This is a genomic window from Streptomyces sp. NPDC000410, assembly GCF_040300305.1.
Taxonomy (GTDB): Bacteria; Actinomycetota; Actinomycetes; order Streptomycetales; family Streptomycetaceae; genus Streptomyces.
On record NZ_JBEPDM010000036.1, the window covers coordinates 1 to 57,671 of the forward strand.

The following is a 57,671-nucleotide window of genomic DNA, read 5'->3' on the forward strand; positions in this document are numbered from 1 at the left end:
AGCCGACGTCCTCTTCGCCATGCTCCGCGACGGCACCTTCTACGACCCCCAACCCGCCCCCACGGGTTGACCAAACCCATAGGGGCACCCCCCGGTTGTGGCCGTTCGCCTCGCTGAAGCGGGCCCACCCACCCGTCCCCCCCACGTTGTGGGCATTCGTCCCGCTGGGGCGGGCCCCACCCGTCCCCCTCGTTGTGGGCATTCGTCCCGCAGGGCGGGACGGGTGGGCACAACCCACGACTCCGGGCACCGCTACGACGGGCGCCCGCCCCGGGGCCCCGGGTGAACCCCGGTGCGGGGCACCTGCTCGGAGGGCCCGCCCCGGGCACCCGGTGCGACCCGGTGCGGGCCGGTGCGGGCCGGGCACGTAAGGGGCACCCCGCCCCTGGGGTTGTGCCCACCCGTTCCGCCCTGCGGAACGCCCGCCCACGACGGACCCGGCACGCGGCAGGATGCCCCCGTGACCCTCATCGACATCCCCGGCTCCAAGTCCGTCACCGCCCGCGCCCTCTTCCTCGCCGCCGCGGCCGACGGGACGACCACCCTCCTGCGGCCCCTCGTCTCCGACGACACCGAGGGGTTCGCCGAGGGCCTCACCCGGCTCGGCTACCGCATCGAGCGCACACCGGACGCCTGGCGGGTCGAGGGCCGCCCCGAGGGCCCCGCCGTCGACGACGCCGACGTGTACTGCCGCGACGGCGCCACCACCGCCCGCTTCCTGCCCACCCTCGCCGCAGCCGGCCACGGCACCTACCGCTTCGACGCCTCCCCGCAGATGCGCCGCCGCCCTCTCCGCCCGCTCACCGAAGCCCTGCGCACGCTCGGCGTGGACCTCCACCACGAGGCGGCCGAGGGCCACCACCCCCTCCGTATCGCCGCCGCCGGCATCAAGGGCGGCGAACTCACCCTCGACGCGGGCCAGTCCTCCCAGTACCTCACCGCGCTCCTCATGCTCGGCCCGCTCACCGCCGAGGGCCTGCGCATCACCGTCACGGACCTCGTCTCCGCCCCGTACGTGGAGATCACGATCGCCATGATGCGCGCCTTCGGCGTCGAGGTCGTCCGCGACGGCGACACCTTCACCGTCCCGCCCGGCGGCTACCGCGCCACCACCTACGCCATCGAGCCCGATGCCTCCACCGCGAGCTACTTCTTCGCCGCCGCCGCCCTCACCCCCGGCCGCGAGATCACCGTCCCCGGCCTCGGCACCGGCGCCCTCCAGGGCGACCTGCGCTTCGTCGACGTACTCGAGGCCATGGGCGCGGACGTCCGCGTCACCCCGGACGGCACCACGGTCCGGGGCACGGGCCCGCTCCGCGGCCTCACCACCAACATGCGCGACATCTCCGACACCATGCCGACCCTCGCCGCCATCGCGCCCTTCGCCACCGGCCCGGTCCGCATCGAGGACGTCGCCAACACCCGCGTCAAGGAGTGCGACCGCCTGGAGGCGTGCGCGCAGAACCTGCGCGCCCTCGGCATCACCGTCACCACCGGCCCCGACTGGATCGAGATCGAACCGGGCACCCCGAAGGCCACCGAGATCGCGACCCACGGCGACCACCGGATCGTGATGTCGTTCGCGGTCACGGGCCTGCGCGCGCCCGGCATGACGTACGACGACCCCGGCTGCGTACGCAAAACCTTCCCCGGCTTCCACGAGGCCTTCGCCACGTTGTGACAGGTGGTGACCGAACCGGTAGCGGATGCGGCCACAATGGGGGGCATGAGCGACAGCCCATCCCCTCTGGCCGACCCGCACATCGCCTTCGATCCTTCCGAAGGCCGCCGGGACATCGTGGTCCTCGGCTCCACCGGGTCCATCGGCACCCAGGCCATCGACCTGGTCCTGCGCAACCCCGACCGCTTCCGCGTCACCGGCCTCTCCGCCGCCGGCGGGCGGGTGGAGCTGCTCGCCGAGCAGGCGCACCGACTGCGGGTGCGGACGGTCGCCGTCGCGCGCGAGGACGTCGTACCGGCGCTGACCGAGGCACTCGGCAGCCTCTACGGTCCGGGCGAGCCGCTCCCCGAGATCCTCGCCGGACCCGACGCCGCGACCGACCTCGCCGCCTCCGACTGCCACACCGTGCTCAACGGCATCACCGGCTCCATCGGCCTCGCCCCGACGCTCGCCGCCCTCGAAGCGGGCCGCACCCTCGCCCTCGCCAACAAGGAGTCGCTGATCGTCGGCGGCCCGCTCGTCACGGCGCTGGCGAAGCCCGGCCAGATCATCCCGGTCGACTCCGAGCACGCCGCGCTCTTCCAGGCCCTGGCCGCCGGCACCCGCGCCGATGTCCGCAAGCTCGTCGTCACCGCCTCCGGCGGACCCTTCCGGGGCCGTACGAAGGCGGAGCTGGCCGACGTCACCCCCGCCGACGCCCTCGCGCACCCCACCTGGGCCATGGGCCCGGTGATCACGGTCAACAGCGCGACCCTCGTCAACAAGGGCCTGGAGGTCATCGAGGCGCACCTCCTCTACGACATCCCGTTCGACCGCATCGAGGTCGTCGTCCACCCGCAGTCGTACGTCCACTCGATGGTGGAGTTCACGGACGGCTCGACCCTCGCCCAGGCCACCCCGCCCGACATGCGCGGCCCGATCGCCATCGGCCTGGGCTGGCCCCAGCGGGTGCCCGACGCCGCGCCCGCCTTCGACTGGTCCAAGGCCTCCACGTGGGAGTTCTTCCCCCTCGACACGGAGGCCTTCCCGTCCGTGGGACTCGCCCGGCATGTCGGGGAACTGGGCGGTACGGCTCCGGCGGTGTTCAATGCCGCGAACGAGGAATGCGTGGACGCGTTCCTCGCCGGGCGGCTGCCGTTCAACGGAATCATGGAGACGGTCACGGCGGTCGTCGGTGAGCACCAGGGTGTTCGGGGAACCTCGCTGACGGTACCGGACGTCCTTGAGGCGGAGACCTGGGCGCGCGCCCGCGCCCGGGAACTGGCCGGTCGGGCTGGTCTGGCCGGCAAAGCTACGGCGGAGGCTCGCGCATGACGATTCTGTTGACGGTCCTCGGCATAGCGCTCTTCGCCGTCGGGCTGCTCTTCTCCATCGCCTGGCACGAGCTCGGCCACCTCTCCACGGCCAAGCTCTTCGGCATCCGTGTACCGCAGTACATGGTCGGCTTCGGCCCCACGATCTGGTCGCGGCACAAGGGGGAGACGGAGTACGGAATCAAGGCCATCCCGGCCGGCGGCTACATCCGCATGATCGGGATGTTCCCGCCCGGCGCCGACGGCCGGGTGGAGGCCCGCTCCACCTCGCCCTGGCGCGGCATGATCGAGGACGCCCGCTCGGCGGCGTTCGAGGAGCTGCGGCCCGGCGACGAGACCCGGCTCTTCTACACGCGCAAGCCCTGGAAGCGCGTCATCGTGATGTTCGCGGGCCCGTTCATGAACCTGGTGCTCGCCTTCGTGATCTTCGTCGGCGTCATGATGTCGTTCGGCACCGCGACCCAGACGACCACGGTCGGCGGGGTCCAGAAGTGCGTCATCGACCAGAGCGAGAACCGCGACACCTGCGCCAAGGGCGACCCGGTGTCACCGGCCCAGCGAGCGGGTCTGCTGAAGGGCGACAAGATCGTCGCCTTCAACGGGGTGCCGGTGAAGGACTGGGCCGACCTGTCCAACCGCATCCGCGACACCATCGGCCCCGCCACCATCACGGTCGAACGGGCCGGCCAGGAGCGGGTCCTGAAGGCCACACTGCTGGAGAACGGGGTGGCAGCGAAGGACGACGACGGCGAGATCATCCCCGGGAAGTTCGTCCCCGCCGGCTACCTCGGCTTCGCCGCCAGCACCGAGATCGTGCCGCAGACCTTCGGCCAGTCCCTGGACCGCATGGGCGACATGATCGAGAACGGCGCCGAGGCGATCATCTCGCTCCCCGCCAAGATCCCCGACCTGTGGGACGCGACCTTCGGCGACGGCGAACGCAAGGACGACTCGCCGGTCGGCGTGGTCGGTGCCGCCCGCATCAGCGGTGAGGTGCTCAACATGGACGCCCCCACCGAGAACATCATCGCGACGTTCCTGATGCTGCTCGCGGGCTTCAACCTCTCCCTGTTCCTGTTCAACATGCTGCCGCTGCTGCCGCTGGACGGCGGTCATATCGCGGGTGCGCTGTGGGAGTCCGTACGCCGCAACATCGCCAGGCTGTTCCGGCGGCCCGACCCGGGGCCCTTCGACGTCGCGAAGCTGATGCCGGTCGCCTATGTGGTGGCCGGGATCTTCATCTGCTTCACGCTGCTCGTGCTGGTCGCGGACATCGTAAACCCGGTGAAGATCTCCTAGCGGGGCACGGCGAGGAACGGCGGGAAGCGGTGAGGAGTGGCCGGGCGGGGTTTGCCGCCCGGCCACTCACTCTTTGGGCTGTACCAACGGATCGGTGTGCTGCCGCCGTGACCCGTGGCGTAACCTCGGAGGCTGGAGCCCGCCGATCTCGGGACCTTGATCCAGACCTTGGGGTTGCACAGCAGATGACCGCGATTTCACTCGGTATCCCGTCCGTTCCGACCAAGCTGGCCGACCGCCGGGTCAGCCGCAAGATCCAGGTCGGATCGGTCGCAGTCGGCGGCGACGCGCCTGTCTCCGTGCAGTCGATGACGACGACCAGGACTTCCGACATCGGTGCGACGCTCCAGCAGATCGCCGAGCTGACCGCGTCAGGCTGCCAGATCGTCCGCGTCGCCTGTCCCACCCAGGACGACGCCGACGCGCTCGCCACGATCGCCAGGAAGTCGCAGATCCCGGTGATCGCCGACATCCACTTCCAGCCGAAGTACGTCTTCGCCGCGATCGACGCGGGCTGTGCCGCGGTCCGGGTCAACCCCGGCAACATCAAGCAGTTCGACGACAAGGTCAAGGAGATCGCGAAGGCGGCCTCCGCGGCCGGCACCCCGATCCGGATCGGCGTCAACGCCGGCTCGCTCGACGCCCGGCTCCTGGCCAAGTACGGCAAGGCCACCCCGGAGGCGCTCGTCGAGTCCGCCCTGTGGGAGGCGTCGCTCTTCGAGGAGCACGGCTTCCGCGACATCAAGATCTCGGTCAAGCACAACGACCCGGTCGTGATGGTCAACGCCTACCGCCAGCTCGCCGCCCAGTGCGACTACCCGCTGCACCTCGGCGTCACCGAGGCCGGTCCGGCCTTCCAGGGCACCATCAAGTCCGCCGTCGCCTTCGGCGCGCTGCTCAGCGAGGGCATCGGCGACACCATCCGGGTCTCGCTCTCCGCGCCGCCGGCGGAGGAGGTCAAGGTCGGCATCCAGATCCTGGAGTCGCTCAACCTGCGCCAGCGCCGACTGGAGATCGTCTCCTGCCCGTCCTGCGGCCGCGCCCAGGTCGACGTCTACAAGCTGGCCGAGGAGGTCACCGCCGGTCTGGAGGGCATGGAGGTCCCGCTGCGCGTCGCCGTCATGGGCTGCGTCGTCAACGGCCCGGGCGAGGCCCGCGAGGCCGACCTCGGCGTCGCCTCCGGCAACGGCAAGGGGCAGATCTTCGTCAAGGGCGAGGTCATCAAGACCGTTCCCGAGTCGAAGATCGTCGAGACGCTCATCGACGAGGCGATGAAGATCGCCGAGGAGATGGAGGCGGCCGGCATCGCCTCGGGCGAGCCGCAGGTCTCCGTCAGCTGACCCACCGGGCACCGCGAGGACACGTCGCGAGGGACACGTACCGCGAGGGACACGTACCGCGAGGACGTGCCTCGTGAGGACACACGCTCAGTGAAGGACCGGACCCCCGCCGGGGGTCCGGTCCTTCCGCGTATGAGGTGCGCCAAAGCATCTCCGGGTACAGTGCGGAGATCAGTGGAACAGGCCCTGAGCGGTGCCGAAGGAGTGTTGGAGCGGCCCTCGTGTTGACGCAGACCACCACCCGGGTCCTCGACCCCGGGGACCTCGGCGCCGCGCTCGCCCTCCTCGAAAGCGAGCCCGTCGCCAACGCTTTCGTCACCTCCCGTGTCCAGGTCGCCGGACTCGATCCCTGGCGCCTCGGCGGCGAGATGTGGGGCTGGTACGAGGACGGGCGGCTGCGCTCGCTCTGTTACTCCGGCGCCAATCTGGTCCCCATCTGCGCCACCCCCGAAGCCGTACGCGCCTTCGCCGAACGCGCCCGCAGGACCGGCCGCCGCTGCTCCTCCATCGTCGGCCCCGCCGAATCCACCGCCCTGCTGTGGCAGCTCCTCGAACCGAGCTGGGGACCGGCCCGTGACATCCGCGCCCACCAGCCGCTGATGGTCACCGAGTCGATGCCGACGCACATCGACCCCGACCCGTCCGTCCGCCGCGTCCGCAAGGACGAGATGGACGTGATCATGCCCGCGTGCGTGGCCATGTTCACCGAGGAGGTCGGCGTCTCGCCGCTCGCGGGCGACGGGGGACTGCTCTACCAGGCGCGCGTGGCCGAGCTCGTCGGCGCCGGGCGTTCCTTCGCCCGCGTCGACGACGGCACGGTCGTCTTCAAGGCCGAGATCGGCGCCGCCACCCCGCACGCCTGCCAGATCCAGGGCGTCTGGGTCGCCCCCGAATACCGCGGCCGGGGCCTGTCCGAGACGGGCATGGCCGCCGTCATCCGCTACGCGCTCGCCGATGTCGCACCGGTCGTCAGCCTGTACGTCAACGACTACAACACCGCCGCCCGCGCGGCGTACCACCGCGTCGGATTCCGCGAGGTGGGCGCGTTCATGAGTGTGCTGTTCTGATCACTTCACGGGCAAGTAGGGTTCCGGCATGGAACACGATGTCGTGGTCGGCCCCCTCAACCTCGCCGAGCGCGTCGACGACGCCCTCGCGGTACAGGCCCTCGCCTTCGGGCTGAGCGAGGACGAGATCGCGATCCGCCGCCACATCGTCCTGCGCCACCTGCGCTACCCGGGCGCCCGCGCCTTCGGCGCCACCGACCCCGACGGCCGCCTCGTCGGCTTCGTCTACGGCCAGCCCAACGACCGCACCCACTGGTGGTCCACCGTCGTCGAGCCGTACCTGCGCGGCAACGGCTCCGAGTACTGGCTCGACCACTCCTTCGTCATCACCGAGCTCCACGTCCACCCCTCGTTCCAGGGCCGCGGCATCGGCCGCACCCTGATCACCACGATCACGGACGGCGCCGCCGAACCCCGCTCGATCCTCTCGGCGATCGACATCGAGAGCCCCGCGCGCGGGCTCTACCGCGCGCTCGGCTACCAGGACCTGGCCCGCCACGTCCTGTTCCCGAGCGCCCCGAAGCCGTACGCGGTGATGGGGGCGCCGTTGCCGTTGCGGCGGGGGTGAGTGGGCGGGCCGGGGGTCCGGGGGTTGCCCCCGGGAGATGCAGTCCGAGCGCCCCGAAGCCGTACGCGGTGATGGGTGCGCCGTTGCCGTTGCGGCGGGGGTGAGTGGGCGGGCCGGGGGTCCGGGGGTTGCCCCCGGGAGATGCAGTCCGAGTGCCCCGAAGCCGTACGCGGTGATGGGGGCGCCGTTGCCCTTGCGGCGGGGGTGAGCGGGCGGCCGGGGGTCCGGGGTGAGCGGGGCCGGCGGGGGAACTGATTTCCGCCCTTCGGGACTGCCCGGCTAACCTCCTGGCATCACCCTTTCTTGTACGCAGGAGAAAACCCATGGCAGCCCAGGTCCAGCGCATGTCCCGTCTGATGGTCAAGACACTGCGCGACGACCCGGCAGACGCGGAGACGCTCAGCCACAAGCTCCTGGTCCGCGCGGGCTACGTACGCCGTAACGCCGCCGGAATCTGGAGCTGGCTGCCGCTCGGTATGCGGGTCCTGGAGAACGTCGCGCGCGTCGTGCGCGAGGAGATGGACGCCATCGGCGCCCAGGAGGTGCTGCTCCCGGCCCTCCTGCCCAAGGAGCCGTACGAGGCGACCGGGCGCTGGGAGGAGTACGGCGCCGAGCTGTTCCGCCTCCAGGACCGCAAGGGCGGTGACTACCTCCTCGGCCCCACCCACGAGGAGATCTTCACCCAGCTCGTCAAGGACCAGTGCACCTCGTACAAGGACCTTCCGGTCATCCTGTACCAGATCCAGACGAAGTACCGCGACGAGGCGCGTCCCCGCTCGGGCATCCTGCGCGGCCGCGAGTTCCAGATGAAGGACTCGTACTCCTTCGACACGACCGACGAGGGCCTGGCGGAGTCGTACGCGCTGCACCGCGAGGCGTACATCAAGATCTTCCAGCGCCTCGGCCTGGAGCACCGGATCGTCTCCGCCGTCTCGGGCGCGATGGGCGGCTCGGCGTCGGAGGAGTTCCTCGCCCCGGCCGCCGCCGGTGAGGACACGTTCGTCTACTGCACCTCCTGCGACTACGCGGCCAACACCGAGGCCGTCACCTTCGCGCTGAAGCCGGCGGACGGCTCGGCGCACGGGGCGGTCGAGGAGCTGGACACCCCGGACACCCCGACGATCGAGTCGCTCGCCGAGTACCTCGGTGTGCCGGCGTCCGCGACGCTGAAGAACCTCCTCGTCAAGGTCGACGGCGAGATCGTCGCGGTCGGCGTCCCGGGTGACCGCGAGGTCGACCTCGGCAAGCTCACCGACCACCTGGCCCCGGCCGCGGTCGAGCTCGTCACCGCCGAGGACTTCGAGGGCCGTCCGGACCTGGTGCGCGGCTACGTCGGCCCGCAGGGCCTGGAGAAGGTCCGCTACATCGCCGACCCGCGCATCGCGCCCGGCACCGCGTGGATCACCGGCGCGAACAAGCCCGACACGCACGCGAAGAACGTCGTCTGCGGTCGTGACTTCGAGGTCGACGACCACCTCGACGTGGTCGTCGTCGAGGACGGCGACCCGTGCCCGAGCTGCGGCTCGGACCTCAAGCTGGACCGCGCGATCGAGATCGGCCACATCTTCCAGCTGGGCCGCAAGTACGCGGACGCCTTCCAGCTCGACGTCCTCGGCCAGAACGGCAAGCCGGTCCGCGTGACCATGGGCTCGTACGGGATCGGCGTCTCGCGGGCCGTCGCGGCGCTGGCCGAGCAGCACGCGGACGAGCAGGGCCTGTGCTGGCCCCGCGAGATCGCCCCGGCCGACGTCCACGTCGTCGCGGCGGGCAAGGCGCTCCAGACCGAGCTCGCCCTCGACGTCGCCGGGAAGCTCGGCGCGGCGGGTGTGCGGGTGCTGGTGGACGACCGGGCGGGCGTCTCGCCGGGCGTGAAGTTCACCGACGCGGAGCTCATCGGCGTGCCGAAGATCCTGGTCGCGGGCCGCCGCTCCGCCGAGGGTGTCCTGGAGCTGAAGGACCGCCGCACGGGCGAACGCGAGGAGCTCACGGTCGACGAGGCCCTCGCCCGCCTCACGGCCTGACCCCGTCCAGGGGGCGACTGCCCCTGTCATCGTGCCTGACGACTTAGCCGCAGATCTATGTCTGGATCTGCGGCTAAGTCGTCATTGCTGACAGTCGGCGAGGAAGGAACGATGGAGACATGACCGGCGCTCGCCTCACGCGAGAAGCAATTCGCAGTCATCATCGCGAAGTTGCTTCCCGCTCCTTCGGCATGCGCCCTGACGATCCATAAAATCTAAGGAGACATCATGCATGGCAAGGCGAGGAAGATATCCGCGGTTATGGCTGCCATGACTTCGGTTGCCTTGCTGGCGTCCTGCTCGTCCGGCGCCGAGGCGAAGGACGACAAGAGCACCACCAAGTCGTCCCCGAGCGCGACGGTGGCCCCGGAGAAGAAGGCCCAGTCCCAGTCCCAGTTCCTCTCGTTCCCCGAGCCCAGCCGCAAGTGGACGGAGCTCCCGGGGACCGGCGGGGTGAAGTACTCGAACGTGCGGGGCGATCTTGCCGGGACCGGCAACTACGAGGCGTTCGTGCACTTCCCCGCGGGGAAGGACAACCCGGAGCACATCCACAAGCAGGACCTGCCCACGGTCGTCCTCAAGGGCACCTTCTACGCGGTGATGGACGGAAAGCGGATCCAGTACCCCGCCGGCTCCTACTACCACCTCCCGGCCAACAAGCCGCACCTGAGCGGTTGCGAGAAGGGCACGGACTGCCTGCTCTTCCAGTACCAGCAGGACCACTTCGACCTGATCCCCACCAAGAAGTAGGCAGGTCCCCCCGCCTTTCCGGGGCAACAGCCGGAGGCCGGCGCCGTGTTCGGCGCCGGCCTCGGGCGGATCCCCGTCCGACCGGCCCCGGCGGTCCCGCTCCCGCTAAACGGAATGCCGGAACCGGGCGCGGTACTCCGTCGGTGTCGTGTTGAGCTTCCTGCGGAACGCGCGAATGAGGGTGTCGATCGTGTTGAAGCCACAGGCGGACGCGACGCGTTCGAGGGTGTCGTCGGTGGATTCGAGCAGCTGGCGGGCGACTTCGACGCGGGCGGCCTCGACGTAGACGGCGGGGGTCATGCCGAGTTCGGTCTTGAAGATCCGGACGAGCTGCCGTTCGCTGATGTGGGCGTGCTCGGCGAGGTCGGCGGCGGTGAGGTGTCCGGCGATGTTCTGCGTGATGTAGTGGCGCAGGTCGTCCATGCGGCGGGTGGTCGGGGCGGGTTCGGTCGGGACGCTGAACTGGCTCTGCCCGCTGGGTCGTTTCAAGTACATGACCAGCTGGCGGGCTACGCGCAGGGCGGTGGTCTCACCGAAGTCCTCGGCGACCAGGGCGAGTGACAGGTCGAGGCAGGCGGTGATGCCGGCTCCGGTCCAGACGTCCTGATCGCGGATGAAGATCGGGTCGGCGTCGACCTCGATCGCCGGGTGATCGGCGGCGAGCTGCTGCGCGGTCGACCAGTGGGTGGTGGCGCGTTTGCCGTCGAGCAGTCCGGCGGCCGCGAGGAGATGCGCACCCACGCACACGGACGCGACGCGCTTGGACCTGCTTGCCAGTTCCTTCACCCAGTGGACCACGGTGGGATCGGTGACGGCGTGCACGCGGCTCTGGTCGTCGACCTCGACCGAGCCGGGGACCATCAGGGTGTCGATGCTGCGGGTGGCCGCTTCCTCGAAGGTCATGTCGGGCAGGACACGGACCCCGGCGGCGGTGGTGACCGGGTCGAGGGTCTCGGCGGCCAGGGCCACGTGGTAGCCGGTCGCGTCGCCGGTCTCGCGCTGGAAGAGGGAGAACACCTCTGCCGGGCCGGTGACATCGAGCAGGTCGACGCCCTCGAAGAGCAGTACGACGATGAACCGTTTGATGCCGCTCATGCGAACCCCCCAGTGGATGTCAGTATCTGCAAGTTACCTGACATTGTGGCCATATGGGTTCTGTTCGTAGCGTGGAGCACGCCACTTCAGGCATTCCGATCTTCACGTTCAAGAAGGTGCACCCATGTCTTCGACCACCCTGCGGGAACTCAGCGGCCTCGACCAGACCCCGGCGTCGCTCGCCAGCTCGACGCTGATCATGGTCGACTACCAGAACACCTACACCCGCGGCGTCATGGAGCTGGACGGCTGGCAGCCCGCTCTCGAGTCCGCCGCCGAGCTGCTGGGCAAGGCCAGGGCCGCCGGCGCCACGGTCATCCACATCATGGCCCACGGCGACGAGGGCACCCCGTACGACAACAACGCCGAGATCGGCCAGATCCACGCCAGTGTGGCGCCGATCGACGGTGAGTCCGTCGTCGTCAAGACGGTGCCCAACGCGTTCCACAACACCGAGCTGGCCGAGCTCGTGGAGAAGGCCGGGAACAAGGACGTCGTCGTCGCCGGCTTCATGACCAACATGTGCGTGACCTTCACCGCCGAGGGTTCGTTCCTGCGCGGCTACAAGCCCACGGTCGTCGCGGACGCCTGCGCCACCCGTCCGCTGAACGCGGTGGGCAACACCCTGTCCGCCACGCAGATCCACAACGCCGCGCTCGCGACCATCGAGGACCTGTACGGCGTGGTCGTTCCGTCGCCGGCCGCGCTGGTCTGACCCCCTTACCTCCCCCCGGAGGAGCCCCGCCGCAGGGGCGTCGTGGCCCCCCGTCCATGACGCCCCTGCGGCGGTTTTTTTACGCATTCCGTTTGTAGAAAAAGGAGTAGACGCATTCCATTTGTAAAAAGCGCTCTGGTGCATTCCGCTTGTAAAGAATGCCCCAGTGTATTCCGTTTGTGAAAAAAGTTCGGGTCCATTCCATTTGTGAATTTGGCCCGGGAATTCAACGAGCTGTACCGGCAAGTGCTGTGTTTTCCCATAATTCCCCGAATGCCTGCCCGGTCACTACGGTGATCACGGAGGCCGAGGGGGCCTCCGTTCACCTCAACACCCAGGGGGGTTACGGAAGTTGGCCACGAGAAGGAAGTTCATCGGTACCGCTGCCGCGGTCGGTGCCGTGACGATGCTCGGCACCACGCAGGCCTCTGCCGAGGAAGCCGTCGTTGACGCGGCGACCGACGGTGCCGCGCTGACCGACGCGGACGCCGCGCGTAAGCGGGAAGCGCGCGACGCGATCCTCGCGGTCAACGTCGGCATGCGCAGCAACTACGCCACGCTCAAGACCGAGCTGATCAAGAAGCTCACCCCGGTGATCATCGTCCAGAACGATGCCAAGGGTGGAAAGTACTTCCTGGTCCACAACGGCCAGACGATCTCCGAGCAGCCGATCTCCGAGACGTTCGAGCTGGCGAAGTCGATCGCCCACATCCCGCTGGGCATCTTCTGCATCATCGCGCCGTACCTGAACAAGCGCGTCCCGCCCGAGCACCTGACCGCGGGGGACATGTTCCCCCACGACCTGGAGATGGTCGCCTACGTCGGTCCCTCGACCACCAACTGGATCGCCCCGCTCCAGGAGTTCGACCGGACCATCACGACCGCCCGGCAGAAGCTCGAGGACGCGCGGCTGCCCGCACAGCTCCAGGCGTCCTGTGCGAACATCCTCGACAAGGCGCACAACTTCATCGAGAACTCGGTGCGGGACCGCTCGTTCACGATGCAGACGTTCGAGGCCTTCTCCGGCGCCGTCTACGGCGACATCCGCACCAACATGAAGTTCGCTTCCCAGGTGCAGATCGCCGGCGTCAAGGACATCATGACCCGCTGGAAGGCGAAGGTCGGCGACACGGCCTGGAAGGAGCTCTACGTCGTCGTCCTGTCGATCTGGACGACGTCCGTTCTGAACCAGAACAGCATCATCCTCAAGCAGTACATGGACCAGGCGCACGTCGAGTCGCACCTGCTCGACATCGTCACCGCGCAGCTGCCGACCGACCCGGTGTTCACCGCGCTGGACAACCTCGCGCGCATCGTCCAGGACAACATCGCGGCGGAGATGGTGTTCTCCGCCGACCAGCAGGTCGCCAACGCCCTCAAGGGCAAGCAGGACCTGCTGTCGGAGGAGATCCTGGTCCAGCTCGGCGGCAAGTCCACGGCCACGCCGGCGGCCGCCGCCGCGGCCGCCACGTGCCCGATCACGGGTAAGGGCCAGGCCACCACCGCTCTCGTCTAAGCAGTACGGCACACCGCCCCGGGGACGGCGGGTGCAAAGGCGACGGCTCCCCTCACGAGAGACACCGCGCGACGCGGTGCCGCCTCTCGCGCAGGGGAGCCGTCGTCGTTTTCTACGGGGGGAACCACCACCATGACCTTGACCTTTTTACGCACGCGCAAGGCCGCCCGGATATGGGTTCTCGCCGGCCTGGTGCTGCTCACGCTGAACCTGCGCGCGGCGATCACCGAGATACCGCCGGTACTGGACCACCTGCAAGCGACGTTCCACCTGAGCGGGACCGGGCTGAGCGTGCTGACCACCCTGCCGGTGCTGTGCCTCGGGGTGTTCGCCGCCGTCACACCCGCCATCGCACGCAAGGCCGGGACCGAGGCCACCGTCACCGGGGCGGCCTTCCTCATCACCGTGGGCATCGTGCTGCGGACCGTCGCCTCACCGGTGGCCCTGTTCGCCGGAACCGTACTCGCCGGGGCGGGCATCGCCATGGGCAACGTACTGATGCCCGTCGTCATCAAGCAGCACTTCGCCAGGCGCGTCGGTTTCTACACCGGCCTCGCCATGACGCTCATGGCGGTCAGCGGCGCCATCGCCGCCGGGCTCGCCGTCCCCCTGACCGACGTGGCGGGATGGCGCGTGGCGCTGGCCGTGTGGGCCATTCCCTCACTGGCCGCCGTGCTGGTGTGGGGGCCGCTCTCCCTCCGCGCCCGCCCGGCCGCGGCACGCCGGGTCACCCGCGACACCAGGGAACCGTCACTGCTGCGCTCCCCACTGGCCTGGGCGGTGTCGGCCTTCCTGGGCGTGGTCTCACTCATGTTCTACGTCCTGGTGGCCTGGCTGCCCGCCATCATGCAGGACCAGGGGTTCACCGCGGCCGAAGCGGGACTGATGGCCTCGGCCATGCTGACCATCGGCATCCCCCTGGGCTTCCTGGTTCCCGTCGGCGCGGCACGCATGCAGGATCAGCGCCCGCTGGTCGTCCTCGTGGCCTCCGTGAAAGCGATGGGCTTCAGCGGCATCCTCCTCGCCCCCCAGGCCGGATGGGTGTGGATCACCGTCCTTGGCATCGCCACCGGCAGCGCCTTCCCCCTCGCCATCACCCTCCTGAGCCTGCGCTCACCCGACCCCCTGGTGGCGGCGCGCCTGTCCGGCATGGCACAGACGATCGGCTACCTCCTCGCCGGGCTCGGACCTCTCGCCATGGGGACACTCCACGAACTGACGGGAGACTGGAACAGCCCACTCCTCCTCACGCTCGGCCTGGCGATCCCGGGTACGGCCTTCGGCCTGGTGGCGGCCCGCCCCGGCTTCGTGTCCGGCATCACCCGCGAGGAGCGGCAACCCACACCCACCCTGGTGGGAAGCGGGCTGCGCAGCCAGGGCTGAACCCCGGTTCCGGACGATCCCCCGGGGCCGACGGCACCGTGGCGCGACGGCTACAGCCAGCCCGCGAACTCCAGCGCCAGTTCGCCTTCCGTGCCACGGCCGCAGGCCACCGCGCGGGTGCCGGACTCGACGGCGCGGAAGAGGGTCCAGCCCCTCAGCCGGTCCGGGTCCACGTCCAGCGAGTCGGCCAGTCTGTTCACACGGCGGCGGGCCGCCGACGGGCCCGAGGCCGACGCGACCAGGTCCTCGACCCGGTCGCGGACCAGCCGCGCCACGTCGTACGCGCGCTCCCCGACCACCGGCTCCGGACCGACCGCGAGCCACGGCACCCGGTCGCCGCCGAGGACCTTGCCCTGGCGGAAGTTGCCGTGCAGCAGGAGGAGTTCGGGGGAGGTGGCGGCCAGCTCCTCCCGCGCCGCGAGCGCCGCCGCCACCAGCCCCGGCGGCCCGGCGTCGGCGCGGGCCGACAGCGCGGCCGCCTGGGCGGCGGTGCGGTCGGCCACCGTCCCGAAGGCGTGGCCCGCCGGCGGCTCGACCCACAGCCGCCGCACCGTCCCCGCCGCCTCCAGGAGCGCCTTCGAGTCCGGCAGGGAACGTACGGACACCTCCGGATGCAGCCGCTCCAGCAGCAGCACCCCGTCGTAGCCGTCGAGCAGCCGCACCGCGCCGAACCCGTCCCACCGCGCGAGAGCGGCCCGCTCCAGCTCCGGCGCGGCGAAAGGGGGCGCGATCTTCAGGGCGGCGGGCGAGCCGTCCGGCCGCCGCACCAGGGCGACGAGGCCGCTCCGGCCGCCCGGCGCCATCACCCGCTCGACGTCCAGGCCGTACCGGGAGACCGCCTCGTCGAAGAGCTTGGGCAGCTGTCCCAGCCAGTCACTGTCACCGAGCGCCCGCACCAGACGCCGGGGCGGTTCGAAAGCCATACGTGCGTTGTTCCCCTTCACTGCGCTGTGAGCCGCGCCGCGCTCCGCTCGGCGAGCCCCGGAAAGGCTACGCCGCTGCCCCGCCACCGCACCGCCCGGACCGCCGCCTCCCGCAGGGCGCCCGCGGCCTCCCGCCGCAGCGGGCCTTCGGCGGCCCGTACGAGATCGGAGTAGACGCCCGCGACCCGGTCCTCCAGCACCGCCGCGAGCCGCACCGCCGCGGCCGCGTCCGGCACCGGGAACGGCAGCGCGTACGCGGCATCGGCCGCCACGGGCACCCCGCCCAGGTCGCGCACGGTCCGCTCCAGCGCGTCACGCCGCGCCCGGTGCGCCGCGTACGCGGACGTGGCCTCGGTCCGGCGGCCGGCCCCGACGCGGGCGCCGACGACGCCGTACCCGTACACGGCGGCGTGCTCCGCGGCCAGCGCCGCCTGTGCGGCCTTCAGCGTGCTCACGAGCGGGCTCCGTCCTTCGCGGGCTTCGAGGGCTTCGCCAGCAGGTACGCGTGCGCCGCTCCGGCCGCCGCCACCGAGGCGAGCAGCCGGGCGTACTCCGGCGGCGCGCCGGTCAGCTCCGCGGTGTGCGCGTCGGCGGTGGTGCGCTCGGCCGTGGCCAGTTCCCCTACGGCGGTCAGGGCGTCGGCGGACACGCGCGGCCGCGCGGGCTCACCGGGGGTGGCGGACGGCGCGGCAGAGGCGGCGGCCGCCGGCGACAGCGCCTCCACATGCAGGGCGACGGCCGCCCGCAGCGGAGCCAGCCGGGCCGCCAGCCCGGGATGGAGGAGCAGGACCGCGTCGTACCGCGCGAGCAGCGCGCGGCTCGCAGCCGCGCTCCGCAGCCGCAGCGCCGTCTCCGCGAAGGCGGCCCCGGACGCCGTCCGGGGGACGGCCGGATCGTCGGACGAACACCCGCTCAGCCCAGTGGCGAGCGCCGCCGCCCCGGTCGCCATGAGCGCACGTCTGCGCGTCGTTCCCCTGCGCTGCATGCGGTCTCTCCTCGGGCCCAGGGCCTTGTCGTCCGGATCGGGCCGGCAGGCCTCGCTGTGATCACCGCAGGCGAGCGTACCCGCGGCCCGGCCGCCGGTGGACGGCAACACCCCCTGGGACCGGATACCCTTTGTGCTGACACGCGACGAAACCCACAACAGCACACGCGGCCGAGGAGTCACCCGGATGAGCACCACCCAGAGCGAGAGGCTGCGCGGACTGCTCGAACCGCTCGTCAGCGCCGCGGATCTGGATCTGGAAGAGATCGAGCTGTCCCGGGCCGGCCGACGCCGTGTGCTGCGGATCGTCGTGGACTCCGAAGAGGGTGTGGACCTCGACGCCTGCGCCGAGCTGAGCCGTGTCATCTCCGACAAGCTCGACGCGACCGACGCCATGGGCGAGGACGAGTACCAGCTCGAAGTGACCTCCCCGGGCGCCGAGCGCCCGCTCAAGGAGCACCGCCACTACGTGCGCGCGAAGGGCCGGCTGGCCCGGTTCACCCTGCATGAGGGCGGTGAGCTGGTCGCGCGGATCCTCGACCTGGACGACGACGGCCTCGATCTGGAGGTGCCGGGTGTGAAGGGGCGCAAGCCCACCGCCCGCCGTGTCGCCTTCGACGAGATCGCCAAGGCCCGCGTGGAGATCGAATTCAGCCGCAAGGACAAGAAGGAAGAGGAGGCGTAGCCGTGGACATCGACGTGAAGCTCCTGAGGGGCTTGGCACAGGAGAAGGAGATTGCCTTCGACCTGCTGGTCGAAGCGATCGAGTCGGCCCTCCTCATCGCCTACCACCGGACCGAGGGAAGCCGCCGTCACGCCCGCGTCGTGCTCAACCGTGAGAACGGGCACGTGACCGTGTGGGCGAAGGAGGACCCGTCCGAGCTCGAGGAGGGCCAGGAGGCCCGCGAGTTCGACGACACCCCGCACGACTTCGGCCGGATCGCGGCATCGACCGCCCGCCAGGTCATCCAGCAGCGGCTCCGGGACGCCGAGAACGACGTCACCTTCGGCGAGTACGCGCGCCGCGAGGGCGATGTCGTCGCCGGCATGGTGCAGCAGGGCAAGGACCCGAAGAACGTCCTGGTCCGGCTGGACGACAAGCTGGAGGCCATCCTGCCGGTGCAGGAGCAGGTGCCCGGCGAGGAGTACACGCACGGCCTGCGCCTGCGGACGTACGTCGTCCGAGTGGCGAAGGGTGTGCGTGGTCCGTCCGTCACCCTGTCGAGGACCCACCCCAATCTGGTGAAGAAGCTCTTCGCCCTGGAGGTCCCGGAGATCGCCGACGGTTCGGTGGAGATCGCGGCGATCGCCCGCGAGGCCGGCCACCGCACCAAGATCGCCGTACGGTCCACCCGCAGCGGCCTCAACGCCAAGGGCGCCTGCATCGGCCCGATGGGCAGCCGTGTGCGCAATGTCATGGCCGAGCTGCACGGCGAGAAGATCGACATCGTCGACTGGTCGGACGACCCGGCCGAGATGGTGGCTAACGCGCTCTCCCCGGCCCGTGTCTCCAAGGTCGAGGTCGTCGACCTGGGAGCCCGGTCCGCACGGGTGACGGTGCCCGACTACCAGCTTTCGCTGGCGATCGGCAAGGAGGGGCAGAACGCCCGCCTCGCCGCCCGGCTCACCGGCTGGCGCATCGACATCCGGCCGGACACGGAGCAGCCGGCCGGCCAGGACGCCGGACAGGCCGCGGGCGCCGACCGGGACTGAGCTCCGCCACGGGAATAGATCGCGCCGTGGTTACGTTCTGCCACGACGAGATCACGACAACAGCCGTTCGATTTTTGCCCCAAAGGGGTGAGGTCGGTACGGGGAGGTAGACTTAGAAGTGTCTGGCCGGACGCATGCCCGCGCATGCCCTGAGCGAACCTGCGTGGGATGCCGGGAGCGAGCGGCCAAGAGCGAACTGCTGCGCATCGTGGCGGTCGAGGGCGCTTGCGTCCCCGACCATCGCGGTACGCTGCCCGGCCGGGGTGCGTATATGCACCCCGCCTCGGTCTGTCTCGACCTGGCGGTCCGCCGCCGGGCGTTCCCGAGGGCTTTCAGGCTCCAGGGGCCGCTCGAAACCGCGGATGTTCGTCGTTATGTCGAGCAGGCAGCACAGTAAGAAGAAGTACGGCACGGAGTCCCGTGCGGTCAGGTACCTCGCGAGTTGGAAGTAGGTCGAGATTGCGATGAGCACTCGATGAGTACGCGATGAGTACGCCCATGAAGTAGCGACGGTCCGGCGGTAACCCGGACCTAAAAGGAGCGAAGTGGCTAAGGTCCGGGTATACGAACTCGCCAAGGAGTTCGGTGTGGAGAGCAAGGTCGTCATGGCCAAGCTCCAAGAACTCGGTGAATTCGTCCGTTCGGCTTCCTCGACCATCGAGGCGCCGGTTGTACGCAAATTGACTGACGCTTTCCAGCAGGGCAGCGGCTCCGGCCGCGCCGCCGGAAAGCCCGCGGCGCCGCGCAAGGCGACGCCCGCGAAGCCCGCCGCGCCCTCCCCGGCGCAGGCGGCCGCCCCCCGTCCGGCTGCCCCCAAGCCCGGCGCCCCGGCCCCCAAGCCGGCCGTCGCCGAGGCCCCCAAGAGCAGCGTTCCCGTGACGCCGGCCACCCCCGGCCCGCGTCCGACCCCGGGCCCGAAGCCCGCGGCCGCACCGAAGCCGGCTCCGGCCGCTCCGGCCCCGGTCGCGGCCGAGTTCACCGCGCCGCCGTCGGCTCCCGCCGCCGGTCCCCGGCCCGGTGCCACTCCCGGCCCGCGCCCGGCTGCCCGTCCCGCCCAGGGCGAGCGTGGCGGTGCCCGTCCGGGTGCCCCGCGTCCCGGTGGCGAGCGGCAGGCCCCTCGTCCGGGCGGTGCCCGTCCCGCGGGTCCGCGTCCGGGCAACAACCCCTTCACGTCCGGCGGCTCCACCGGCATGGCGCGCCCGCAGGCGCCCCGTCCGGGCGGCGCCCCGCGTCCCGGTGGCCAGGGTGCCCCCGGTGGCCCGCGTCCGCAGGGCGCCGGTCAGGGCGGCGGTCCCCGTCCCCAGGCCGGTCCCGGCGGTCCTCGCCCGACTCCGGGTGGCATGCCTCGTCCGCAGGCCCCCCGTCCCGCCGGCGGTCCCGCCGGTAACCGCCCGAACCCGGGCATGATGCCGCAGCGTCCCGCTGCCGGCCCGCGTCCCGGTCCCGGTGGCGGCGGTCGCGGTCCCGGTGGTGCCGGTCGTCCCGGTGGCGCCGGTCGTCCCGGCGGCGGCTTCGCCGGCCGTCCGGCCGGTCCCGGTGGCGGCGGTCGTCCCGGTGGTGGCGGCGGCTTCGCCGGCCGTCCCGGCGGCGGTGGCCCCGGCGGCGGTGGCGGCGGCTTCGGTGGCGGCGGTGGCCGTCCCGGCTTCGGCGGACGTCCGGGTGGTCCCGGCGGCCGTGGTGGCACGCAGGGCGCCTTCGGCCGTCCCGGCGGTCCGGCCCGTCGTGGCCGCAAGTCGAAGCGGCAGAGGCGCCAGGAGTACGAGGCCATGCAGGCCCCGTCGGTCGGCGGCGTGATGCTGCCTCGCGGCAACGGCGAGACCGTTCGCCTGTCGCGCGGTGCCTCCCTCACCGACTTCGCGGAGAAGATCAACGCCAACCCGGCGTCGCTGGTCGCGGTCATGATGAACCTCGGCGAGATGGTCACTGCCACGCAGTCCGTCTCGGACGAGACCCTCCAGCTCCTCGCGGGCGAGATGAACTACCAGGTTCAGATCGTCAGCCCGGAGGAGGAGGACCGCGAGCTGCTCGAGTCCTTCGACATCGAGTTCGGCGAGGACGAGGGCGGCGAGGAGTTCCTGGTCGCGCGTCCGCCGGTGGTGACCGTCATGGGTCACGTCGACCACGGTAAGACCCGACTGCTGGACGCCATCCGCAAGACGAACGTCGTCGCGGGCGAGGCCGGCGGTATCACGCAGCACATCGGTGCGTACCAGGTCTCCACCGAGGTCAACGACGAAGAGCGTCGCATCACCTTCATCGACACCCCGGGTCACGAGGCGTTCACCGCCATGCGTGCCCGTGGTGCCAAGTCGACCGACATCGCGATCCTCGTGGTGGCGGCCAACGACGGTGTCATGCCGCAGACGATCGAGGCGCTGAACCACGCCAAGGCGGCCGACGTGCCGATCGTGGTCGCGGTCAACAAGATCGACGTCGAGGGCGCGGACCCGGTGAAGGTGCGCGGTCAGCTGACCGAGTACGGCCTGGTGGCCGAGGAGTACGGCGGCGACACGATGTTCGTCGACATCTCCGCCAAGCAGGGTCTGCACATCGACTCCCTGCTGGAGGCCGTCGTCCTCACCGCCGACGCCTCGCTCGACCTGCGGGCCAACCCGGAGCAGGACGCGCAGGGCATCGCGATCGAGTCGCACCTCGACCGCGGTCGTGGTGCCGTCTCGACCGTCCTGGTCCAGCGTGGAACGCTGCGCATCGGCGACACGATGGTCGTCGGCGACGCGTACGGCCGTGTCCGCGCGATGCTCGACGACAAGGGCAACAACGTCGACGAGGCGGGTCCGTCGACCCCCGTCCTGGTCCTGGGTCTCACCAACGTCCCGGGCGCCGGCGACAACTTCCTGGTCGTCGACGAGGACCGTACGGCCCGTCAGATCGCCGAGAAGCGTGCCGCCCGTGAGCGCAACGCCGCGTTCGCCAAGCGCACCCGCCGGGTGTCCCTCGAGGACCTCGACAAGGTGCTCAAGGCCGGTCTGGTGCAGGACCTCAACGTCATCATCAAGGGTGACGCGTCCGGTTCCGTCGAGGCCCTCGAGTCCTCGCTGCTCCAGCTCGACGTCGGCGAAGAGGTCGAGATCCGGGTGCTGCACCGCGGTGTGGGTGCGGTCACCGAGTCCGACATCGACCTGGCGATGGGCTCCGACGCCATCGTCATCGGCTTCAACGTCCGTGCGGCCGGCCGTGCCGCGCAGATGGCGGAGCGCGAGGGCGTCGACGTCCGCTACTACTCGGTGATCTACCAGGCCATCGAGGAGATCGAGGCGGCCCTCAAGGGCATGCTCAAGCCGGAGTACGAAGAGGTCGAGCTCGGTACGGCGGAGATCCGCGAGGTCTTCCGCTCGTCCAAGCTGGGCAACATCGCGGGTGTTCTCATCCGCTCCGGCGAGGTCAAGCGCAACACCAAGGCGCGCCTCGTCCGCGACGGCAAGGTCATCGCGGAGAACCTCAACATCGAGGGTCTGCGTCGCTTCAAGGACGACGTCACCGAGATCCGCGAAGGCTTCGAGGGTGGTATCAACCTCGGAAACTTCAACGACATCAAGGTCGACGACGTCATCGCGACGTACGAGATGCGCGAGAAGCCGCGCGGCTGAGTGCCGCAGGGCTGATCCGTATGGCATCAGTCGGGGCCGGTCGGCGGAAGGAATTCCGTCGAGCGGCCCCGGCCGTTGCGTGTACGGTTCTTGATGTCCCTGCCAAGAGCGGGCAGGGACCTTACCTAACCCGTACCGGCGGGACATCCGGACATACATGTATGTGGGGACGCTGTCCTTCGACCTGCTCCTCGGCGACGTACGTTCGTTGAAGGAGAAACGCTCCGTAGTACGCCCGATCGTCGCCGAACTCCAGCGCAAATACGCGGTGAGTGCGGCGGAAGTGGGCGGTCAGGACCTCCATCGCAGGGCCGAGATCGGCCTCGCGGTGGTGTCCGGGGACCCGGGGCACCTCACAGACGTACTGGACCGGTGCGAGCGTCTCGTCGCCGCCCGGCCGGAGGTCGAGCTGCTGTCGGTACGACGACGGCTGCACGGCGACGAAGACGATTGAACGTAAGACGAAAGAGGAGAAGGACCGGTGGCCGACAACGCGCGGGCCCGCAAGCTGGCCGATCGCATCCAGGTCGTGGTCGCGGAGACCCTGGACCGGCGAATCAAGGATCCGCGGCTGGGTTTCGTGACCATCACGGATGCCCGGGTCACCGGCGACCTGCGGGAGGCCACGGTCTTCTACACGGTCTACGGGGATGACGAGGAGCGCGCCGCGTCCGCCGCGGCGCTGGAGTCCGCGAAGGGCATCCTGCGCTCCGAGGTCGGGCGGCAGACCGGGGTCCGCTTCACGCCGACCCTGAGCTTCGTCCCGGACGCCCTCCCGGACACGGCGAAGACCATCGACGATCTGCTCGACAAGGCCCGGGCCAAGGACGCGGAGGTCCGCGAGGCCTCCACCGGCAAGACGTACGCCGGTGACGCGGACCCCTACCGCAAGCCGGAGGACGAGGACGAGGGCGAAGCCTCCGAATGAGCCAGCAGAACAAGACGCCGGACGGCCTTGTCATCGTCGACAAGCCGTCCGGCTTCACTTCGCACGACGTCGTCGCCAAGATGCGCGGCATCGCCAGGACCCGCAGGGTCGGGCACGCGGGCACCCTGGACCCGATGGCCACCGGTGTTCTCGTCCTCGGTGTCGAGAAGGCCACCAAGCTCCTCGGCCATCTCGCCCTCACCGAGAAGGAGTACCTCGGTACGATCCGGCTCGGCCAGAACACGATCACGGACGACGCCGAGGGCGAGATCACCTCGTCCACGGACGCGTCCAAGGTCACCCGGGACGCCATCGACGCGGGCGTCGCCGAGCTGACCGGCGACATCATGCAGGTGCCGTCCAAGGTCAGCGCCATCAAGATCGACGGCAAGCGGTCGTACGCACGGGTGCGCGGGGGTGAGGAGTTCGAGATCCCGGCCCGCCCGGTGACCGTCTCGTCCTTCCAGGTGTACGACGTCCGCGAGTCCGTCGCCGAGGACGGCACCCCTGTCGTCGACCTGGTCGTCTCGGTGGTCTGCTCGTCCGGTACGTACATCCGCGCCCTCGCCCGTGACCTGGGAGCGGGGCTCGGCGTCGGCGGCCACCTCACGGCGCTGCGCCGCACCCGGGTCGGCCCGTACAAGCTGGACTCCGCGAGGACGCTGGACCAGCTCCAGGAGGAGCTGACCGTCATGCCGATCGGCGAGGCCGCCGCGGCGGCGTTCCCGCGTTGGGACGTCGACGAGAAGCGGGCCAGGCTGCTGGTCAACGGCGTACGGCTGGAGATGCCGGAGTACGGCACGAAGGGGCCGGTCGCGGTCTTCGGGCCGGAGAACCGTCTCCTGGCGCTCGTCGAGCAGCAGAAGGGCAAGGCGAAGAGCCTCGCGGTCTTCGCCTGAGGCCGCGGACCCTGCCGCGGCGTGGCCTTCGTCCGGCCGGCCGTGGTGAGCTTGCGGGCCCTTCGGGCCTTCCGGGTCCTTACCAGGTCCTTGCCGTGGGTCCTTACCGTGGAGCGGGCACAGCCGCTGCCCGCTCCACGATCCCCCTCCGCAAGGGGTCTATCCGCAGCGCCGAGGGGATTCACCCCATCGGGCAGGCGCATGGAGTGAACCGAGGGGGCATTGGGGGGCGCGTTCGCCTTGCGTCCTTCTCCGGGTGATCACCGTCGACCTACCGTCGAAGCCATGGGACGCGGGGGCCCGGCGACGCCGGACACGCCGGAGGTACCGGCGGCGACGCTGGTCCGGATCTGCGATCCGGCGGGCCGGCCGCGCGGTACCGGATTCGTCGCGGACGACCGGGGCACCGTCGTCACCAGCCATGAGGCCGTCGACGGAATGGTCCGGGTCGTCGTGCACGCGCCCGGTGACCGCACCTGCTTCGCCGAGGCCGACGCCATCACCCCGCTGCCCTCCGCCGCTCTGGCGCTGGTGCGCACCGAGGGGCTCGGCGTACGGCCGCTGCCGGTGACCGCACGGGACCGGGTCGAGACCGGGACGTACGTACGGATCGCGGCGGGCGGCTGGCGAGAGGCGCGGATCCTCGGTGCGGCGGCGCAGGTCACGTACCGTTGCCGGCGGCTGGAGGGCGTCCTCGCACTGGCGATCGGCACGGACGGCGGAGACGCGCTGCGGTGCGGCGGGGAGAGCGCGGGCGGCCCTGTTCTGGACGCCGGGACCGGCGCCGTCGTGGCCGTACTCGGCACCGCGCTGCGCTCCGCACACACCGCCGCCGGCTTGGCCGTGCCGCTGCGGGAGGCCGCCGCGCGCGACCCGGGCGGCCCGCTGGCCGAGCTGCTGCGGCGCAACGCCGCGACCGTCCCCGGCCATGGGAAGGACCTCAACCTCGCGGGCGTGCTCCAGATGTCCGGCGTCTCCACGGCCGGACGCGCGGGCCCGCCGGCCTGCCCTGGTCCGCCCGCCGTACCGTGCGCGCTGTTCTGGTGCGCGCCTCGGCAGGGGACCAGGCAGGGAGTCCAGCAGGGGCGCTCGGGCGGAGCGCAGGTTTCCGGCGGCCCGGACGGCGGGTTCGTGCGCGGGCCGGGTGGTGGGCCCGGGTCGGTCGGGTCGGGGTGTTTCGAGGGGTGTGGTGGGTTCGTGCGCGGGCCGGGTGGTGGGCCCGAGCCGGTCTCACCTGCCCGGGAGTTGGGGTGTGGGCGGCCCGAGCCGGTCGAACGGCCCCGCGTCGCCAGGGAGTTCGCTTCCTTTGAGGAGTCCGGCGCCCTCGTGCTCGGCGTCACCGGGGAACCCGGAACCGGTCGCACCACCGAGCTCGCCGCCCTCGCCGCCCGCCGCGCGGGCGGCGCCGAACCGGCCCCCACCCTGTGGCTGCGCGGCGCGGACCTGCGCGCCGGGGACGGATCCGTCGCCGACGCCGTCGCCCGCGCCCTGGCGCACGCGGGCCGGATCATCTCCGCCTCCGGCATGTCCGAGGTCACCCCCGAGCGGGTCGCGCGCGTCGCCCACGACAGCGGGCGCCCGCTGCTCATCGCGCTCGACGGGCCGGAGGAGATGCCGACCGTGCTCGCCCACCGGCTCGCCGACTGGACCGCGCACAGCGTGGACTGGCTGCGCCGGTGCGGCGTACGGCTCGTTGTCGCCTGCCGGCCCGAGTACTGGGAGCATGCCGGGCCGCTCCACCCCGGGCCGGTGCGCATGCTGCGGCTCGCCGGTCTGACCGAGGCCGAGGCGGCGCTCGCCCGGCAGCGGTACGGGCTGACCGGCGCACCGCTCGTCGCCGTCGACGCCCGCCATCCGCTGGCGCTGCGGCTGATCGCGGAGGTCCGCGCTGCGCTGCCCGGTGACGTACCGGGCGCACCCGCCCGGGAGGACGTCCTCGGCGCCCACCTCGACCTGATGTGCCTGCGCGTCGCCGTACGGATCGCCGAAGCCGCGCATCCGCCGCTCCAGGGCACGGCCTTGCGGCGACTGGCCGCACGCGTCGCCGGACAGGTCCACGAGGCCGCGCGCCGCTGTCTGGGGCCGGGGCAGGGCCGGCTGGACCGCCCGTCGTTCGAAGAGCTGTTCCCTCGGCGCACGGGCTGGGCGGACGCCGTGCTCAGCGAGGGCCTGCTCGTCCCGGTGGGCAACGGCTACCGCTTCGCGCACGAGGAGCAGGCGGACCGGTTGCAGGGCGCACATCTGGACGTGGACGCGGCACTGCACTCCCTGGTGCACCGCGCCCGCCGGGCCACCGCCGCACCGCGTACGCTTCCCGTCCCACGGCACCGCATCGGCCCGGTGGTCCAGGCCCTGCTGCTGCTCGACCGCCGGGAGGGGCCCCCGGAGCTGGCGCCGAGGCTGCTGTCCCTGATCGACGCGCTGGGGGAGCTGCCCGGGACCGCCCCGGCCGACAACGCCCGCTGGTGGGCGTCCCACCTGCTGCGCGAGACGCTGCTGCGGGTCCCCGACCCCCGCCCGTACCTCGGTGTCCTGCACACGCTCGCCGACCGCATCACCCACCACTCCCATGACGCGTTCGCCCCCTGGTTCTGGACCCGGCTCCGCATCGACGAAGCCGCCCGCGTCGACCTCCTCCGCCGCCTGCTCCCGGCGGACAGCCCGCCACCGCCACCGGCGCGGGCGGGGTCGCGGGGGAGGCGCCCGGAGGACGCGGCCGGTCAGGCCGGTGAGACGACGGGACCGGAAGACTCGGCTCCGGCCCGCTACCTCGACGCGGTCGCCGATCTTCTCGCCGCTTCGCCACGCACCGTCCAACCGCTCCTGTGCCAGTGGTTCACCGACGAGCGGCCACTGCCCGCCGGGCCAGGGGCCAAGCTGCGGCCCACCGTCGCCGGGGCCGCGCAGGCACTGCTGTACGCCCGTCGCGCCCCGGCAGTCGACGAGCTCTGCGACACGCTCGTCGGCACCGGTCATCCCCGCGCGGAGGAGCTGCTCGCCGCTCTCGCCGAGGACGAACCGGCCGCGGTCTGCCGTGCGGTCGCCCGTTGGGCGAACGACGAGCGTCGCGCCGAGGCCGCCAGGTACGGCCTGGTCGTCGCCCCCCACGCCATCGCGGCGGCCGACCGCGAACTGCTGCGGCGCGCTGCCTTCGTCCTGCTCGGCCGGTCCGCCGACACCGCGCTGCACGGCCCCGCGCTCGCCCTCCTCGCCAGTGACCCGGCGACCAGGTCCCGGTACCTCGGCCCGGCGCTGGCCCGCTACCGCGCAGGCGACCGGCGGCTGCCCGCGAGCGCCCTCGCCGCCGCGTTGAGAACGCATCCGGAGCCGGTGCTGGCCGCGTTCCGGGCCCGGCTGCGCTCAGACCCGGGAGGCAACGCGGGGGAGGCACTGCGCGAACCGGGCGGGATTGCGGGAGGAGTGCTGCGCGAGCCGGTCCGGGGCGCGCGGGAGGCGCTGTGTGGAGACCGGGGAGGGGGCGCGAGCGAGGCGCCGCGCGGAGACCTGGGCGAGGTCCCGCGGGAGGCGCTGTGTGGAGACCGGGGAGGGGGCGCGAGCGAGGCGCCGCGCGAAGCCCCGGGCGGCAGCGCAGGGGAGGCGCGCCGCAAGCCGGGCTGCAGCGGGCGGGAGGCGCTGCGTGGAGACCCGGGCGGGGGCGCGAGCGAGGCGCCGCGCGAAGCCCCGGGCGGCAGCGCAGGGGAGGCGCGCCGCAAGCCGGGCTGCAGCGGGCGGGAGGCGCCGCGCGGAGACCCGGGCGAGGTCCTGTGGCAGGCGTCGCGTGGAGACCCCGGCGACGGCGCGCGGGACGTGCTGCGCGCTCTCGCGGAGATCAATACGCCCGCGCTCGCCCGCCGCGCCGCCGCGCTCGTACGCGAGTACGTCGACCTGCACCCGGCCGCCGCCGCACCCCACGCCGCGGACTTCGTCAACCGTCGGCTGGAGCACGGCCCGGCGGCCCGCGCCGTGCTCTTCCCGCTGGTCACGGGCCTGCTGCGGAGCAGTCCCGTGGAGGTGCGGCGCGCGCTGGCACCGGTGCTCGCGGCGCCCGGGACTGCGGCGTCCCGGCCGCTGCGGGCCGAGCTGCTCGACGTACTCCTCGGATACGAGCAGCGCGAGAGCCGGGACCTGGCCGTCCTGGACGCGCTGCTGCGTGCCGCCGCGCTCGGGGCGGCCGACCGGCCCGAGGCCCGTACGCGCGAACTCGTCCACCGCACCGGCCTGCTCCTCGTGCGCACTCCGGCGGGCGCGAACCGCTTCGACCGACGCCTGGTCGAGCTGGCCCGCCAGGTCCCCGGCTTCGCCGCACTCGTCGCGGACTGGCTGGCCGATGCGCCGCGCGAGTGGGCCCTGGTCGTCGGCCCGAGCACGCGCCGCACGGTCCAGGCGCTGGGCGGCGGCCCGGTGCCGATGCGAACCGACGAGCGCGGGCATGGCAGTCTTAGACCTGCGTAATCGGTCATCACGTACACAGGTTCGGGCGAGGAGCGGTCACAGTGCAGCGCTGGCGTGGCTTGGAGGACATTCCCCAGGACTGGGGGCGCAGCGTCGTCACCATCGGTTCCTACGACGGCGTCCACCGGGGCCACCAGCTGATCATCGGGCGGGCCGTGGAGCGCGCCCGGGAGCTGGGCGTCCCCTCCGTCGTCGTGACGTTCGACCCGCACCCGAGCGAGGTCGTCCGGCCGGGCAGCCACCCGCCGCTGCTCGCCCCGCACCACCGGCGCGCCGAACTGATCGCGGAGCTCGGCGTGGACGCGGTGCTGATCCTCCCCTTCACGTCGGAGTTCTCGAAGCTGTCGCCCGCGGACTTCATCGTGAAGGTCCTCGTCGACAAGCTGCACGCACGCGCGGTCATCGAGGGCCCGAACTTCCGCTTCGGCCACAAGGCGGCGGGGAACGTCGACTTCCTGGCCGAGATCGGCCGTACGTACGACTACGACGTCGAGGTCGTCGACCTCTACGTGCGCGGTGAGGCGGGCGGCGGCGAGCCCTTCTCGTCCACGCTGACTCGGCGCCTGATCGCCGCGGGCGACGTCGAGGGCGCCGCGGAGATCCTCGGCCGCCCCCACCGCGTCGAGGGCGTCGTCGTCCGCGGCGCCCAGCGCGGCCGTGAGCTGGGCTACCCGACCGCCAACGTCGAAACCCTCCCGCACACCGCGATCCCCGCGGACGGCGTGTACGCGGGCTGGCTCACCGCGGACGGCGAGCGCATGCCGGCCGCCATCTCGGTCGGCACGAACCCGCAGTTCGACGGCACCGAGCGCACGGTGGAGGCGTACGCGATCGACCGCGTCGGCCTCGATCTGTACGGGCTCCATGTGGCCGTCGACTTCCTCGCGTACGTGCGCGGCCAGGAGAAGTTCGAGTCCATCGAGGCCCTGCTCGAAGCGATCGCGGCGGACGTGAAGCGCTCCCGCGAACTGACCGAGGCGTACGACGCGTAGCGTGCGCCCCGCCGGCCGGGGCGACGCGCGCCACAGTCGTCGCGTTGTGCCCCGCGCGGGGTTCCTTCAAGCGCGCGGGCCGTCCCCTTCGCGCGCCGCGGCCCAGTGGCAGGCCACGGCGCCGGGGCCCGAGCCGGGCAGCACCGGCAGGTCGCCCGTACGGCAGCGCTCGGCGACGCCCGCCTCCTCCGCCGCGCCCGAGGACAGGACCTGGCAGCGCGCGTGGAAGCGGCAGCCCGGCGGGATGCGGGAGGGGTCCGGGGGCTCGCCCGTGAGGACCACCGGCGGCTCGGGGGACTCGGGCAGGACGGACAGGAGGGCACGGGTGTAAGGGTGCTGAGGCGCTGTCAGGACCGACTCCACCGGTCCCGTCTCCACGATCCGGCCGAGATACATCACCGCCACCCGGTCCGCGATGTTCCACGCCAGCCCCAGGTCATGGGTCACCACGAGCGCGGAGAGACCCAGCTCGTCCCGCAGGCGCAGCAGCAGCGCCAGGATCTCGCCCCGTACGGACGCGTCCAGCGACGCCACCGGCTCGTCGGCGACGATCAGTTCGGGCTCCAGGACCAGCGCGCCCGCGATGACCACGCGCTGACGCTGTCCGCCGGACAGTTCGTGCGGGTAGCGCAGGAAGAAGCGCTCGGGGGGCCTGAGCCCGGCCCGGGAGAGCGCCTCGGCGACGGCCGCCCGTTCGTCGCCCGCGTACGCGTGGATCCGCAGGCCCTCGGCCACCGCGTCGTACACGGTGTGGCGCGGGTTGAGCGAGCCGCTCGGGTCCTGGAGCACCAGCTGGACCCGTCTGCGGTACGCCTTCAGCTCCCGCGAGCCGTACGAGAGCGGTACGCCGCCGAAGGTGACCCGGCCCGCCGTCGGGGCCACCAGCCCGAGCAGCGCCCGCGCCAGCGACGTCTTGCCGCAGCCGGACTCGCCGACGAGCGCGACGATCTCCCCGGCGCCGATGTCCAGATCGACCCCGTCCACGGCCCGCGCGGCCGCCGCGCCCCGGCGGCCGGGGAAGGTGACCCGCAGGCCGGTGGACGACAGCAGTGGTGCGGACGTCATGCCGGACTCCTCTCGTGAGCTCCCACGTGTACGCACGCCGCCCGCCGCCCCGCCCCCGACTCCCGCAGCTCCTGGTCGTCGTGCGCGCACGCCTCCAGCGCCACCGGGCACCGCGGATGGAACGCGCACCCGCCCGGCAGCGCCGCCGGGTCCGGCGGGTCGCCGGGCAGCCCCCGGGGGGCGCGGCGCGACGCCGCGTCCCCGATCCGGGGGAAGGCGGCCGACAGCGCGCGACCATAGGGATGCGAGGCCGCGTCGTACACCTCCCGGGCCGGACCCTCCTCCACCACCCGCCCCGCGTACATCACCGCGAGCCGGTCGCAGGTGTCCGCGAGCACCGCCAGATCGTGGCTGATCATCAGCAGACTGATGTCCTGCTCGGCGACGAGGCGCTCGATCAGCCGCAGGATCTGCGCCTGGATCATCACGTCCAGTGCCGTCGTCGGCTCGTCGGCGACGATCAGCCGGGGGTCGCAGGCGAGCGCCATGGCGATCATGACCCGCTGGCGCTGCCCCCCGGACAGTTCGTGCGGATACGCCTGCGCCCGCGCGCCCGGCAGCCCCACATGCTCCAGCAGCTCGCCCACGCGCCTGCGCGCCGCGGCCGGGGTGGCCCGCCCGTGCACCAGGACCGGCTCCGCGATCTGGTCCCCGATGCGGTGCACCGCGTTGAGCGAGTGCATCGCGCCCTGGAAGACGATCGATGCCCCGGCCCACCGCACCGCCCGCAGCCGCCCCCACTTCATGGTGAGGAGGTCCTCCCCGTCCAGCAGGATCTCGCCCGAGATCCGCGCCGAGGCCGGAAGCAGTCGCAGCAGCGCGAGCGCCAGGGTCGATTTGCCGCAGCCGGACTCGCCCGCGATGCCGAGCTTGTGCCCGGCCCCGACCGTCAGATCGACGCCGCGTACGGCCGGGACGGCGGACGCGCCCGAGCCGTACGTCACCCGCAGATCCCTGACCTGGAGCAGGCTCATCCGGACACCCCCAGCTTCGGGTTGAGCACCGACTCGATCGCCCGCCCGCACAGCGTGAACGCCAGCGCGACCAGCGCGATCGCGATACCGGGCGGTGCCAGGTACCACCAGTGGCCCGAGGACACCGCGCCCGCCTCGCGCGCGTCCTGGAGCATGCCGCCCCAGGACACCACCGTGGGGTCGCCGAGCCCGAGGAAGGCGAGCGTGGCCTCCGTCAGGATCGCCGTGGAGATGCCGAGCGTCGTCTGTGCCAGGACCAGCGGCATCACATTGGGCAGCACGTGACCGGCCATGACGTGCCGGTGTCCGCCGCCGAGCGCCCGCGCCCGCTCGATGTACGGCCGCGACTCGACCGCGATCGTCTGCGCCCGCACCAGCCGTGCCGTGGTCGGCCAGCTCGCGACGCCGATCGCCAGGATCACCGTCCACATGCTGCGGGACATCACCGTCGCCAGCACGATCGCCAGTACCAGCGACGGCATGACGAGGAACCAGTCGGTGATCCGCATGACGACGGTCGAGAACCAGCCGCCGTAGTGCCCGGCGGCGATGCCCACCAGCGTGCCGATCGCCACCGAGAGCCCGGCGGCGAGCAGCCCCACGGTGAGCGAGATCCGCGCCCCCCAGATCAGCAGCCCGAGCAGCGACCGCCCGAACTGGTCGGTCCCGAGCGGGAACCGGCCGCTGGGCGGTTCCAGCGCCGTCCCCGGCGCGTTGGTGACGCTCTGCACGTCGTCGCCGACGAGCAGCGGCGCGGTGAGCGCGATCAGGGCGATGAGGGCGAGCCCGGCGAGGCCCGCGACACCCGCCCGGTGCGTGCGGTACCGGCGCCAAAAACGCGCCGCCGACTCCCGCCGACGGGCCCGGACCAGTGCGTTCGTCATCGGCCCACCCTCGGGTCGAGCAGCGGATAGAGCAGATCGGCGAGGAGGTTCATCAGGATCATCGCCCCGGCGAACACCACGAACAGCCCCTGGACGAGAGGCAGATCCGGCACGCTCAGCGCCTGGTAGAACAGCCCGCCGAGCCCCGGCCAGGAGAAGACGGTCTCGACGAGGATCGACCCGGCGGCCACATGGCCGAGGTTGATGAAGACCATCGTCACGGTCGGCAGCAGTGCGTTGGGCACGGCGTGCCGACGGCGTACGGCGTCGTCCCGCAGCCCCTTCGCCCGCGCGGTCGTCAGATAGTCGCTGCCCATCTCGTCGAGCAGTGAGGAGCGCATCACCAGCAGCGTCTGCGCGTATCCGACCGCCACCAGGGTGAGGACCGGCAGCACCATGTGGTGCGCCACGTCGAGGACGTACGCGAAGCCCGTCTCGCTGCCGGACTCCATGCCCCCGGTCGGGAACAGCCCGGGGATCGGCCCCAGCCCCACCGAGAAGACGATGATCAGCAGCAGTCCGAGCCAGAACGACGGCACCGACCACAGGGTCAGCGCGACGCCCGTGTTGAGCCGGTCGCCGAGCCCGCCGTGCCGCCAGGCGGAGCGGGTGCCGAGCCACAGCCCGAGCGCCGAGTAGAGCAGCACGGCGACGCCGGTGAGCAGCAGCGTCGCCGGGAGCTTCTGTGTGATGAGCTCACCGACGGGGGCGTGGAACTGGTACGACATCCCGAGATCGCCGGTGAGCGCACCGGTGCAGTAGTCCGTGAACTGCTGCCACAGGGGCAGATCGAGTCCGAACTGGCGGCGCAGCGTGGCCAGTTGCTCGGCGCTCGTCGGAACGCCGTGGGTCATGGCCTTGACCGGGTCGCCGGGGATGATCCGGAAGAGGAAGAAGCTGGTGACGAGGACGGCGAACAGCGACACGGCCGCGCCGGCCAGCTTGCCCGCCACATAGCGCAGATAGGCGGCCGGGTGTCCGTGTCCGCGTCCGTGTCCGCGCTCGGTGCGGGTCCGGGGCGATCCCGGGGCCCGCACCTCGGCGGTCGTCTTCGTGTCCGTGCCTGCGGTGCTGGTCATCGGCTACTCACGGTCTTCCGCGGTGGCCCGGCGGCGCCTGGTGACGACGACACCGAGGACGACGGCGAGGGCGACGACCGCGCCGACGCCGACGGCCACGGCGGCCTGGGAACCACCGCCCGACGCGCTGTTGGTGCCGCCGGCGGCGGGCTCGGCCGACCACCAGCTCCAGTAGCCGTCCTGGCCGTAGATGTTGCCGGCGGCCTCCGGCATGGTCTTGATGGAGCTGATCTGGTCCGTACGGTACGCCTCGACGGCGTTCGGATACGCCATGATGTTCATGTACCCGGTGTCGTACAGCCGTGATTCCATCTGTTTGACCAGGGCGGCCCGCTTGGCCGTGTCGTACTCGACGATCTGCTGCGCGTACAGCTCGTCGAACTGTTTGTCGCAGATGAAATTGTCGGTCTGGCCGCTGTCCTGCGGGGTGGCGGGCAGTGCGGCGCAGGTGTGCAGGGAGAGGACGTAGTCCGGGTCGGGGTTGACCGAATAGCCGTCGAAGGCGAGATCGTAGTCGCCCGCGGTCCAGGGGTCGGTGACATTGTCGAGGCATTCGACCTTCAGCCCGACGCCGAGCGTGCCCCACCACTCCTGGAGGTATTTGCCGATCGCCTTGTCGTTCGGATCGGTGGCATGGCAGAGGATGCGGAAGTCCAGCGGCCTGCCGTCCTTGCCGACGCGCTTGCCGCTGCCGCCTTTCTTGTACCCGGCCTGGTCGAGAAGCGCGGCCGCCTTCGCCGGGTCGTAACCGATCTTCTGTTCGGCCGTGGGTTTCCAGAAGTACGAGCCGAAGCGCGGCGGGATGTAGCCCTCGCCCTCCACGGCGTGGCCCTGGAACACCTTGTCCACGATCGTCGCGCGGTCGACGGCGTGGAACAGCGCCTTGCGGACGAGCGGGTCGAGCAGCGCCGGATGTCCGTTGCCGAACTTCCTGCCGTCCTTCGACCGCGCGCCGGGGTTGGTGGCGAGGGCGAGGAAGCGGCGGCCCGGAGCGTCGTTGACCTTGATGTTCTCGGCGTTCTTGAGGGACGCGGCCTGGGCGGGGGTGAGGCCGGAGACGAAGGACACCTCGCCCTTGCGCAGCGCGGCGACCGCCGCGTCGCCGTCCTTGTAGTACTTGAACACCAGCTCGTCGAATTTCGGCGCACCGCGCCAGAAGTTCTTGTTCGGCTTGAGCTTGATGTACTGGTCGACCTTGAAGTCGGTGAGAATGTACGGGCCGTTTCCGACGATCGGGAGCTGCTTGTCGTTGTTGAACTTCGAGAAGTCTCCGACCTTCTCCCAGACGTGTTTGGGAACGATCGGTACGTCCAGCGCGGTCATGGTCGCCTGAGGCTTCTTCAGCTCTATGACCAGCGTTTCCGGGTCGGGCGCGGTGACCTTTTTGAAATTCGCCGTGAAGCTGCCGTTGGCGGTGGCCGCGTTCGCGTCCGTCATCATCTTGGTGAACGTCCAGGCGGCGTCCTCGGCCGTGGCCTGCTTGCCGTCGGACCACGTGGAGTTCTTGCGGATCTTGTACGTCCACGTCAGCTTGTCGGGCGACGACGTCCACTCGGTGGCGAGGCCGGGGATCGTGCGCGCGTCCTTGACGTCGTAATTCGTCAGGTACTCGTAGACCAGCCGGTGGATGCTGGTGGACACGAGCTTCTGTGCCAGGAACGGACTCAGGGAGTCGACGCTCTGGGATACGGCGACGGTGAGGACGTTCCTTCCGCCCTGCTTGTCGTCCTGGTCCGCCCGGGCCTGCTGCGGGGCCGCGGCGAGGGCGGTGGCCGCGAGGCCGGAGGCCAGGAACAGCCGGACGATGCGGTGCGGTCGTGTGGTGTGGGATGGAGCCGTAGTGACCATGGTCATTGACCTCGCGTCTCGGGGGCGCCCACTGGTGAAGCGAGGTTTATCAGCGAGGTCTAGACCGTGTCAACGATCCCATGCCATCCCCTGGCGAGCCGTCAAACCCCTTGTGGGCTGCGGGAATGAGGAAGGGCCCGCACCGTGCGAGACGGTGCGGGCCCTCATTGGTACTGACCTCTGACGCCCTACTGCTGAGGGGCCGACGGCGCCTGCGGAGGCTGCTGCTGGTGCCAGCCGGCGGGCGGGACGGGGCCCTGGAGCTCGGGCTGTCCGGGCTGGCCCGGCTGTCCGGGCTGGCCCGGCTGTCCGGGCTGGCCGTATTGAGCGGGCTGACCCGGCTGACCCGGCTGGCTGTACTGAGCGGGCTGGCCCGGCATCGGCAGGGCCGCGGGCTGGCCCTGTGCGGGCAGCGACTGCTGCCAGCCCTGCTGCTGTCCGCCCGGCTGCGGCGGATACGGCTGCTGTCCGCCCTCGTAGGAGGGCTGTCCCCCGTACGGAGGCTGCTGTGGATTCGCGTTCGGATACGGATTCGGGGCGTACGGCTGGCCGGGCACGGGCTGGCCCGGCTGGCCCGCCTGACCGGGCATGGGCTGACCGGGCATGGGCGGCGCCATGTGCGGAGGCTGCTGCTGTTGGGCCTGCCCGCCCGCGGTCCACAGCCCCTGCGCCTGCTGCGCGCGTGCGAAGTCCTCGGCGACCATCGCCGACAGGTGGAAGTAGGCCTCGCGGGTCTTCGGCCGCATCATGTCCAGGTCGACCTCGGCGCCGGCCGACAGGTGCTCGTCGAACGGCACCACGACGACGCCCCGGCAGCGGGTCTCGAAGTGCGACACGATGTCATCGACCTTGATCATCTTGCCGGTCTCCCGGACCCCCGAGATCACCGTGATCGAGCGCTGCACCAACTCCGCGTACCCGTGTGCCGAGAGCCAGTCGAGCGTGGTGCTCGCGCTGCTCGCGCCGTCCACGGACGGGGTCGAGATGATGATCAGCTGGTCCGCGAGGTCCAGCACTCCGCGCATCGCGCTGTAGAGCAGACCCGTGCCGGAGTCGGTGAGGATGATCGGGTACTGCTTGCCCAGGACGTCGATCGCCCGCCGGTAGTCCTCGTCGTTGAACGTCGTCGAGACGGCCGGGTCCACGTCGTTGGCGATGATCTCCAGACCGGAGGGCGCCTGCGAGGTGAACCGGCGGATGTCCATGTACGAGTGCAGATACGGGATCGCCTGGACCAGGTCGCGGATGGTCGCCCCGGTCTCGCGCCGCACCCGGCGGCCGAGCGTGCCCGCGTCCGGGTTGGCGTCGATCGCGAGGATCTTGTCCTGCCGCTCGGTGGCGAGGGTCGACCCGAGCGCCGTGGTCGTCGTGGTCTTGCCGACGCCGCCCTTGAGGCTGATGACCGCGATCCGGTAGCAGGACAGCACCGGCGTGCGGATGAGGTCGAGCTTGCGCTGGCGCTCGGCCTCCTCCTTCTTGCCGCCGATCTTGAAACGGGCGGCGGCACCGGAGGGGTTACGGCTCGACTTGGCCTTCGGCTTGTTGTTGCGCAGCAGGCGGTCGGAGGAGAGCTCGACTGCCGCGGTGTAGCCGAGCGGCGCGCCGGCCACCGAACGCTCGCGCTGGTCGTGCGTGACGGGCGTGGGCCAGCCGGCGCCGGTCCGAGGGTCGACGGGGGCGGCAGGCTGCTGGGCGTGCTGCTGCTGCTCGGGCAGCTGGTGCTGCTGTGGCTGGGGCTGCGCCTGCTGGGCCTGCGCCTGCGGGGGCTGCGCCTGCTGTGCGGGGAGGTTCGGCGTGTGCGTGGCCGGAGGCAGGGGCGCGGGTACGCCGGGCTGGGGGAATCCGTACCCGCCCTGCGGAAGCTGCGCGTTTGGCCCCGGGACAGCGGGCGGCAGCGGCGCGGCGGCCTGCTGCTGCGGCACCTGCGGCGGCAGCGGGACGGGCGCGGCGGGCTGCGGGAACCCGTATCCGGCGGCCTGAGGCGCATGAGGGTTCGGGACAGGGGCCGGGGCCGGGGCCGGGGTTGCGTTCGGCGTGACCGCGGTCCCGGGCTGGGGCTGGGGCTGTCCGGGCTGGGGGAAGCCGTACCCGCTCTGAGGCGCGACGGTCGGGTCGGGCGCGGCGGGGGCCACGGGCTGACCCGGCTGCGGGAACCCGTACCCACCCTGCTGCGCGGGCAGATTGGGGGTGCCGGCGACCGGCTGACCGGGCTGTGGGAAGCCGTACCCGCCCTGCTGCGCGGGCAGGTTCGGCGTTTCGCCACCCGGCTGGGCGTACTGACCGGGCTGGCCGGGCTGCGACTGGTCCGCCGACTGCGGCTGTACGGGCCACTGCGGCGCGGCCGTCGGGGCGGCGGGCTGGAACGCGGGAGGCAGCGGCGGGAGATCGGCCTGCGGTGCCGTCGGCGCGGGAGCCCACGGCAGGGCGGCCACCGGAGCGGGCGGAGTGTCCTGCGGCGCGTCCACCGGCACCGAGTCCTGCGGCACCGAGTCCTGCGGGGCGGCGTCGACGGCCGCCTCGGGGATCGCGTCCGTCGGCGCGTCCGTGGGCACGGAGTCGGCCGGCGCCACGTCCACGTCGTCGGCGCCGGCCTCCTGCGCCTCGGCCTCGGGAGCGGAGGACGTGTCGTCGCCCTCCCCGGCCTCGTCGGCGGCGGGCACGGACGCGTACGCCGTCACGTCGCTGTCGGCCGAAGGCGCGTCCGCCGCATCGACGGCGCCAACGGCGTCCGGCGCGTTCTCCCCGGGCGCCCCGGGCGCCCCGGGCGCCCCGGGCTCGTCGGAGACGGAGGCAGCCGGCTCGGCAGCGGCCTTGGCTTCGGCAGCGGCCTTGGCTTCGGCCTCGGCGGCAGCAGCCGCGGCCGCCTCTCGCTCGGCCATCTCACGCTTGAGGGCGGCGGGGTTGAAGCGCATCGTCGCCCCGCTCTCCAGGTCCCCACCCCCGAACGGCTGCGGCGCATCGGCCCCCGGGCCGGCGGCAGCGACGACCGGAGCGGGCGGAGGCACCGGCGCAACAGGCGCGGGAGCGGAAACCGGCTCAGGGGCGGAAACAGGCGCCGGAGCAGGAACGGGTGCCGGAGCCGGAACGGGTGCCTGAGGGGGCACCGGGGCTTGAACGGGCGCCGGAGCGGGCGCGGGCGGCGCGGGCGCCCAGTTCGGCTCGAATCCGCTGCCCGCGGGCAGTCCCGGCACCGCGATCGGCGCCCCGGTCGGCGGCGGAGGCGTCACCCCCTGCGCACCGGCACCCGCACCAGCATTCGCACTCGCGTCCCCCGACGTGTTCTGCGTGTACCAGGCCGGCGGGGTGTAGTCGATGGTGAACTCACCCGTCAGCTCGGCGGGCTCCGCGTCGGACTGATCATCGACGGGTGTGTTCCAGCCCCCGCGGATCTCGTCCCGATCGCCGTTCACTGTGCCTCCTGTGGTCGAGCACCCTTGTGCCGTGGTGGGTGAGGGCGATCCGCGCACCTGTCGGCAGGTTCTCGCGCGCGCCCTGACCCACCCTAATCGTCAACACTGTCAGTACGGCAGGGCGGAGCGGCCCCATGGGTTGTCCCGTACGTCACGCCCTGCCCCCAAGTGACCTGGGCGCGGCGGAGCGTGAGGAACGAACCGGTCATAGCCGTACGGACCGTGTCAGCTACAGCGCCACCAGGCTGGGCCTGGGCACGCCGACGGCGGCTCAACGCAGATCGAATTCCCCGTCACGCGCGCCGAGCACGAACGCGTCCCACTCGGCCTTGGTGTAACGCAGCACGGTCTCCTTGTCCAAGGACGACCGCATGGCGACGGCTCCCTCGGGCAAGTACGCGATCTCGACCCGCTCCTCGTCCGGGCTGGTGCCGGGGGCGCCGTGCCACTCGACTCCGGAGATGTCCAGGGCGTACAGCTCGTCCTTCTCCTGTGCGCTCCCCATGAGTCACGCTTCCTTTCTGTGCTGCTCTGTGCTGCTCTGTGCTGCTCTGTGCTGCTCGGTACCGCTCAGCGCTGCTGAAACGAACGTGCCCCAGGTGGGCGGCCGGATGTCGCCCGGGTCACAACGGGCATCCTAGCGAGCCCAGTTCCGTGTGCGGCCGGGATCGCCGACGGGGGTCATCCGGGCGGATGACCCCCGCACGGGAAGTCTGTGATCCGGGAAGTGCCCTCGGTCCATCCGGCGGGCGACGCCCGGCAGCCCGGTCCCGGTGTCCGTCGCTCAGTCCATCCGGCGAGCGACGCCCAGCAGCCCGGTCTCGGCGTCCGTCGCGCTCGTCATCACCCAGTGCCGTTCACGGCCGGAGACCCAGAGCGTGACACCGTCCGCCAGCGTCGGCAGGGCCTCGCTCTCCACCGGCGAGAGACCGAGGATCTTGCCGATCTGCTGCGCCTCCTGCGGCGAGACCCGCTGGATGCCCACCAGCGTCGAGTCCCTCAGCAGCCGGGGCGCGACCGGACTCAGGTACGGCAGCAGTGTCAGGACCGACTGCCAGGGCGAGGAGACCACGCGCCCCCGCGGCGGCCGCATGCCGCAGTCCCGGATGACGACGACCGGGCTGCCCACCGTCGCACCCATCGGAGGCACGCGCCCCACGTCATGGAGGGTGATGCACTCCAGGCCCGCCCCCGCGGCCTGCGCCAGCGTGGTCCACGCCTGCGCGCGCCCGGTCTCCACCGCGACCCGGGCACCCGTGCCGGCCGCGCGCAGCGCCAGCACCTGCGCCGTCCAGAGCCCGCCGATCAGCAGCACGTCGTACGCCGTCGAACGGTGGAACCCCACCATCTGCGGGCGGCCCTCCGCGTCGTCGCCGATGACGACTCCGTCGTCCCCGACGGGCAGGGAGAGCGCACCCAGATGATCCGCGGGGATGGTGTGTCCCGCGTGGCGCGGCCCGAACAGCCCCCGAATCCCCCGCATCGAGCCCGTATCGGCCGTCGTGGCTGTCCTCATACGCGTACCCGTCCCTCTGGCCATCAGCGCGCACCTCCCAGCGGCATCGTCGCCAGCGCGCCGGGCAGCTGCTCGCGGTCCAGCCGCAGCAACCCGACCTTCGCCGACCGCGCCGCCTGCTCCAACGCCCGGCGTACGCCCACCAGTTCGGTGTCGGAGCCACCGGTGATCCGTACGTGTCCGCCCACGGTCATCGCCCCCTTGTGTGAGCCCCGCCGCACGGTGAGGCTGAACGTGGTCGCGTACGCCGGGACCGAGGTGAGCAACGACACCACCTTGGGCAGCGGCTGCGCCCCGCGCCCCAACTCCGGCCAGCGGCCGACGGCGTACGTCGTGTGCCAGCGGTCGTCGCAGCGCCAGACCCGCGAGGTCTCGGCGGTGCGCTGCTGCGGCGCCGCGTCGGGGCGGCTGGCGCGCGCCGCCGCCCTCGGGCTGGCGCAGGCCGCGGTCGCCACCGTGGAGTTCAGCTCCTCCTGGTCCAGCACCACCGCCTGGAATCCGGCTCCGGTGATGCGGCTCGCCACATGGTCCGCCACGCGCACCAGGCAGCGCTGGGCACCCTCGATCCCGCCACCGCGGGCCTCGACGGCCTCCCGGCAGAGCTCCGGGTCCAGCTTCACCGCAACCCACGTCATGCGCAGCGCCGGCGCCCCGGTCCGCTCCTGGAGCGGGGCGTACGACAGCCGCGCCACCGACTGCTGCGGCAGGTGCGGCGCCGGAGCCGAGCGCACCTGCTGCACCAACTGCACCGACTCCACCGTGATGTCGTCGACCTGGAGGGCGCCGCCCAGCAGGGACAGGGGCAGCGCCCGCGCGCCGAAGGCCGGACGCAGCGCGGAGCCGCTGGCCTCGACGCGTACGACGGCCGTAAGGAACGTGCCGTCCCCGAGCATCCCGACCGTACGCCGGTTCCGGCCCACGTAGGCGTACGGTCGGATGCCCGGCATCCCCTCGGCGATGGCGGCCAGCGACGGATCCAGGTCCGCGGGGGAGGGCACGGCGGCCCGTCGGCGGGAGCGGAGGCTGCGCGCCGTCGCCAGCCAGTCCTGTACGGCGTGACCGCGGCGGCGCAGCACGGCGAGCAGCACGAGTGCGCAGGCGACGACGGCGGTGGGGATCAGCCAGAGCGTGCCGAGCACGGCACCGACCACCACCAGCGCGAGCGCCACTTCGACCAGCACGAGCTGCCGCAGCTGGAAGGGCCCCACGCGGCTGGTGCGTGACAGGGGCCGGAGGGTGGTCGTGGCGGGGGCGGACTGCTGCGCCGCGCCGCCCGTCGCCGCCCCGCGATCGCGGCTCCGGCCGCCGCCTCGACCAGTGCCTCGGCCGCCCCGCTGATTGCTGCGTTGCCGCCGGGAAGTATCCGGGGCTCGTCCGGAAGTCCGCCCACCTCGCGCGCGCGTCGCCGTACCCATCGCCGCGTTGCCCCCTCGTGTCCGTATTTGCCAAATTCTTATGGGCGTTGACCGGGCGATCACCCTACCTGAGCAGTTGGGAGCAAGCGCCAGCAGGCATAGTAGGGGGCGGTCCGGCGGCAGTCCCCACGACGTGGGTGTGGGAACCTGACCGTCCAGCGGGGAGAGGGACAGCGGACAGATGGCATCACGACGGGACGAACTCAACGCATACACCTTCGCGAAGCGGAGATTGATCGCGCAGTTCGTGCAGCCCAACACGACCGGTTCGGAAGAAGGCGCGCCTCGTCCACTGCGCGCCGTCCTGCCCGGAACGATCGTCGGTGTGGTGGTTCTCGCGATTTTCGGGGCCTGGGGAATGTTCAAGCCGGTGGCGCCGAAGAACTGGGACTTGCCCGCCGAGAACGTCATCATCGCCAGCAAGTCGACGACGCGGTACGTCGTGTTGAAGACGGACGGCAAGAAACAGCTCCACCCGGTGCTGAACATGTCGTCGGCCAAGCTCCTCCTCGACCCGGACAAGGGCAAGGTCATCAACGTCGACGAGTCCGTGCTCGACAGCGGCAAGATCCCGCACGGCGCCACCCTCGGCATCCCTTACGCCCCCGACCGCCTGCCCGACCCCAAGGACGCCGGCGTCGCCAAGCGCTGGGCCGTCTGCGAGCGGCCGGGCGAGGGCGGCAGGGCGATCCAGAAGGCGGCCTTCATCCTCGCCCAGCGCGAGGAGAGCAAGACCGAGGGGGCGAACCGTCTGACCGGCGGCGAGCTGCTCTACGTGGAAGGGCCGGGCCCGGCGAAGACCCGCTACATCGTCGACGCCGAGGGCACCGCGTATCCCGTGAAGAAGGACCAGCTGCTCCTGCGCCTGCTGGTGGGCCAGAAGGGCGTCGCCCAGCGGGTCTCCGCCGGCTGGCTGGCGACCCTGGACAAGGGCGATGAGATCACCTTCCCCGAGGTCCCCGACACTCCGAACCAGAACGCCGGAGTCCCCGGACTGGAGGACGAGGTGAACAAGGTGGGCATGGTCATCAAGGCCACCGACGGGACCAAGACCCAGCAGTACGTCGTGCTGAAGGGCCGGGTCGCCCCCGTCACCGACTTCACGGCGAAGCTCCTGCTCGGCAGCGAGGACCTGGTCGACCTGGGCCAGGACGGCCGGGCGACGTCCGTCAGCGCCGCCACCTTCCAGCCGGGCGAGGCGTTCGGGCAGGACAAGAACTGGCCCGAGTTCGCCCCGGAGGCCGTCAACTCGGCGAGCACCACCGGAGGCAGCCGCAACACCATCTGCAACGTCCTGCGTAAGGTGGACGACGACGGCAAGACCACCCTCAGCACATGGGCGGGCACCGACTTCCCCGCGCCGCTGCCGACCGGATCCAGCAGCGCCTACGTCACCCCGGGCTCCGGCCAGCTCTTCCGCCAGGTCAAGGGCTCCACGACGGACAGCGGCTTCCTCTTCCTGGTCACCGACACGGGCCTGCGCTACGCGATGCAGTCCAACGGCGACAGCGCGACGGACGACTCCGGCATCGGCAGCTCCGGCTCGGAGCAGGAGAAGAAGCAGCGGCAGGAAGAGGCCCAGCAGGCCCAGAACCGGCTCGGGTACAAGAGCGTCGAACCGGTGCCCGTGCCCGCCGCCTGGTCCACGTTCCTGCCGACGGGCCCGCGCCTGGCGACCAGCGCCGCGCGTCTGCCGCAGGGTTCGTGACGGCATGACGTACACACATTCCGCGCGTCTGCTGGCGGCTGCGGCCGCGACGGCGCTCACCTTCATCGGCCTTCCCGTGACCCCCGCGGCCGCGGACGGGATCTCCCAGTGCACCTACCCCGGGAAGAAGTACGAAGGCACCCCCTGGGCGCTGCAGCGCGTCCTGCTGGACGAGCTGTGGGAGCAGTCGACCGGCAAGGGCGTGAAGGTCGCTGTCATCGACACGGGCGTCGACGTCAGGAACCCGCAGCTGACCCGCGCGGTGGACGTCAAGAGCGGCAAGAACCTCATGGACCCGAACGCCAAGGACGCGAACGGCAACAAGATCGAACGCGGCAAGGAGGACGGCACCACGGACACCGTGGGCCACGGCACCAAGGTCGCCGGCATCATCGCCGCCCGCCCCGCGAAGGGCACCGGCTTCGTCGGCCTCGCACCCGGCGCCACGATCATCCCGATCCAGCAGAACGACGCCGAGGGCCGCGGCACCACGAAGACGCTCGCCGCTGCCATCAACTACGCCGTCGACGAGGGTGCCGACGTCATCAACATCTCCCAGGACACGGCCAACGCGGTGGAACCCACTCCGCTGCTGAAGAAGGCCGTGGACGACGCTCTCGAGGCGAACGTCGTCGTCGTCGCCTCGGCCGGCAACGACGGCCTGGGCGGCAACGTCAAGCCGACCTACCCGGCCTCGTATCCCGGTGTCCTGGCGGTGGCGGCGTCCGACCGCAACAACGAACGCGCGGCGTTCTCCCAATCCGGAGATTTCGTCGGCGTCGCGGCCCCGGGCGTGGATATGATCTCCACGGTCCCCGGGGGCGGCCACTGCGCCGACAACGGTACGAGCTTCTCCGCGCCCTACGTCGCGGGCATCGCCGCCCTCATCAAGGCCAAGCACAAAGACTGGACCCAGAAGCAGATCGTCGCCCAGATCCAGCAAACAGCCGAACGCTCGATCGCGGGCAAGGACCGCCTCGTCGGCTGGGGCGTCGTCGACCCGGTCCGCGCCCTGACCGAGGACGACAAGCCCATCGAGGCCCCGGTCGCCCACGAGGGCATGACCGGAGCCAAGGCCCCGACCCCTGCCGAGCTCCACTTCGGCGAGACGCCGGAGGAACGCAACGCCCGACTCGCCACGTACGTCGTGGTGGGCGGCGCGGTCCTGGTCGCCGCGATCGGCGGCGGCGCGGTGGCGGCGCGCGACGCACGACGGAGGGCGAGGGGGCTGGCACCGGGGCCGGGAAGATGAGTACTTGAGCGGATAGCGGGGGCGGTCGTGATCACGTAGGTTCGGACCGGCCGTCGGTGTCCGCGTGGGGGAGTCGACAGGGAAGTCGCCTGACAGGGAACCCACTTGGGGCCTGTCAGACCCTGTGACTAGAGTGGTGTGAGTGTATGAGTAACAGATGAGTCACTTACTCGTTCACGACGACCACACTGTGTGAATCTGTGACAGCTGTAACAAACGGGGAGGAACGGGCGTGGGGAGCAGCGACTTCGAGCGCGGCGTTGGCGCGCTGAAGAAGTTTCAGAGCAGCGTCAACACGCTGCTGGGGGAGTTCGAGGGCGGCGCCGGCAGCAGCAAGAAGGTCGCTGACCAGACCATCTCGCGGGGCTCTTTCAGCGGCGCCAATCTGCCCTTCGGCGAGGCCGACGGCCTCTTCACCCAGTACAACCGGGTCCACACGGCGCTCACCACGCTCTCGAAGTCCCTGGGCGACCAGATCGAGCTGCTGAGCCTCGCTGTGCACGCTGCTGACGTCGGCTTCGACAACGTGGACGAGGACGTGCGGGCGCGCTTCCACCAGATCCAGACGCAGCTGGAGGACAAGCGCAAGGAGCAGGAGAAGGTGTACGGCGACAAGAACGCCGCGCCTGGTGAGTCCGTCAGTAAGGACAAGGCTCTGCCGAAGGACATGAGGTAATCGCTAATGAGTGACGAGAAGAACAAGCCTCTAACCCCCGAGCAGGCCGCAACCCAGCAGCAGACGGCCGACGATGCCCGCATCAAGGGTAATTTCGTCGCCACTGATGTCTTTCAGCGCATCACGGAGGTGGTCGGGTTCGGCAGCGACCCGGGTGGCATCTTCGGCAAGACGAGCTTCGAAAACGCCCAGCTCAACGCGATGATCGACCTCCTGGAGAACTCCAACCCTGCGGAGCTTGAGGGCGCGGGCGATGCGCTGGTGAAGGCCAAGGCGGCGCTCAACGCGGCCGCGAAGGAGCTTGGACAGCAGATCGACGCGGTCGACTGGAAGGGTGAAGCGGCCACCGAGTTCGGCAGGTACGGCAGCGACCTCGTTAAGTATGCGTACAGTCTGGGCACGTTCGCGAACGCTGTCGGCCAGCAGATGAGGGTTGCGAGCGAGGGCCTCACATCGGTGCGCAACTCGAAGCCGCCGCGTGACAATCGGCTGATCCAGAAGCAGGCGAAGGACTTCGCGCTACCGGAGCGTACGCAGGACAATCCGGAGTACGTCAAGGCCTTGAAGGTGGAGCAGGACCGCCAGGAGGCCATCAACCAGATGAACCGCCTGGCGTCGTTCTACGCGGTGTCGGAGGAGTCCTTGTTGGCGCAGGAGCCGCCGAAGTTCCCGGAGGCGCTGAAGGCGGCGGTGCCGCCGCCGTCAGACAACGGTGGTGGGCGACGCGTAGATTCTGACGCAGCGGGATCAGGGGGGGCAGCGGCGGGCGCTGCCAGTCCGACGACAACTCTGCCGTCGTCTGAGGTTGGTGGGGGACGTGGCGTTCCTCGGACGGACGGTCTCGGCACAGCCCCGCCCGTTCTCGAGCCGGACACCCGGACGGAGATCAACACCGTCAAGACGCCGCCTGCTCCCCCCGTAACCCCCGGCCCCGCACCGGTGGTCCCGCCGAACGCTGGCCCGCCCAACCCCACGAACCCTCCGGTTCTGCCCCCGCTGGGACCGCCGAACCTCGTGGGCAGGGACGGGCCCAGGGGAAGGGGCCCCTCGGACTTCCCCAGGACGGGCCGTGGTCCCGTTGGCCCGACGGTAACTGGACGATCCGACGGGCCCGGACGGACGCCCAGCGGCTATCGAAACGACCCCACTGCAACCGGCAGGCAGAACCCGGTGGGCCGACCGACGGGGCCCACGACGTCCGGTCCCACAACCGGCAGGCAAGGCCCGGTAGGCCGGCCGACCGGGCCCATGACGTCCGGCCCCGCGACAGGTCGGACTGCGGGCCCGAATGGTCAAGGCCCCATCACCGGTCGCCAGGGCACCCCGGGGCAGCCTGCCTACGGACGTACACCTCCGAGCACAACAGGTGGACCTCGTACTGCCCGTTCGGCCCCCATTGTGGGAGGTACGCCTCAGCGACCCACGACGGGCTCTGCCGGGTCACGTATCCCTCGCGGAACCGTGATCGGCGCTGAAGGGGCTGCTCAGGGGCGTGCTTCTGCGGCGAGACCAAGCCAGTCCGGAGTCATCGGGGCCAATCCTGGGAACCGCGCGCAGCGCCCCACTGGGAGGGGAACCCCCAGCACTAACGGAGTCGTCGGAACTCCGCGCAAGCAGCAGTCCCGTGATGAGGAGCAGGAGCGCGGCAGGTCCGTGCGTCCGGACTACCTGACGGAAGACGAAGAGACGTGGGCATCCCGACGGCGCGGTGCTGTACCGCCAGTGATCGACTAGGCACAGGGAAGGTTCGGAAGTCACGATGACAGCAGGAACGAGCCGGGCGTGGCGACGCCCCGCCCGGCGGGGCCTCACATACGTGCTGGCCCTGGTCGGCGCCTGGTCCTTCGCCGTGGCAGGTACGGCTCCGGCGGCCGTCGCTGCAGATGTGCAATCGAAGCAGTGGTATCTGGATGCGATGGGCGCCGACGAGATCTGGAAGAAGGCCACTGGCAAGGGCATCAAGGTCGCTGTCATCGACTCAGGCGTCAACCCCTCTACGCCTTCGTTGAAGGGTCGAGTTCTCGAGGGAACCGATGCCACAGACGCGCCCGGGGAAGCAACAGACGATTACAACGGGCATGGCACAACCATCGCCGAACTTATCGCGGGGACAGGGCAGGGTGGTGGTCTGCGCGGCCTGGCACCCGATGCTCAGATCGTTCCTGTGAGAGTCGCAGATGGGGAATTCGCGAAGAAGTATAAGGTGAATGCCTGGGATGAAGCGACTGCTATCAGGGCTGCTGCAGACAGTGATGCACAAATCATCAGCATGTCGTGGGGTGCCGAATTTGGGGACTACAAGATGGAGGAGGCGGTGAAGTACGCGGAGAGCAAAGGAAAGCTATTCTTTGCTGCTGTTGGAAACACCGCCAAGCAGGGCAATAAGCCTGAATATCCCGCCAACTTCCCAGAGGTCGTCGGTGTTGCTGCCTCTGATCGCGAAGGTCAGGTAGCTGACTACTCCCAGCACGGCGACTTCGTGGATATCGCCGCGCCGGGCAACGACATCCCATACTGGTGCGACAAGAGCTTCACCCGCTACTGCGACGGCGACGGCGGCACAAGCGCGGCCACGGCCCTCGCCTCCGCCACCGCAGCGCTGATCTGGTCCGCCCACCCCGACTGGACCGCCAACCAGGTCCTCCGCGTCATGTTCGAAAGCGCCGGCGCAGGGGAGGACGGCAACAAGACCGGCCGCAGTGAGTACTACGGCCATGGTGTCGTCCGCCCCAACGCCCACATCACCCGCGGCCTCGGCAAGCCCGGCGACGCCAACATCAGCCCTCTCACCAACAAGAGGACCGGCGGCTCACCCGCCTCATCCGCCTCACCGGCCCCCTCTGCACCAGGTTCGTCACAGGCTCCCAGCGGTAAGCCCGGAGGCGATGCAGTCGTGGCAGGCTCCAGCAAGAAGTCCGAGGACGGCAGCCAGTTGGGGCTCATCCTCGGCGGGGCCGCAGTCGTCGTGGTCCTCGGGGGAGTGGCCTTCGCCGTAGTCCGTCGGCGGCGCACCGCCTGATGGCGGCGGTGCGCTCCCGTACCAGAGCCCAACGGTCCCAACAGACCATCCGTGCGTGCGTGCCGGCCGGCACAAACGCAGCTCAATGAGAACCCAAGAAAGGGAGATGGACACATGGCAGTCCAGAAGGTCGGCGATCAGAGTCTCAAGGATTTCCAGGATCAGATCAGCATCCAGTTCGAGAGCTGCAAGGGACAGCTGAAGAACCTTCAGGGCGTCATCGACAGCCTCGAAGGTCACTGGAAGGGCATCGGCGCCGGCGCCTTCAACAAGAAGCAGACCGAGATCAACGAGGGCATGGTGCGCATCTCGAAGCTCCTGCTCAACTTCCAGGAAGCGATCCAGGTCACCCGTACGACCGCCAGCGGCACCGATGCCGATATCGAGGCAGCTCTCCGTGGTGTCGACGTGACCGCGGGCTTCTCGGGCGACGCGACCGCTGAGGCCAAGGCGAAGTCGAACATCGCCGGCTACTGACGAGCACGTACGCAATCCCGCAGTAAGCCAACACACAGATACATTCCGTACCAACGGCACTTGGAGGACCCGTGACACAGCCGTACGACGACACTATGGTCGTTACCTACACCTCGCTGGAGCAGGCCGCTACCACCATCGAGAAGCAGGCAAAGAGCCTGGACGAGGCCCTCGACGCCATCCAGAAGAAGATCCAGGGCGTCTCCAACACCTTCGAAGGTGAGGCCAAGACCGCGGCGGACGGCGCTCACAAGAAGTGGGACGCCGAGACCAAGGCCATTCACGAGGCTCTCAAGGGCATCGCCCGCGCGGTCCGCGAGGCGTCTCCCGCCTACGCCGCCGGCGACAAGAAGGCTGCCGGCTACTACTAAGAGCTGAGCGGTACGCATAGCAACAGGGTGGGCACGCGCGGGAGGTGCCCACCCTTCCGCGTTCCCGCACCAAGATGAGTCTGTGACAGTGATCGCCTGATAGGACGAACGTGCCTGGTGGCGCGACGCCGCTGCGTCCACGGATGTGAGCCACTGTTCAGCGTCGAGACCGCCCTCCTGGCGTCGCAGATCGTTGGCCATCACGGGTGATGGTCAGTCCGACAGACGGGCTCCCCGGCTCTCGGCGATACGGAGGGCGTCACGAAGCGCTTCGCTCAGCCGGGCGGACAGGTATCGGAGTTCGCTGGATCCGAGCTTGTGGTCATCCAGCAAATCCACCGCGTGCGCCAGTAGTTCGTTGCCCATACCGAGCTGCACGGACTCGATGTTGTCGGCGAGACGGGAGATGTAGCCACCGTGGTCGTCGGTGATGAGGACACAGGGCTTGCCGTCGGTGCCGCTCCAGGGGAGGAGTCGGGTGCTCTGCCTTCGTTCTGCTCGCATGACGCGGCTGCCTCCAGGTCCTTGGCCCCGAGCCGGTCGCACGGCTGGGGAGCCGTCGCCTTCGACGGCGCTGCAACGCTAGGGCGAGCAGAGGCCGACGCACAGTGACGCCATGTGCCACTCCACGCGGCGGCTGGGACGTGTTGTCCTAGCCGTCGATGCCGAGCCTGTCGGCGAGTTCCGTGAGAGATGACGTACGACGCCGTTCCCTCCCACGGAGCTCCGAGACAAGGCGCCGACTGGTGGAGTGATAGCGCATCCATTCAGGTGCTGTTCGCTCGGCCGTGAGCAGGGCACGTAGCGCAGCGTCGTCCTGGTTGAGGCCCGCGCCGGCGAGTGCGCAATCGACGTGGAAACGGGCGTGCCAGGTGGGAGGCAGGGAGCCAAGATCAGGGATGGTGCGGGCGGTACGCAAGGCGTCCGCGCTCTCACCCATCTCCACCAGGAAGTTGACCTTCGCCACGCCCATGTTGGTCGGCCCGAATGGGGTTGGGACCTGCTGCCCGTCGACTGCGTGTGAGTGTGTTGTGGCGTGTTTGAGTGAGCGTCTCGGTCATGAAGCTCGTGATCCCGGAGGGAATCATGTGTTCGCCGATCGAGTGTGTGACCTTTGCGTGTGGCGGTCGTTGGATGTGATGGAAGGTCTTCGGTTCGCGGGGAGGGGGATGGAGTGGGTGGGCTGCGGGAGGTTGCGGCTGCGTTCGTGGTCCCCGGCCCTTCGGGCGTCGCGATCCGGGACCGGCTCAAGCAACTGACGGCCGGGGACGAGGAGGTGTTGCGCCTGGTCGGTGACCATCTGGGTTCGCTGGCCTCTCGTGACCTGAAGGCCCGCTGCGCGGCGGGGCTAGAACACGACAGTGAGCGGTGGGCCGAGCGTAAACGGGACCTGACCTGCGAGTCGTCCTCCCGCTGGGCCGGGTCGATCACGAAGGCCACGCACGACCAGTGGGCGCTGGCCCGCCGCTGCCAGCTCGCGCACATCCAGTCCCTGGAAGCGGGCGTGCGCACGCTGACGCACCGGCTGTCCCAGCCGATTGGGGAGCAAGGCACCAAGCGGGCGCCGGGCGGCTACCGCAGCAAGCAGGAGTGGTTCGCCAAGTCCCGCCGCCTGCACGTTCTCAGCGACCGTCTGGAGCGGGAGCGGGCGGACCGTGACACCGGGCGCGTGCATGTCGTACGGGGTGGGAAGCGTCTGCTGAACACCCGCCACAACCTCGACGCCGCCGGGCTGACCGAGGCCGAGTGGCGGCAGCGGTGGGGGACCGGGCGTAGGTTCCTCGCGGCGGACGGAGAGTCCGGCAAAAGATTCGGCAACGAGACCATCCGCGTCACCCCCGACGGCGAGATCAGCATCAAACTGCCCGCCCCGCTCACCGGGTACGCGAACACCGGAAACGGCCGGTACACGCTCACCGGCCGCGTGCAGTTCAAGCACCGGGGCAGCGAATGGGCCGACCGTGTCACCGCCGACCGCGCCGTCGCCTACCGCATCCATTACGACACAGACCGCGACCGCTGGTACCTCACCGCGTCCTGGCAGCGCCCCGTTGTCAAGACGATGCCGCTGGACGCAGCCCGCGTCCAGGGCATGGTCGGTGTGGACACCAACGCCGACCACTTCGCCGCCTACGAACTCGACCGGCACGGCAACCCCGTCGGCAACCCGCAGCGCTTCTTCTTCGACCTGACCGGTACCGCCGATTGCCGTGACGCCCAGGTCCGGCACGCGATCACCCGCCTGCTGCACTGGGCCAGGCGGCGCGGTGTGGCCGCGATCGGCATCGAGGACCTCGACTTCCAAGCGGAGAAAACCCGCGAGAAACACGGGCGCCGCAAGCAGTTCCGGCAGCTGATCTCCGGCATGCCCACCGGCAGGCTCAAGGCCCGCCTCGTCTCCATGGCCGCCGAGCAGGGTCTCGCAATCGTGGCCGTGGACCCGGCCTACACCTCCAAGTGGGGCGCCCAGCACTGGCAGAAGCCCCTCACCAGCACCAAACGAAGCATGACCCGTCACGATGCCGCGAGCATCGCGATCGGCAGGCGCGCCCTCGGGCACCCGATCCGGCGACGGACGGCACCGCCCCCGCACGACCAGAGCGATCGTGCGGGGCATCGGACCGTCCAGGCCCCCTCGGGCACCCGCGGGCGTGAGGAAACCCGCCCCCGCATCCCCGGACCACGGACACGATCCGCGCGCGCCGGACGCGGAGCGAACGCGGGGGACCAGAACGCCCAACACCGTTCGGGGCGTTCGGCTGAGCATGGGTTCTGGCGACAGGACTCACTCCCGCTCAGTCTCCAGGAACGGTTGCGTAGTCCAGGCGGTCGGCACCGATTCCCGCCGCTGCGGCACTGGCCATGTTGAGCAGCTCTCGTACGACGTCCCGCCGCTCCTGCGCACTGCGGCGGTTGCCGCGCGCAGCAGGAGAACGCCCGAGAGGGCGAGCTCGACGGGCTGTGAGCGGAACCCGGTCTCGATGCGCTCGGCGGTTGTCATCGCCAACTGCTCGGCGTCGGCCAGCCGCCCCTGCTTGGTGAAAATCCAGGCCAGGCTGGAGACGCCAACCGTCACGAGGTGAGGATCATCCCCTTCGCGGGCCGCTTGCATGGAGCGCTCAAGTGCGGTGAAGGCCGCGTCTTCCTTGTGCATCAGACCGATCTCGCCCATGCGTCCTTCACGGCGGATCCGTTCCGTGGACTGCAGAGAGGCCCGCAGCTGCGCGACGGTCGGCGCTTCCTCGGGGTCGGATTCCTGGCCCAGCAAGTCGGAGACCGGTGAGACGGCCTGGCGCAGTGCCAGAACAGAAGGCTGTTCGTCGTCGGATCGCACCTCAAAGGTGGTGGGTTGAGCGACCAGGGTTGACGGCTCTACGTCCAAGGCTCGGGCGAGGGCGTTGAGTGTCGTGAGCCGAGCGGTCTGACGTACGCCTTGCTCGAGCTTGCGGATGACGTCGACGGACAGCCCGGCTCTCTCGGCGAGCCCTTCTTGTGTCAGCTTCCGGCGCATACGCAGCCGGGCGACGCGGTCTCCAATGCTGGGTTCCTCGTGGAACTGCATGACCACCCCCACGCGAAGGTCCGTCCTGCTGACCACGCTACGCCGCGTACAAGGCAGTTGCCCAACAAGCACAGCTCAGTCGCCCGGGTGCTCGTCGCTGTCAGCGGCTTTATCGCCACAACTGACCTCACCGACGCACACACGGCTCTCAACGGCATTGCCCGCGGTGCGCGAGGCGTCTCCCGCTTACGCGGCCAGCGACAAGAAGGCTGTTGACTACTACCAAGAGCTGAGCGGTACGCATAGCAACAGGGTGGGCACGCGCGGGAGGCGCCCACCCTGCCCTTTTCCTCTACTGAGCCAACGTCAAGGCGTATGGCGGCAGCGGGGACAGCGGCACGGCGGATAGACCATGCGCTGTGGCAGCGGCGTCTCCGGCCCGCTGACCACGATGACCCGGGCACGCTCCTCGACTGCCTCGCCGTCCTGATCCGCTCGGTACACGCGCAATGTCATCCGATGACGCCCGCGTTCCTCCCCTGCGCTCACCGCTGCAACTCCTCAGCTGCTCCGGAGCTCATCGTGCGGTCTCCGGGGACTGGCAGCCGTCCGCCCCGGCTTTCTGCCACCCGCAGCGTGTCGTCCAATGACTGGCAAAGCCGCAGCGAAAGCCACCGCAGCTCCCGCACAGTTGCCTCCGGATCGACCAGCACTTCCCGGGCCTGCTCCAGGACCACTGCTCCGGTGTCCAACTGCGCTGCCTCCAGCTCGTCTGCCAGCCTGTTCAGACGACTGCACGGATCGTCGGAGGACACAGATAGCACCGTTGCCCCTCCGAGCCGGCCCACGGCAAGAGTCGCAGGCGCGCGACCGCGGTCACCGTTCCACTCCGGCCTCGGGCACCAGCAACCCCTCCAGGCTGATGCGCCCAGTAGGCGTCCGGTGGGCCGCCCACGCCGTGTGCGACGCAACAGCGAGCAGTAAAGGTCGGAACGGTAGTTCGAGGGTGCGGGCGATGCGCTTGTTCATGTGCATCAGCTCCTCAGAAGCTGGTGGACCACGCCCCGGGGCCGCTGACACGGTCGCCGGGGCTTGTTACGTCAAGTCAACCGATCTTCACGGCAGGTGACTTGCACACTTCTTGCACAGTCGGCAGGCATCAACCACGCCACAGTGGAAGCATGAAGGGCATGAACGGCACAAGCGTCCCGGGCCCCGGTAGCCGTGTCGCGTCCATCCGCAAGGGACGTGGTCTGAGCCAGGTAGCACTGGCTCAGAAGGCAGGCGTGTCGGTCTCGCTTCTCAGCAAGGTCGAGGTCGGCGACCGAGTCTTGACTCAGGGCGTAGCCGCGTCGCTCGCAAGGGCAATGGGCCTCACCCTTGCCCAGATGCTGGGAAGCGCGCCGGAAGAGAATCTGTCCGCTTTGAATCACGCGATTCGACGCTTCGATCTTCCAGGGGATCGGCCCGATCTTCCTGATCGGCTCCCACGCGAGGTGGATGACCTGAATCGGCTTCGGTGGGACTCCGAACTGTCGAAGGTGCTCGAACGGCTGCCGAGGGTACTCACCGAGGCCACCAATCACGCCCACGCGGCGGGTTCGCCCGCCGCGTGGACTCTCGTGGCCGACATCTACGGCGTGGTGTATTGGCTCGCTGCTCGGCATCGGTGGATGCACCTCGCCGAGCTGGCCACGATGAAGCAACGCCTCGCGGCCGAACGAGCGGATCCCATCGCCGCGATCGTCGCCGCGCGGGATGAAGCCGGCACGTTCCTCAACTCAGGTGATTTCGCCGGAGGCCTCGCCATCGTCGACCGAGCGGTTGTCGCAGCCGAGTCAGTGCTCGGTGGCCACGAACGGGCTTTCGGGCTCGGCATCCTTCACCTGCGTGGTTTGACCTTGGCCGGCCGCTTGAAAGACAAGCAGACGATGAACCGGCACCTCGCAGCAGCCTGGCGCGTGGCGGATGAGTTCCCGTCGGACATCGCCGTGCACGGCCTCCACTTCGGCCCGGAGAACACGGCCACGCACGTCATCTCCACCGCGTCGGACATGGAGCAGCACCGCACGGCACTGAGCACAGCTGATGACCTCATCCGGGGCGGCCACTCGCTCCCGCCCACCCGCGTAGCGCCCCTCTACATGAACTTCGGACGCTCCCAGCTGGCTCTCGGGGACCAGGACGCTGCCCTCGAATCCCTTGAGGAAGCGTGGGCCTCGGCTCCCGAGATGGCCGCTGTGCACCCCACGAGCTTGGAGCTCGTACGCGTGCTCACGTCGCTGCACAAGCGGAGCAACCCACGCCTCACCCGGATCGCTGCGAGGGCAGGCATCACCATCTGATCCAGGCTGATGATCAACGCCGCCCCCAGCGCCTCTGGCGTATACAGGCACCAACCTTGAAGCGACGGCCCCGGTCGCAGGGCAGCGGGGTCTGTCGCTTGCGGTCGCGCTGTCACGCTCTGCACTGCCCTACTGGCGCCGCCCATCGACGGCGCCTCGCTTCACCGTCGGCAGGCGTAGGTCCGTGCAGCCGTGACGTTTGGCCGACCGCTCCGCGAACTCCCGGAACGCCGGCAGCCCGAAGGTCTCCTTGCCCTTTTCTCCTGGCAGCCACACCGTTGCTGCCTCAGGCGGCACGTAGCCGGTGAACAAGGCGCGCTCCGTGTCGCCGGGGCAGCGAGCGCTCGCCCACAAGGCGTTGCCGTCAGCTCCGGCGTTCTCCCGGATGTCGTGCGACATGTCCTGATCCCGCTTGCGCGGCGCGGACGGCCCGAAACGCGCGGAGAAGGTATAACGGTCGTCGAAGTAATGCGAAGCCTCAACTTCGCATCGCTCGTAGAGAGCGCTGCCGCTGGCCACCGTCTCGTGGATCGTGTCCAGCCGCTTGTCACGGGTGAAGGGCAGGCCTGCGCAGGTGCCGTTCGCGCCTATGGTCTCCTCAGGCCCGGTGACCGGGGGCAGAGTTCGCAGGACCTCACCCTCCTCGGCCTTGCAGTCCCAGCGCGCCGCGGCTTTGACGGCCGTCGCCGTGGCGAACCGGGCCCAGTACAGGTCGGCGTCGAGCCACCCGTTCATCTGCTTCTGCCGCACCTCCTCCTCGTCGGAGCCGTTCTGGCGGCGGTACGAGCCGACCGTGACGGAGACGAAGTCCTCCTTGCCCCGGCAGCTGAGCAGGACCCCTACTGATTTGCCGTCGGCTGCCCCCCGCCACCCACCGGTCAGCGGCACGGGCAGCAGGCTGCCTCTGAAGGGCGGCAGAAGCCGCCGCCCCACGTCCCTGAACTGGTATTGATCGGGACCCAGCCGCGCCACGGTCACCTCGGTACCCGTGAACCCACCCAATAGGCAGTAGTGCGCATCCGGGCCGAGGTCGTAATCGTGCGGCAGCTCCATACGGGGCGACATGCCCTCGAACAGAGAGCTCTTCTCGTAGGCCAGCAGGCCCCCGCAGTAGGCCTCCATAGCGTCCTCGAAGCGCCAGCGGGCTGCCGTGTGGCTCTCCCGCCACCAAATCCAGGCCGCCAGCAGTCCTAAAACCAGCACCCCCGCTATCCACGCCGTCCACCGAACCATCGCTGTACGCGCCATGCCTGACTTCACTGCTCCTTCTCCCGGCTCGCCGTCCCGTAAGTGGGATTGACGTGCCCTGCCTTGGACCTCTTCGGCCGACTCTTCGGCGTCACCGCCATGACCATCAGCCGCGCTCACCTGAAGCAAGATCAAGAACGCGTGTTGAAGATCTGCACGCCCTTTGTGGTCTCTCAAGACTGGGACTCGGCCCAGAAGCCGAAGATCCTCGAGAAGCCTGCCCGTACGGCGCCGCGCCGCGTGAGCACGGACCGGTCGACTCCGGAGAAGAGAGCCGCAAGGGCCACGTCGGCGGGCAGGACCTGGCCTGGCGCCTGCACGGTTACTCGTCTGCCGCTTCCGAGGCCGGATTGCCGCACCGTGATAACGACACCGGGGTCCTCGCCGTCGGGCTGCCGGGACAGCTCGTACGCCCGGCGGTTGATCGCTGTGACCCTGTACGCATCGCCCAGATACGTCATGTGCAGGGAGCGCCCCCGGTGGGTCGGCGCCCACCGGTTCCGGGTCATCCGCACGAGCCCGTCGCCCAACCGAAGTATCGCGCGGTTCAGGGTCGGCATCGACACAATGTCTGTGTGCGTGCCACGCGTCCCGCACGTGGCCGTGGGGATCAGACCTCCGCGCACCTCCGTGACGATCGCGTTCGGCACGTCCCGACCCACCGGGTACACCACCTGGATGTCGCCGAGCTCTGGAGAAGTGCCCTGCCACCCGAACTTGGTGCGTCCGGCGGGCTGTTTCTCCCTCCAGTACGCGAGCGTGAACGGGCTGATGGTCGTGTGCATGTCTTTCCCCCGCTAGTCGAACGGGTTGAAGGCGCTGCGCAGCTCCTTCGCCCCGTCGGCGATGCCGTCCCCGATCTCCGATGCCTTGTCGACTGGCCTCGGAGATCCCTGGCAGGCACGCGCCGTCAGCCTCACCAGAGCACCGGAGGTTCTCCGTGACGTGCTTGCCCCAGACGCTCTTGCCCTGGGGAACCCCCCAGCCATCAGCCGGCGATCAGCCGGGCGGCTTCGGCAAGAGCCTTGTCTGCACGATGAAGGACGCCGCCGACGCCTCGTGTGCCTCCGGGTTCTCTGACGTCGCCTTCACCGCCCCCGAACAACTCGGTCCCATCGCCCCGCGTGGGCTCAGCCCTCCTTGCATTTACCTGACGCTGGCACGGATTCACTGAAGGCGATAATGAGCTTCTCCATCTGTGACTCGGTTGGAGTGCCGCCTTCCCTCGACTTCGTTGCACCAGAGTCGGTGCGCAGCGACACGAAGACCTTCTCGCCAGTTCTCTTTTCCTCTGGGCAGGCCACGCGGCCGACGGCTCCAGTGCTTGAATAGATGTATCGATTGTCCGGTGTCATTTTGTCGAATGGGTCGACGCCGATTTCGCCCTTCGCGATCCAGGCCAATGTGGCATCCTCTCCCTTCCACCATTGAATAGAGGCGGCGAAAGCCGGATTGCCGTCGACGTCGAGGTAGCAGCGCTCTACTCCATCCGCCGAGACGGGCTGAGTGGACAGCTCATTCCCTGGCGGCAGCATGGGCTCCAAGAGGCTCGACGGGACTTTGACCCCACAGAGTGATCCCGGAGTCTCGTACTCCTTGGTCGGCCCTGCACAGGCTGACGCTGTCAGGATGAG

51 protein-coding genes are annotated in these 57,671 nt (G+C 70.4%); 29 read left to right on the plus strand and 22 right to left on the minus strand.

Annotation, left to right across the window (positions count from 1 at the left end):
* Positions 1 to 460 precede the first annotated feature (460 nt).
* The 8 genes from aroA to ABT342_RS27665 all read left to right on the plus strand — a co-directional run bounded on the left by aroA (position 461) and on the right by ABT342_RS27665 (position 10,039).
* The gene (gene aroA, locus ABT342_RS27630) at positions 461 to 1,681 is read left to right on the plus strand and encodes a 3-phosphoshikimate 1-carboxyvinyltransferase (protein ID WP_351579447.1); all 1,221 of its coding nucleotides are present in this window, start codon (positions 461 to 463) and stop codon (positions 1,679 to 1,681) included.
* Between the two features lie 45 nt (positions 1,682 to 1,726).
* On the plus strand, positions 1,727 to 2,995 hold the full coding sequence (dxr, locus tag ABT342_RS27635; protein ID WP_351579450.1) for a 1-deoxy-D-xylulose-5-phosphate reductoisomerase: 1,269 nt from the start codon (positions 1,727 to 1,729) through the stop codon (positions 2,993 to 2,995).
* The gene (locus tag ABT342_RS27640) at positions 2,992 to 4,293 is read left to right on the plus strand and encodes a M50 family metallopeptidase (protein ID WP_351579453.1); all 1,302 of its coding nucleotides are present in this window, start codon (positions 2,992 to 2,994) and stop codon (positions 4,291 to 4,293) included. Before dxr ends, ABT342_RS27640 begins: the two co-directional genes overlap by 4 nt.
* Before the next feature lie 185 nt (positions 4,294 to 4,478).
* Positions 4,479 to 5,633: a flavodoxin-dependent (E)-4-hydroxy-3-methylbut-2-enyl-diphosphate synthase gene (ispG, locus tag ABT342_RS27645; protein ID WP_351579456.1), complete on the plus strand. Its 1,155-nt coding sequence runs from the start codon at positions 4,479 to 4,481 to the stop codon at positions 5,631 to 5,633.
* 221 nt (positions 5,634 to 5,854) lie between these two features.
* Positions 5,855 to 6,700, plus strand: coding sequence for a GNAT family N-acetyltransferase (locus tag ABT342_RS27650; protein WP_351579459.1), 846 nt, complete (start codon positions 5,855 to 5,857; stop codon positions 6,698 to 6,700).
* A 28-nt stretch (positions 6,701 to 6,728) separates the two neighbouring features.
* On the plus strand, positions 6,729 to 7,268 hold the full coding sequence (locus ABT342_RS27655; protein ID WP_351579462.1) for a GNAT family N-acetyltransferase: 540 nt from the start codon (positions 6,729 to 6,731) through the stop codon (positions 7,266 to 7,268).
* Positions 7,269 to 7,591: 323 nt separating this feature from the next.
* Entirely contained in the window at positions 7,592 to 9,289 is a 1,698-nt protein-coding gene (locus ABT342_RS27660) for a proline--tRNA ligase (protein WP_351579465.1), read from the plus strand.
* Between the two features lie 270 nt (positions 9,290 to 9,559).
* Positions 9,560 to 10,039, plus strand: a complete 480-nt coding sequence (locus ABT342_RS27665) for a cupin domain-containing protein (protein WP_351579468.1) — start codon at positions 9,560 to 9,562, stop codon at positions 10,037 to 10,039.
* 105 nt (positions 10,040 to 10,144) lie between these two features.
* On the opposite strand, the gene ABT342_RS27670 is transcribed toward ABT342_RS27665, so the two are convergent.
* Positions 10,145 to 11,134, minus strand: a complete 990-nt coding sequence (locus ABT342_RS27670) for a GlxA family transcriptional regulator (RefSeq protein ID WP_351579471.1) — start codon at positions 11,132 to 11,134, stop codon at positions 10,145 to 10,147.
* A 124-nt stretch (positions 11,135 to 11,258) separates the two neighbouring features.
* Here ABT342_RS27670 and ABT342_RS27675 point away from each other — a divergent pair, with 124 nt between their 5' ends.
* From ABT342_RS27675 to ABT342_RS27685, 3 genes are all read left to right on the plus strand, one after another.
* Positions 11,259 to 11,849 (plus strand): cysteine hydrolase family protein, encoded by a 591-nt coding sequence (locus tag ABT342_RS27675; protein WP_351579474.1) that lies wholly within the window; start codon positions 11,259 to 11,261, stop codon positions 11,847 to 11,849.
* A 352-nt stretch (positions 11,850 to 12,201) separates the two neighbouring features.
* Entirely contained in the window at positions 12,202 to 13,365 is a 1,164-nt protein-coding gene (locus ABT342_RS27680; protein WP_351579477.1) for a hypothetical protein, read from the plus strand.
* A 132-nt stretch (positions 13,366 to 13,497) separates the two neighbouring features.
* Entirely contained in the window at positions 13,498 to 14,748 is a 1,251-nt protein-coding gene (locus ABT342_RS27685) for a CynX/NimT family MFS transporter (RefSeq protein ID WP_351579480.1), read from the plus strand.
* A 50-nt stretch (positions 14,749 to 14,798) separates the two neighbouring features.
* Here the strand turns inward: ABT342_RS27685 and ABT342_RS27690 are convergent, their stop codons facing one another.
* From ABT342_RS27690 to ABT342_RS27700, 3 genes are read right to left on the minus strand one after another with little or no spacing between them, the layout of a single operon-like run.
* The gene (locus ABT342_RS27690; protein ID WP_351579483.1) at positions 14,799 to 15,671 is read right to left on the minus strand and encodes an aminoglycoside phosphotransferase family protein; all 873 of its coding nucleotides are present in this window, start codon (positions 15,669 to 15,671) and stop codon (positions 14,799 to 14,801) included.
* A gap of 17 nt (positions 15,672 to 15,688) precedes the next feature.
* A complete protein-coding gene (locus tag ABT342_RS27695) occupies positions 15,689 to 16,126 on the minus strand; it encodes a ferritin-like domain-containing protein (RefSeq protein ID WP_351579486.1) in 438 nt (145 codons plus the stop codon).
* Positions 16,123 to 16,656 carry a hypothetical protein gene (locus ABT342_RS27700; RefSeq protein ID WP_351579489.1) on the minus strand — a complete coding sequence of 178 codons (534 nt, stop codon included), beginning with the start codon at positions 16,654 to 16,656 and terminating at the stop codon, positions 16,123 to 16,125. The genes ABT342_RS27695 and ABT342_RS27700 overlap by 4 nt, the downstream gene beginning before the upstream one ends.
* 187 nt (positions 16,657 to 16,843) lie before the next feature.
* On the opposite strand from ABT342_RS27700, the gene rimP reads away from it, so the two are divergent.
* The 9 genes from rimP (at position 16,844) to ABT342_RS27745 (ending at position 29,248) form a co-directional block, all read left to right on the plus strand.
* A complete protein-coding gene (gene rimP / locus ABT342_RS27705; protein ID WP_351579492.1) occupies positions 16,844 to 17,341 on the plus strand; it encodes a ribosome maturation factor RimP in 498 nt (165 codons plus the stop codon).
* Positions 17,342 to 17,343: 2 nt separating this feature from the next.
* Complete coding sequence (gene nusA / locus ABT342_RS27710; protein WP_351579494.1) at positions 17,344 to 18,369, plus strand: transcription termination factor NusA; 1,026 nt, start codon at positions 17,344 to 17,346, stop codon at positions 18,367 to 18,369.
* A gap of 118 nt (positions 18,370 to 18,487) precedes the next feature.
* A complete protein-coding gene (locus tag ABT342_RS27715) occupies positions 18,488 to 18,766 on the plus strand; it encodes a YlxR family protein (protein ID WP_351579497.1) in 279 nt (92 codons plus the stop codon).
* A gap of 148 nt (positions 18,767 to 18,914) precedes the next feature.
* Positions 18,915 to 21,977: a translation initiation factor IF-2 gene (gene infB, locus ABT342_RS27720; protein ID WP_351579499.1), complete on the plus strand. Its 3,063-nt coding sequence runs from the start codon at positions 18,915 to 18,917 to the stop codon at positions 21,975 to 21,977.
* A gap of 157 nt (positions 21,978 to 22,134) precedes the next feature.
* Positions 22,135 to 22,431, plus strand: coding sequence for a DUF503 domain-containing protein (locus tag ABT342_RS27725; RefSeq protein WP_351579502.1), 297 nt, complete (start codon positions 22,135 to 22,137; stop codon positions 22,429 to 22,431).
* Positions 22,432 to 22,458: 27 nt separating this feature from the next.
* On the plus strand, positions 22,459 to 22,905 hold the full coding sequence (gene rbfA, locus ABT342_RS27730; protein WP_351579505.1) for a 30S ribosome-binding factor RbfA: 447 nt from the start codon (positions 22,459 to 22,461) through the stop codon (positions 22,903 to 22,905).
* Positions 22,902 to 23,804 (plus strand): tRNA pseudouridine(55) synthase TruB, encoded by a 903-nt coding sequence (gene truB, locus ABT342_RS27735; protein WP_351579508.1) that lies wholly within the window; start codon positions 22,902 to 22,904, stop codon positions 23,802 to 23,804. Before rbfA ends, truB begins: the two co-directional genes overlap by 4 nt.
* 285 nt (positions 23,805 to 24,089) lie before the next feature.
* Positions 24,090 to 28,256: a trypsin-like peptidase domain-containing protein gene (locus tag ABT342_RS27740; protein ID WP_351579511.1), complete on the plus strand. Its 4,167-nt coding sequence runs from the start codon at positions 24,090 to 24,092 to the stop codon at positions 28,254 to 28,256.
* 41 nt (positions 28,257 to 28,297) lie between these two features.
* Positions 28,298 to 29,248 carry a bifunctional riboflavin kinase/FAD synthetase gene (locus ABT342_RS27745; RefSeq protein ID WP_351579514.1) on the plus strand — a complete coding sequence of 317 codons (951 nt, stop codon included), beginning with the start codon at positions 28,298 to 28,300 and terminating at the stop codon, positions 29,246 to 29,248.
* Positions 29,249 to 29,314: 66 nt separating this feature from the next.
* On the opposite strand, the gene ABT342_RS27750 is transcribed toward ABT342_RS27745, so the two are convergent.
* The 9 genes from ABT342_RS27750 to eccE all read right to left on the minus strand — a co-directional run bounded on the left by ABT342_RS27750 (position 29,315) and on the right by eccE (position 41,439).
* Complete coding sequence (locus ABT342_RS27750; RefSeq protein WP_351579517.1) at positions 29,315 to 30,313, minus strand: oligopeptide/dipeptide ABC transporter ATP-binding protein; 999 nt, start codon at positions 30,311 to 30,313, stop codon at positions 29,315 to 29,317.
* On the minus strand, positions 30,310 to 31,338 hold the full coding sequence (locus ABT342_RS27755; RefSeq protein ID WP_502965629.1) for an ABC transporter ATP-binding protein: 1,029 nt from the start codon (positions 31,336 to 31,338) through the stop codon (positions 30,310 to 30,312). Before ABT342_RS27755 ends, ABT342_RS27750 begins: the two co-directional genes overlap by 4 nt.
* Entirely contained in the window at positions 31,284 to 32,171 is an 888-nt protein-coding gene (locus ABT342_RS27760; RefSeq protein WP_351579523.1) for an ABC transporter permease, read from the minus strand. Before ABT342_RS27760 ends, ABT342_RS27755 begins: the two co-directional genes overlap by 55 nt.
* Entirely contained in the window at positions 32,168 to 33,250 is a 1,083-nt protein-coding gene (locus ABT342_RS27765) for an ABC transporter permease (protein WP_351579526.1), read from the minus strand. Before ABT342_RS27765 ends, ABT342_RS27760 begins: the two co-directional genes overlap by 4 nt.
* Positions 33,251 to 33,253: 3 nt before the next feature.
* Positions 33,254 to 35,098, minus strand: a complete 1,845-nt coding sequence (locus tag ABT342_RS27770) for an ABC transporter substrate-binding protein (RefSeq protein WP_351579636.1) — start codon at positions 35,096 to 35,098, stop codon at positions 33,254 to 33,256.
* A gap of 188 nt (positions 35,099 to 35,286) precedes the next feature.
* A complete protein-coding gene (locus tag ABT342_RS27775; RefSeq protein WP_351579529.1) occupies positions 35,287 to 38,508 on the minus strand; it encodes an SCO5717 family growth-regulating ATPase in 3,222 nt (1,073 codons plus the stop codon).
* A gap of 271 nt (positions 38,509 to 38,779) precedes the next feature.
* Complete coding sequence (locus ABT342_RS27780; RefSeq protein WP_351579532.1) at positions 38,780 to 39,013, minus strand: DUF397 domain-containing protein; 234 nt, start codon at positions 39,011 to 39,013, stop codon at positions 38,780 to 38,782.
* Positions 39,014 to 39,292: 279 nt separating this feature from the next.
* Positions 39,293 to 40,024 (minus strand): hypothetical protein, encoded by a 732-nt coding sequence (locus tag ABT342_RS27785; protein WP_351579535.1) that lies wholly within the window; start codon positions 40,022 to 40,024, stop codon positions 39,293 to 39,295.
* A 23-nt stretch (positions 40,025 to 40,047) separates the two neighbouring features.
* Positions 40,048 to 41,439, minus strand: a complete 1,392-nt coding sequence (gene eccE, locus ABT342_RS27790; protein WP_351579537.1) for a type VII secretion protein EccE — start codon at positions 41,437 to 41,439, stop codon at positions 40,048 to 40,050.
* A 181-nt stretch (positions 41,440 to 41,620) separates the two neighbouring features.
* On the opposite strand from eccE, the gene eccB reads away from it, so the two are divergent.
* The 7 genes from eccB (at position 41,621) to ABT342_RS27825 (ending at position 48,942) form a co-directional block, all read left to right on the plus strand.
* Complete coding sequence (gene eccB / locus ABT342_RS27795) at positions 41,621 to 43,147, plus strand: type VII secretion protein EccB (protein WP_351579539.1); 1,527 nt, start codon at positions 41,621 to 41,623, stop codon at positions 43,145 to 43,147.
* Between the two features lie 4 nt (positions 43,148 to 43,151).
* Positions 43,152 to 44,399, plus strand: a complete 1,248-nt coding sequence (gene mycP, locus ABT342_RS27800; protein ID WP_351579542.1) for a type VII secretion-associated serine protease mycosin — start codon at positions 43,152 to 43,154, stop codon at positions 44,397 to 44,399.
* A 232-nt stretch (positions 44,400 to 44,631) separates the two neighbouring features.
* Positions 44,632 to 45,075, plus strand: a complete 444-nt coding sequence (locus ABT342_RS27805) for a DUF2563 family protein (RefSeq protein WP_351579545.1) — start codon at positions 44,632 to 44,634, stop codon at positions 45,073 to 45,075.
* A 6-nt stretch (positions 45,076 to 45,081) separates the two neighbouring features.
* Entirely contained in the window at positions 45,082 to 46,809 is a 1,728-nt protein-coding gene (locus ABT342_RS27810) for a hypothetical protein (protein ID WP_351579549.1), read from the plus strand.
* A gap of 25 nt (positions 46,810 to 46,834) precedes the next feature.
* Positions 46,835 to 48,094: a S8 family serine peptidase gene (locus ABT342_RS27815; RefSeq protein WP_351579552.1), complete on the plus strand. Its 1,260-nt coding sequence runs from the start codon at positions 46,835 to 46,837 to the stop codon at positions 48,092 to 48,094.
* Between the two features lie 114 nt (positions 48,095 to 48,208).
* The gene (locus ABT342_RS27820; protein WP_351579555.1) at positions 48,209 to 48,571 is read left to right on the plus strand and encodes a WXG100 family type VII secretion target; all 363 of its coding nucleotides are present in this window, start codon (positions 48,209 to 48,211) and stop codon (positions 48,569 to 48,571) included.
* Between the two features lie 95 nt (positions 48,572 to 48,666).
* Entirely contained in the window at positions 48,667 to 48,942 is a 276-nt protein-coding gene (locus ABT342_RS27825; protein WP_351579558.1) for a WXG100 family type VII secretion target, read from the plus strand.
* 213 nt (positions 48,943 to 49,155) lie between these two features.
* Here ABT342_RS27825 and ABT342_RS27830 read toward each other — a convergent pair whose 3' ends face one another.
* On the minus strand, positions 49,156 to 49,446 hold the full coding sequence (locus ABT342_RS27830; RefSeq protein WP_351579561.1) for a hypothetical protein: 291 nt from the start codon (positions 49,444 to 49,446) through the stop codon (positions 49,156 to 49,158).
* A gap of 148 nt (positions 49,447 to 49,594) precedes the next feature.
* The gene (locus ABT342_RS27835; protein WP_351579564.1) at positions 49,595 to 49,909 is read right to left on the minus strand and encodes a hypothetical protein; all 315 of its coding nucleotides are present in this window, start codon (positions 49,907 to 49,909) and stop codon (positions 49,595 to 49,597) included.
* Positions 49,910 to 50,116: 207 nt separating this feature from the next.
* Here ABT342_RS27835 and ABT342_RS27840 point away from each other — a divergent pair, with 207 nt between their 5' ends.
* Positions 50,117 to 51,811, plus strand: coding sequence for an IS200/IS605 family accessory protein TnpB-related protein (locus ABT342_RS27840; protein ID WP_351579567.1), 1,695 nt, complete (start codon positions 50,117 to 50,119; stop codon positions 51,809 to 51,811).
* Here ABT342_RS27840 and ABT342_RS27845 read toward each other — a convergent pair.
* The 3 genes from ABT342_RS27845 to ABT342_RS27855 form a co-directional block, all read right to left on the minus strand.
* Positions 51,728 to 52,504: a helix-turn-helix domain-containing protein gene (locus ABT342_RS27845; protein ID WP_351579570.1), complete on the minus strand. Its 777-nt coding sequence runs from the start codon at positions 52,502 to 52,504 to the stop codon at positions 51,728 to 51,730. The two genes, ABT342_RS27840 and ABT342_RS27845, sit on opposite strands and share 84 nt — an antisense overlap.
* Positions 52,505 to 52,989: 485 nt before the next feature.
* Entirely contained in the window at positions 52,990 to 53,259 is a 270-nt protein-coding gene (locus ABT342_RS27850) for a hypothetical protein (protein WP_351579574.1), read from the minus strand.
* Between the two features lie 61 nt (positions 53,260 to 53,320).
* The gene (locus ABT342_RS27855; protein WP_351579577.1) at positions 53,321 to 53,473 is read right to left on the minus strand and encodes a hypothetical protein; all 153 of its coding nucleotides are present in this window, start codon (positions 53,471 to 53,473) and stop codon (positions 53,321 to 53,323) included.
* Between the two features lie 152 nt (positions 53,474 to 53,625).
* Between ABT342_RS27855 and ABT342_RS27860 the strand changes: the two genes are divergently transcribed.
* Complete coding sequence (locus tag ABT342_RS27860; protein ID WP_351579580.1) at positions 53,626 to 54,789, plus strand: helix-turn-helix domain-containing protein; 1,164 nt, start codon at positions 53,626 to 53,628, stop codon at positions 54,787 to 54,789.
* A 129-nt stretch (positions 54,790 to 54,918) separates the two neighbouring features.
* Here ABT342_RS27860 and ABT342_RS27865 read toward each other — a convergent pair whose 3' ends face one another.
* The 4 genes from ABT342_RS27865 to ABT342_RS27880 all read right to left on the minus strand — a co-directional run bounded on the left by ABT342_RS27865 (position 54,919) and on the right by ABT342_RS27880 (position 57,581).
* Positions 54,919 to 56,037: a hypothetical protein gene (locus ABT342_RS27865; RefSeq protein ID WP_351579583.1), complete on the minus strand. Its 1,119-nt coding sequence runs from the start codon at positions 56,035 to 56,037 to the stop codon at positions 54,919 to 54,921.
* Between the two features lie 173 nt (positions 56,038 to 56,210).
* Positions 56,211 to 56,822 (minus strand): hypothetical protein, encoded by a 612-nt coding sequence (locus ABT342_RS27870; RefSeq protein ID WP_351579586.1) that lies wholly within the window; start codon positions 56,820 to 56,822, stop codon positions 56,211 to 56,213.
* Positions 56,823 to 56,834: 12 nt separating this feature from the next.
* Positions 56,835 to 56,957, minus strand: a complete 123-nt coding sequence (locus tag ABT342_RS27875) for a hypothetical protein (RefSeq protein WP_351579589.1) — start codon at positions 56,955 to 56,957, stop codon at positions 56,835 to 56,837.
* A 210-nt stretch (positions 56,958 to 57,167) separates the two neighbouring features.
* Positions 57,168 to 57,581 carry a hypothetical protein gene (locus tag ABT342_RS27880; RefSeq protein WP_351579591.1) on the minus strand — a complete coding sequence of 138 codons (414 nt, stop codon included), beginning with the start codon at positions 57,579 to 57,581 and terminating at the stop codon, positions 57,168 to 57,170.
* Between the last annotated feature and the right edge of the window lie 90 nt (positions 57,582 to 57,671).

Coding starts and splice junctions, on each gene's coding strand:
- ABT342_RS27660 (WP_351579465.1), top strand. CDS start 7,592: ATGGCAGCCCAGGTCCAGCGCATGTCCCGTCTGATGGTCAAGACACTG.
- dxr (WP_351579450.1), top strand. CDS start 1,727: ATGAGCGACAGCCCATCCCCTCTGGCCGACCCGCACATCGCCTTCGAT.
- ABT342_RS27670 (WP_351579471.1), bottom strand. CDS start 11,134: ATGAGCGGCATCAAACGGTTCATCGTCGTACTGCTCTTCGAGGGCGTC.
- ABT342_RS27655 (WP_351579462.1), top strand. CDS start 6,729: ATGGAACACGATGTCGTGGTCGGCCCCCTCAACCTCGCCGAGCGCGTC.
- eccE (WP_351579537.1), bottom strand. CDS start 41,439: ATGGGTACGGCGACGCGCGCGCGAGGTGGGCGGACTTCCGGACGAGCC.
- mycP (WP_351579542.1), top strand. CDS start 43,152: ATGACGTACACACATTCCGCGCGTCTGCTGGCGGCTGCGGCCGCGACG.
- ABT342_RS27865 (WP_351579583.1), bottom strand. CDS start 56,037: ATGGCGCGTACAGCGATGGTTCGGTGGACGGCGTGGATAGCGGGGGTG.
- ABT342_RS27810 (WP_351579549.1), top strand. CDS start 45,082: ATGAGTGACGAGAAGAACAAGCCTCTAACCCCCGAGCAGGCCGCAACC.
- truB (WP_351579508.1), top strand. CDS start 22,902: ATGAGCCAGCAGAACAAGACGCCGGACGGCCTTGTCATCGTCGACAAG.
- ABT342_RS27765 (WP_351579526.1), bottom strand. CDS start 33,250: ATGACCAGCACCGCAGGCACGGACACGAAGACGACCGCCGAGGTGCGG.
- ABT342_RS27870 (WP_351579586.1), bottom strand. CDS start 56,822: ATGCACACGACCATCAGCCCGTTCACGCTCGCGTACTGGAGGGAGAAA.
- ABT342_RS27665 (WP_351579468.1), top strand. CDS start 9,560: ATGACTTCGGTTGCCTTGCTGGCGTCCTGCTCGTCCGGCGCCGAGGCG.
- ABT342_RS27830 (WP_351579561.1), bottom strand. CDS start 49,446: ATGCGAGCAGAACGAAGGCAGAGCACCCGACTCCTCCCCTGGAGCGGC.
- ABT342_RS27760 (WP_351579523.1), bottom strand. CDS start 32,171: ATGACGAACGCACTGGTCCGGGCCCGTCGGCGGGAGTCGGCGGCGCGT.
- eccB (WP_351579539.1), top strand. CDS start 41,621: ATGGCATCACGACGGGACGAACTCAACGCATACACCTTCGCGAAGCGG.
- ABT342_RS27750 (WP_351579517.1), bottom strand. CDS start 30,313: ATGACGTCCGCACCACTGCTGTCGTCCACCGGCCTGCGGGTCACCTTC.
- ABT342_RS27640 (WP_351579453.1), top strand. CDS start 2,992: ATGACGATTCTGTTGACGGTCCTCGGCATAGCGCTCTTCGCCGTCGGG.
- ABT342_RS27820 (WP_351579555.1), top strand. CDS start 48,209: ATGGCAGTCCAGAAGGTCGGCGATCAGAGTCTCAAGGATTTCCAGGAT.
- ABT342_RS27700 (WP_351579489.1), bottom strand. CDS start 16,656: ATGCAGCGCAGGGGAACGACGCGCAGACGTGCGCTCATGGCGACCGGG.
- ABT342_RS27785 (WP_351579535.1), bottom strand. CDS start 40,024: ATGAGGACAGCCACGACGGCCGATACGGGCTCGATGCGGGGGATTCGG.
- ABT342_RS27855 (WP_351579577.1), bottom strand. CDS start 53,473: ATGAACAAGCGCATCGCCCGCACCCTCGAACTACCGTTCCGACCTTTA.
- ABT342_RS27770 (WP_351579636.1), bottom strand. CDS start 35,098: ATGGTCACTACGGCTCCATCCCACACCACACGACCGCACCGCATCGTC.
- rimP (WP_351579492.1), top strand. CDS start 16,844: ATGAGCACCACCCAGAGCGAGAGGCTGCGCGGACTGCTCGAACCGCTC.
- ABT342_RS27685 (WP_351579480.1), top strand. CDS start 13,498: ATGACCTTGACCTTTTTACGCACGCGCAAGGCCGCCCGGATATGGGTT.
- ABT342_RS27725 (WP_351579502.1), top strand. CDS start 22,135: ATGTATGTGGGGACGCTGTCCTTCGACCTGCTCCTCGGCGACGTACGT.
- ABT342_RS27825 (WP_351579558.1), top strand. CDS start 48,667: ATGGTCGTTACCTACACCTCGCTGGAGCAGGCCGCTACCACCATCGAG.
- ABT342_RS27860 (WP_351579580.1), top strand. CDS start 53,626: ATGAAGGGCATGAACGGCACAAGCGTCCCGGGCCCCGGTAGCCGTGTC.
- ABT342_RS27815 (WP_351579552.1), top strand. CDS start 46,835: ATGACAGCAGGAACGAGCCGGGCGTGGCGACGCCCCGCCCGGCGGGGC.
- ABT342_RS27675 (WP_351579474.1), top strand. CDS start 11,259: ATGTCTTCGACCACCCTGCGGGAACTCAGCGGCCTCGACCAGACCCCG.
- ABT342_RS27780 (WP_351579532.1), bottom strand. CDS start 39,013: ATGGGGAGCGCACAGGAGAAGGACGAGCTGTACGCCCTGGACATCTCC.
- ABT342_RS27690 (WP_351579483.1), bottom strand. CDS start 15,671: ATGGCTTTCGAACCGCCCCGGCGTCTGGTGCGGGCGCTCGGTGACAGT.
- ABT342_RS27740 (WP_351579511.1), top strand. CDS start 24,090: ATGGGACGCGGGGGCCCGGCGACGCCGGACACGCCGGAGGTACCGGCG.
- ABT342_RS27845 (WP_351579570.1), bottom strand. CDS start 52,504: ATGCAGTTCCACGAGGAACCCAGCATTGGAGACCGCGTCGCCCGGCTG.
- ispG (WP_351579456.1), top strand. CDS start 4,479: ATGACCGCGATTTCACTCGGTATCCCGTCCGTTCCGACCAAGCTGGCC.